Below are 52,702 nucleotides of genomic sequence, written 5' to 3'. Positions count from 1 at the left end.
CTAAGCAATAAGTAAGAAAATGTAAGAAAGGCTAATAACAAACCATATAAGGATACCTATTTAACTGGAAAATAATGTTTTATATGATAATCTTGACTTTCAATGTTTGCTTAACTTGACGGCTATGGGGCACGGCTTCAGCTAACATAGTAAAGAAATTCACTTTACCAAGTGGATCTTCAGCTCGCGCTATTCTCGCAGGACAAAGAACGCTTCAGCAGCGATACATCACACGATGAAAATGGCTCTTTATTTTCGAGGAGTCTCGCCTTTTTTCTCCGCTCTGCGCCTCTCAACCCTAGATGTTTGCTAGGAGAATGCCGTTATCGCATAAACGTCTTTTAAAAATAGAAAAGAAGTAAGTTTCCCTGTAGAATAAAAGTCGACGAAAACCAATCCTAGGAGGGAACTCACTTGTCTATTACAAACTTTACATGTTCAAGATAAAAATATTTACACTGATGGAGAAGTCATCACGATTGAAGAATATAAAGGGCGTACATATAAGTTCATCCATTCTACATTAACGTATGAAGCGACACATTGTCCGTACTTTCATATAAAAAAAGAATGGTCTTCTATCTATAAAAACGGGCGTATCGAAGTGATGATCAATAAAGTAAAAGCGTTAAATCGAGTCGCATATGGCTATCGTAATTTCACAAATTACAAAGCCGAATACTGTTACACTTTAAATTTAAACCAATAGAACAAAACAACAAGTAAACGAATTAAAGAAAAAACATGTCGTAAAGCAGCTTAACTGCTTCAGGACATGAACAATAAATAATTCAGTTGACTATTTTGACTTACCAACGTTATTTGACGTAGAACCAACAATAAAAGGTTTGCCCTTCTGCAATTAGTAGGAGAGCAAACCTTTTTTTATTTTATATTAATGAAAAGACATTCGTTTTTGATCAATCCATGGCTTTAACTTCACAAATAGCGGAACAAATAGAGCGGTCAAAATAACACCTTTAATAAAATTGAATGGTAATACTCCACCCACAACAGTTGCTAATTTTACACCACTACTCATGGTTTCCCAGCCCATAAACCAACTATACGCAGGTAAAATAATAAGATAGTTTAACACACTCATTCCAATCGCCATTACAACGGTACCAGTAACAAGGCCAGTAACAATGGTTTTCTTCCCTTTAAATTTATGATATAGAAGGGCTACCGGGTAAACAAACAAGGTTCCAGCAACGAAATTGGCTACAATACCGATTGGATCTCCTGCTCCTGTATAGAGCAAATAAAGTAAGTTTTTAATAGCCTCCACTAAAATTCCAGCCACAGGTGTAAATATTAAACCTGCAATTAATGCCGGCACCTCACTAAAATCAATCTTTAAATAAGGTGGCAAAAACGGAATTGGGAAATTGACAAACAGTAAAACCATAGAAATTGTACCTAGTAAAGCAATAATAATTAACTTTAACAAACGTGATGATTGCATCACAATCTTCCTCCTTCATCTATATCGATTCCATTCTTACTATTGATGAAGGGAGAGCAATAGTCTTCCTAACAAAATAAAACTCTAAAACCACTCGTGGGGGCTTTAGAGTTCACATGTATTAGGAAATAAAGGCATAAAAAATATACCTTATTGCTCCGTATCTTCTCCCATCCAGACTTTAACTGTCGGCTCTGGAATCTCACCAGATCCACCGCAAAAAGCGGGTCACGGACTTCAAGCGAATTGCTTGTCACCGTCGGTCGGGAATTACACCCTGCCCCGAAGATAGAATCGATATTTAATTACTAATAGTATACAACGAACTGCAATTTTTGTGAAGTATTTTAAACGTGAATTTTTTCACAATTTTGTGACATAACCTTTTTTACTAATCTTCCAACGGATTTAAGCTTTCTTCACCGGTCATCGAAGCAATCATTTCGACTAATAAATCTATCTCCTCGTCTATATCCTTTATACTCGCCGTTTCCACCGGAGAATGCATGTAGCGTAACGGGAGAGAAACTAGACTGACAGGAACACCTTTTCCTGTTAAACGCATTTTATCTGCGTCTGTCCCAGTCATTCTTGGTGTCAACTCATATTGCACCTTCATATTTAACCGTTTTGCTGTATCTTCTAATAGTTTATTTATTTTTCGGTTAATTGGTGCACCTTTTGCTAAAACAGGTCCACCATCTAATTTCACATCACCATGCTTATTTTTATTCACACTTGGATAGTCGGTTGCAAAAGTAACATCACACGCTATTGCCATCGTTGGTTCAATACCGGCAGCAGCAAAATATGCTCCCCCCATATTCGTCTCTTCGTTAACAGTACTAGCAGCATAAACTCCTACATTTATTTCTTTATCAGACAGTCTTCTTAGCACTTCAGCAACAATAAATGCACCTGTTCGATTATCCAACCCCCGCCCAGATACATAACGATCCATTAATATTTCTGGCTCTCGTTTGTACACTGCTAAGTCTCCAATTTGCACAAATTCCTCTATTTCTTCTTTTGATTTTGCCCCGCAATCAATAAATAAATCTTCTAGCTCGAAGTCACCTTTTATTCCACCATGATGCTGCGCGTTTACTCCGATAACTCCTGTAATTGTTTTCGCATAACCAAGAATGGTCACCTTCATACCAATCGCCGCTTTTGGATTTATGCCACCCATTTTTTCTACGTAAAGATAACCTTGCTCGTCTATACGATTAACGATAAGTGCAATTTCATCACAATGCCCCGCTAATAAAATTTTAAATGGCGCATTTTTATTTAAAACACCTATCGCGTTCCCTGCATGATCAGTAATAATCTCGTCAGCATATGGTTTCACTTCTTCTATCCACTTTTTCTGAATTTCCATCTCCAAGCTCGATGGAGAAGGCGTTTGTAATAATTGCATTAAAAATGCTTGTCGTTCTTTTTCCATTATGTAAAACCTCCTAAATAATCTATTAACATCATATCAAATTTTCTGGTAATACTACACATAAGCTATTAAGATGAATTTTTTCTAGAAACGAGTCAGAACAGATACCGATTTTAACTTTATACATTTTGATGAAGGATTTTCAAAAGAAAGGTTGATGGGATGTACTTATATAGATTTATGACTTATTACTTTCGTTTACCTGTTATTATTCGCTTATTTTTGACTGTCATTCTTCTTATGTGTTTATTTGGGTTCACTATCCATTTAATAGAGCCTGTACATTTCCCCACAATCTTTGAAGGAATTTGGTGGGCATTTGTTACTGGATCGACCGTCGGTTATGGAGATTTTGTTCCTTTAAGTACGCTAGGAAAGGTAATCGGTATTACATTAATTTTAGCTGGTGGAGGTCTTGTTACTTTTTATATGGCAACTATTTCAGCCGCTACAATAAAAAAGGAACAGGATATAATTAAAGGTGATATTGCATTTAAGGGAAGAGATCATATCGTTTTTATAGGTTGGAATGAACGAACACGACAATTACTAGAAATGATGAAAACCTATCAAAAGAAAGACACGTTCGTGCTAATTGATCACACACTGAAAAAATTCCCTCATAAAGAACACGCCTGTCATTTTGTTCGGGGTGATTCGACTTCTGATGAAACATTAAAAAAAGCGAATATTCAACAGGCTGCATACGCAATTATTACTGCTGATCCTGCAAAAAAAGAACACGAGGCAGATCAAGCAAGTATTTTAACAACGGTTGCTATAAAAGGGAACAGTCCGGATATTCATATTGTGACAGAGATTTTAACGAAAGAACAAGTGTCAAATGCAAAAAGAGCTGGAGCTACAACAGTTATTCGTTCAAATGATTTTATGGGAACATTATTCTACCAAGAAATTTTCCGCGTATCCACTGTGCAACCATTTGACCTATTAATCAAAATTCTTGCAACACAACAGTTCTCTTCTGTTGGTATGCCGGAAACGTTATTTGATCAAACCTTTTTAGACGCTACCACTGCTTTCGTTTCAGAAGAGCGACTGTTGATCGGCTTAATCAGAAACAATGAAATATGGATGAACCCCCCCTTTCAAACACCATTAAAAAAAGAAGATAAATTACTCTTACTAACACCACTAAATTGAATAAAGACATTGAAGTTTTTGGGACATTGGGGTCTGACCCGAATGTCCTAAAAAACACATAAAAATGGGGCAGAGGGGTCTGACCCCTCTGTCCCATTTTATAAGCGTTTTTCTAGTTCTTCTTTTTCTTTTTCGAAGCCTGGTTTGCCTAGTAGTGCAAACATATTTTTCTTATATGCTTCTACTCCTGGCTGGTCGAATGGATTTACTCCTAGTAAATATCCACTTATTGCACAAGCTTTTTCAAAGAAATACGAAACATATCCAAATGTATATGCATCTAGTTTCGGTAAGTGCACAATCAAGTTAGGTACTTGACCGTCTGTATGAGCAAGCATTGTTCCTTGATATGCTTTTTCATTAACGAAATCGACTGTTTCACCAGCAAGATAGTTTAATCCATCAAGATCTTGTGCATCTTCTTCAATGGTCATATCAAACTTTGGTGCTTCTACATGAAGAACTGTTTCAAAGATATCTCTACGTCCTTCCTGTACATATTGACCTAGTGAATGCAAATCAGTAGAGAAGTTTGCTGAAGAAGGGTAAATTCCTTTAAAATCTTTCCCTTCACTTTCTCCAAATAACTGCTTCCACCATTCAGAAAAATATTGCAACGCTGGTTCATAATTGATTAGCATCTCAATTGTCTTACCTTTGTTATATAAAACATTACGAACAGCAGCATACTGATATGCAGGGTTTTTTGTAAGATCTGATTCACTTAATTCTATTTGTGCTTTCTGTGCGCCTTCCATCATTGCATCAATATCAATACCACTGGCAGCAATCGGAAGCAAGCCAACAGCCGTTAACACAGAGTAACGTCCACCAACATCATCAGGAATCACAAATGACTCATATCCTTCTTCTGTTGCTAAAGTTTTTAATGCACCTTTCGCTTTATCTGTCGTTGCATAAATACGGCCTTTTGCTTCTTCTACCCCATATTTGTCTTCTAAGAATTTACGATAAATACGGAAAGCTAATGCAGGCTCTGTTGTTGTACCACTTTTAGAAATAACATTAATAGACACATCTTTATCCTTCAATACGTCAAATAACTCTTTCATATAAGTAGAACTAATACTATTCCCTACAAAAATAATTTGCGGAGTATCTCGTTGGTCTTTAGGTAAAATATTATAAAAAGAATGATTCAACATTTCTAACGCAGCTTTTGCTCCTAAATAGGAGCCTCCAATACCAATGACTAATAAAACATCAGAATCAGATTTAATTTTTTCTGCGGCTTTTTTAATTCGAGCAAATTCTTTCTTATCGTAGTTAGTAGGTAAATCAACCCAACCTAAGAAATCATTCCCTGCTCCTGTCTTGTTATGTACCATATCGTGTGCTAATTTAACAGGTTCCTTTAGATAATCTAATTCATGCTCTCCAAAGAATGTTAAAGCTTTATCATACTCAAAACGTACATGTGTCATTTTTTACCCTCCATTTTTAGTTAAGCGAGTGTTATTAATAATGTACCTAAACATGTGAGGTAAATCAAGTAAAGAACAACAAAAATCCGGAACTCCACTGAAAAGATTTTAATAATCATACATATTTTTTCTAACAATAGTTAAGCTATAACTAAAGAAAAAAGGAGGTTAAGCAATTGAACGCTATCCAAAGAATTACTTTACTATTAGTCATTGTTGGCGCTGTGAACTGGGGGCTTATCGGGTTATTTCAATTTGATTTAGTTGCAGCAATATTCGGTGGCGGAGAACAAAGCGGTGCATTCGCTCGAATCATCTATACTTTAGTAGGTATTAGCGGATTAGTTTGTATCTCTTTATTATTCAAGCCATCAGAAGAAATGGCTTCGTCTAGAGCGCCACAACCTGAAAAATAACGGTAAGCTTCATACATTATTTGAATCATTATCTAAATCAATCATTTATGCAAAAAAGCCTTCTAGCTGACAAAACAGCTAAAAGGCTTTTAATTATTATTTGTGAAAAGTTTTAGTACGCTCTTCAGATTGCTCAATCCACTCATTTAACTTATCTTTTAATGTGTTAAAGCCAGCTTCTTCTTTTTGTGTGTTGACTTGTTGCTTTGGCTTTGATTGAGGTTTTGCTTGTTGTTGTTTCGGTGCTTCTTCTGTAGCACGAATAGATAAAGCGTATTTGTTATTCTCTTCATCTACTGATAAAACTTTAACTTTTACTTCATCACCAACAGATAAAAATTCATTAATGTCTTTTACAAAACCATGTGTAACCTCAGAAATGTGCACTAAACCTTGCACCTCATTATCTAACGCTACAAACGCTCCATATGATTGAACACCAGTTACTTTTCCTTCTACTACTTGTCCTTCGGTAAACTTCTCTGACATACTAACATCTCCTACTATTTTATTCATGATCGAATGAGATATACTTCATTTTGATATCTACTTAATACACAATTATTTATTCTAACATATTTTTTAAAAGTAGCATAATTTTTTTAAAAAGAGGTTTAGAAAACAAATAAAAAGTTAATACTATAAATGTAATAAGTAAGACTTTCTCGTATTCCCCCTGTATAAGCAAAGCTTTTATCGCTTTGCTTATTTTTTTGTCTATTTTTATATCGATAAACGGGTTTACCCTTGTTTTCATCGAAGTTTCCATTAAAACATGTTATAATGCAGAAATATTAGAAAAAAAGGCAAAGACTGAGTAGGAGGAAACAAATCGATGGTATCACTTTTTGAAAATTTTCCTAACAGAAAAAATACACGTTCTGCAAAATGGGATATGGTAGAAAAATTGTACGGAGCGAATAACGTTCAACCGATGTGGGTTGCCGATATGGATTTAACCATTGCAGAAGCGATGAAACAGGCATTAAAGAACCGAGTAGATCATGGCATTTTCGGTTATACCGTAACAGATGATGAAATAAACAAACATGTCCAACAGTGGATACTCACGCAGCATCAATGGGAAATTGAGAAGGATTGGATTGTCTACAGTCCTGGTGTTATCCCAACCTTACATATGGCTGTTTTAACACAGACAAACCCTGGGGATAAAATTGCAATCCAAACACCCGTCTACCCTCCGTTCTTTGAATTAATCAAAACTCATGATCGGGAATTGGTACAGAATCCATTAATTTATCAAGATAACTACTACACCATTGATTTCGACGATTTGGAAAATTCCTTCAAACAGGGAGTAAGTGCATTCATTCTTTGTAATCCGCATAATCCAGTTGGAAGAGTTTGGACGAAGGAAGAACTAGAACAGCTTGCAAAATTGTGCTTACAATATGATGTAACCATTTTATCTGATGAAATACACGCTGACTTGATTTACCCTGGTCACAAGCATATTCCAATTAGCTCGTTATCAGAAGAGGTCAATCAACAAACAATTACTTGTCTATCACCAACAAAAACATTTAATATCGCCGGTTTACAAGTGTCATACGCTATTATTCCAAATGAAAAGCGACGCAAGGCTATGAACAAGGCATTTAGAAAATATGGAATGAACCATATAAACACATTAGGAATTACTGCAATAGAAGCTGCTTATACAGAAGGAAAAGATTGGTTAGACCAACTCATGCAGCTGTTAGAGCGAAATAGAGATCTTGTAGTCGATGCATTTGCAGCTCGTGATGAGATTACTGCTGTTCAACCTGAAGGGACGTATCTAATCTGGTTAGATTGCACCAATATGAAGCTCGAACAAGCAGAATTGAAAAAGTTCATGCAGGAGAAGGCGAAGGTAGGTCTTAATGATGGTGTCTCGTTTGGTGAAAAAGGCCAAGGATTTATGCGTATAAACATTGCAAGTCCAACTAATTATGTGCAAGAAGGCATTAACAAAATTATTGCTGCATTAGATGAACTAAAATAAATAATTTATCCCCATTTGAAAATCATCTCAAATTCAAATGGGGATTTTTCTTATTTTCGCGAATGGGTTACTCTTCTTCTTTTTTCTTATCTGTTTCGGTTGGATCTGTAGGTGGCATATCTTCCTTTGCTTCATCCAGTGTGATTTTGCCACAAACTACACGCTCGCCAGCATCACCGGAAGGTTGGCTAACTCCATCATCTTGTTTTTCATGAATAATAATAGAAGTTCCATCATCTTGAAGTAAGGAATATTGTCCCTCAGATAACGTTGCCTCAGGGAGCTCAAATTCAGCCTCCGCAGTACCATCTGAACCAGCTTCTATGTTTGGCATGTCGCCAAGATGCGCGCCATCCGGATACATTAAGCCATGCTCGTTTCCCGCTGGATTATAGTGACTTCCAGCAGACTTAAAATCTGGAGCCTCACATTTTGAATATTCATGAATGTGTATACCATGTAAACCTGGTGCTAATCCCTCTACGGAAACTTTTACGGCTACACCATTCGCTTCCTCTGTAAATGTAGCAGTTCCCACTGGATCATTTGCTTGATTATATAACGATACTTTTAATGGCGAATAGTCATTTGGTTGACAAGCAGCTAACAACAAGGTACTAATTAATACTATGATAACCTTCATGCGTCTACCCCTTTATTTGTTTATGTTCTATCTTCAAGGATATCCAAAAAGATTTAGTGCTAATCATAGTTAGTCAAAAAATAACTTTAATGAAATGTAAAATTCAAGTGTTATATTTTCCAATATTTATGTATAATTAGAGATATGTAAAGTAAAAGCATCTTACTAATTGGAGGGGAATAATGAAAAAGTTACTGTTGATACTTATAGCGTTGATCTCAGTTATCATTTTCACAGGTTGCCAAAGTGATATTACAAAGTTAGTATATGAACCACTTTCGGATGAAGAGCAACATTTATTTCTTCTTACAGAAAACAACATCAACATGTATGAAATAAAAAACCTGCCAAGTGATAAAAAATATGAGATATTACTCACTTATGAACAATATGAAGGAAAAGAAAAAGTAGAGGAAGAAATATTTTATGGTGTAAGGGATGATAAGACAGGAAAAAAAGACGAGGATCTTGTGCTTAGTTTAAATTATCAAGACAATAAGATACGCCTTCTTTCTAACGCAACGTCTTCTGGTTATGATCTAGAGGAAGATTTAAAACGATATTCACGAGCAGCGCTTTCAAAAGAAATCAATCTTGAACTTGGAAAGTCATATTACATGTATTATGCCTCTACATATAATAAATATAATGGATCTGACTACGTACTAGGTACTCCCGTCACAAAAGAACTGACAAACAAATTATTAGAAGATAACGCTTCTACTATTTTTGTAAAGATTTCCTTCAATGAACTATAATTAACACCTTTCACACAAAAAAGGAAACAGGATGTCCGATGGATGGGTATCCTGAATTTTTTATTGTGAAAGACATTAATTATTATTTGTCTCATTTGGAGATGTAGGTACACGAAGATTTGTTTTTTTAGCCGGTGGTTTTCCATATACTTTATTTGTAATTTTCGGAGCATATTCAAACAACACCATGCCTAGAAAAGCAGCAGCTACAATGTAAATCCCACTTAGAATTTGCGTCACACCTGTTGCTACATTGGCTATAACGACAGAGAATTCTCCTCTAGCACATAGAGATAGTCCTGCACGGAGAGATACTCTTTTGGACAAACCGTACCATCTTCCACCAATAACTCCTACAAGTATTTTGGCAATCATCGACCACACGAGTAAGGCTAGTAAGAGTAGTGGCATCGGAAAGCCTTCTCCTAATTCAATTGATGTTCCAAACGATAAGAAAAAGGTTGGTAGTAATAGATTACGAACAGGTACAACCGCATGCTCTACACGCTCGATTTTCCCCATCTCTGCAAGCATCATACCAGCTAAAAATGCACCCAACACTTCTGATAAACCTAATAGAAGAGCTAAACCACCAAAAGTAATCGCAATCCCTACTAATAATGTAATTTTAAAATCTTCATCTTCAATTTTTGCTAATAATTTTTCAAACTTCTTAAATACAGTTTTTCCAAGTAATATCGCTAATCCAATTAGTCCAACTACCTTCAATAAAATCCACATTAAATCAGTAGCTGCAAATGAACCACCACCCGCTTGCAAGCCAATTAGTACCGCAATAATTATCGGTGCAACTAAATCTTCGAAAATAAGAATTGCCAGCATAAACTCGGTTTCCGCGTTGGCCATTCTATTTTTATCATCTAATAATTTAGCTGTAATCGATGAACTTGTTGCATAGGCAACGCCACCAACAAGAAAAGATTCAAAGAACCCCATACCAAAGCCGAGCGCAATGAACGTTGCAACTCCCATTGATAACCCAACATCTAATAAACCTGTCGGCCAAATTTTTTTCGCAATATTTCCTAAACGTTTTAAACTAAACTCCAGTCCTAAAAGAAAGAACAACAGAACAATTCCAATTTCACTTGCGAAGTGTAGTAATTCATTGTGTGTTAAGAAATCTGCTAATAAAACACCAAATACAATGTAGAGAATAACACTTGGGAAATTTATTTTTATACTAAGAAAACCTAAATAAAATATTCCAAGTAAAATGATTCCCGCTACTAACAAAGAAGGTAAATCATGCAGCAATGTTTACACATCCTCTCCTTTACATACCGCTTCTAGAGTAGCAATCTGATCTTTCTTTCCAATTGCCATTAACACATCCCCGGGTTCTAATACTCGATCCGCATCCGGAATTGCTACCATTTCATCCCCTTGAACAATCCCGATAATTGTTGTACCTGTTTTATTTCTAACTTCTGAATCTTCAATGGTTTGATAAGCGATAGAGGATTTGCTTGTTAGTGTAATGTAATCAATCACAATTTGCTTTTTAAACATTTTCAACTGGTTCGCATTTACCGGCTGATATGTTGCGCCTAAGAGTTGTGCTCCTAGCTCCCTTGTTTCATCAGCAGTTAGATCCATTGCAAAATCCGCTTCATCACTATCCGCATCATCAAAAAAATACAACTCACGCTTTCCAGTGTGATGAACAATAAGGACTAACATACTATCTTCGGCAGTTTGCAGCATAATCTTTTGACCAATTCCTGGTAATTGAGAAACAGACACGTTCATTTTAGTCACCCTACTTTCTTATTGAATTTAAGTAATTTCACTCACATTATGTATATCATTTCTAGTATATGTATGAACCGATTTTTAGTAAAATAAAAAAGCTAGATAAATCTAGCTCTTCTATTTATTCGCCTAAATGTTCTCTAATTGTAGCCGCAACACCTTCAAGAGCTTGTTCTTCATCAGAACCATCAACTGTGATTGTGATTTCAGCACCTTTAGGTACGCCTAATGACATAACACCCATGATAGATTTAAGGTTTACTGCTTTGCCATTATAGTGTAGCTCTACATGTGATTCAAATTGTCCAGCTTTGTTTACTAACAATGTAGCTGGTCTTGCATGAATACCTGTATCATCTGTAATAGTGAATTTTTGTTCTTTCATCGTTCACCCTCCATTCCTCGTCATATGTATGATTACTCACACTAATGTATCATACTTTCGTTATCATTAGTTGTGAATTGACTAACTAAACACATTATATACGAAAACACAAGAAGAATAAAGAAAAAAGACTAAACTTTTGAAACGATTTCATTTTATGTTTCTATAAATAAAATAATAACATTTGTATTCAAAAAATGATTGTGATACGTTATTATTAAGTTGTCCAACCTCATCAAGTTTTTGCCTATATATTTAGGTTATAAACTTATTATTCATGGTAAAGGACTACAATCTAAATTCATAGGAGGATACAAAATGAGTGTACATATTGGAGCGAAACAAGGAGAAATTGCTGACAAAATTTTATTACCAGGTGACCCACTACGTGCAAAGTACATTGCTGAAACATTTTTAGAGGATGTAACTTGTTACAACGAAGTGAGAGGAATGTATGGCTACACTGGGACTTACAAAGGCGAAAGAGTTTCTGTACAAGGTACTGGAATGGGTGTTCCTTCTATTTCTATTTATGTAAACGAATTAATCCAAAGCTACGATGTAAAAAAATTGATTCGTGTGGGTACTTGTGGCGCCATTCAAAAAGATGTAAAAGTGCGTGATGTTATTTTAGCTTCTACTTCTACTACTGATTCTCAAATGAATCGTGTAACTTTTGGTAACATTGATTACGCACCAACAGCAAACTTTGAACTACTTAAAAACGCTTATGATGTTGGAACAGAAAAAGGATTAAACCTTCGTGTAGGTAATGTCTTTACTAGTGACTCATTCTATCGTGATAATGCTTCAGAACTACATGAATTATTAGCAAAATATAACGTATTAGCAATTGAAATGGAAACAAGCGCTTTATATACGTTAGCAGCTAAATACGATCGTCAAGCTTTATCTGTACTAACTGTATCTGACCATATTCTAACTGGTGAGGAAACAACTTCAGAAGAGAGACAAACAACATTCAATGATATGATGGTTGTTGCACTTGACGCAGCAATTAAATAAATTTATTAAAGTAAGCCCTATATATCTTGGGCTTATTTTTTTCGCCCTAATGTTAACCTAATTCATTAACTAGTTGACACTAAGGAGAGTTTCTTTTATCATTCCTTTCAGGAGGGATAATTATGAAAAAAATATCCACAATAGAATTAACTTATGGTGCAATTTTTATCTGTTTAATGACGATTGGAGCTAATATAGCTGTTTGGTTTCCATTTTTAGCAATACCAATCGGTGGCGTCTCTGTACCCTTGTCATTACAAACATTCTTTGCCATTTGCGCTGGACTTTTTCTAGGTAAAAAACTAGCCTTACTTTCTTTATCCGCATATACGTTAATTGGGATTGCAGGTGTACCTGTTTTTGCTAATATGCGTGCTGGACTTTTTACTTTATTTGATTATACTGGTGGATTTCTTTTAAGCTTTATTTTTGTTGCATTTGTTACTGGATGGTTAGCTGAAAAGCAAGCAGCATTTAAAATAACAAACAGTTTTTTTATAGCTGTTATAGGTGTTGCAATAAATTATCTGATCGGCGTTAATTATATGTACATTGCAATGAACACTTGGTTGGGTCTAACTATCTCCTACCCCACTGCTTGGTTAAGCATGACTCCTTTCTTAATCAAAGATGGAATCATGGCAGTCTTTGCAGCAATCCTACTTGTTCATATGATGCGTCGACTACCTAATACTATGTTTCTGAATAATAGCCAAAAAATATAGACCTGTTCTCTATAGTGTAGACAGGCTATTTCATGCGAAGCTTTTTCTTTCTCTTATTCACTGTGTTATAATAAAAAAAAATATTTTTTAGGAAATCATATCTTTAAACAGAAAGAGAAAGGATGAACGTCGTTTGAGTTTGTTTGAAAACTTCCCGCTTTGGGCAGGACTTATTTCTATTGTATTTGCTCAATTAGTAAAAATACCAATTCACCTCATTGCAATGAGAGAGTTTAAACCAGGGTTAGCATTTAGTACAGGTGGAATGCCTAGTAGTCACTCTGCCGCTGTAGCTGCCGTTACAACTGGTATTGCAATAGAGCACGGCGTTGACTCCGGACTGTTTGCTGTTTCGTTTATCTTCAGTCTTATTATTATGTTTGATGCTACTGGTATTAGACGACAAGCAGGAGAACAGGCGATTATCTTAAATATGCTCGTAAAAGATTTTAATTACTTTATTGAAGAAGCAAAAGTCTGGTCTAAAAAAGAAGAATACCAAAAGAAAGAAGAGCTAAAGGAATTACTGGGACATCAGCCGATAGAAGTGTTCTTTGGTGGATTAACAGGGATTATTCTTGCCTTAACCATATTTCCTTACTTTTAATTTTCAGATAGTAAAGAAAGCTAACAACCTATATAGGATGTTAGCTTTCTTTTATTTGATCTCTAAATACTTGCAATGCTTCTGTCTCATTTAATTGCGATAGAACTTCTTCTGTTAATGTCCCATCACCTTTTTTAATGACGTAAACGGTCGTTTCTTTTTTACCCCAATTTTTGTACACATCAGGAACAGTGGGATAATACAAATCAATTTTATCCCCTTTAATTGCGCCACCTTTATCTGCAACAACACCATATCCATAATCAGGAATAAACAAAATCGTTCCAATAGGAAAAATAGATAAGTCTGCTGCAATTGTTGAATACAGATCTCTAGTCACTTGCACACCAGAGTAAGTGATCCCATATGCAGGGTGATCTGGCGTTTTCCCTGTTGACTCTACTCCTGCTGTATAACCAGTTGCCATGACTGTATGTGTTGGATAGGAAGTTAAGTTAATTACATCCTCCAAACGAGCAGGGGATTCTGGTTGTGCAATTGATGGAGCACTTTGCTTTTTTGTTTTCGTCTTCACTTGATTATCGACTAATTGTAATGTTTTACTAGGTTGTATATCTACTTTATGTTCGTTAACAACTTCTGTATGATCAAATCCAGTTATCATCTCTTCTAGTGACATGTTTGTCGCAACAACAAACGTAGAGTAACAAGCGGCTAGAAAAAGAATACTCATACAAAATCGCTTTAACCATAACATATATACTTACACCTCTTTCTGGGTGTAAGCATGTCCTATCTGATAGAAAAATATACATTCTATTGCTTTATTGCTATTTTTTCCGCTTCCACAACATAGGGAAACCACCAATTTGATGTAGTACTCGGTTTTCATTAATCCGCTTTAATAAAACAGCTTCTTTTCCAAAAACCTTTCTATTATTGTACAAGACACCGATTGCATCGCTTTTTCCTAGCGAAGCAATTAAACCGTGCTCTTTATAGTGAAAGGAAAGTAATTCATTCGACTTTCCTTTGATTAATCTTTCTAAATTTTTGGCACACACTTTTCCTTGCTGAATAGCTATTTGTGCAGTAGACGAGGTAATTTGATTATGATCTGTGGAGCTAATTGTTGTACAATCGCCTAAAACAAAAACATTATCTCTATTAGGCGCACGCAACTCATCTGACACTTCAACACTGCCATCCACATGTTCCAAATCAGATTGTTCAATTAAATGATTCGATCTAACACCTGCTGTCCAAATAAAAATGGATGTTGGAATCTCTTCTGTTAGTCCATTCTTCTCCACAACAACATAATCGGTGTGAACACTCTTTACTGCCATCCCCAAATAAAATGTTACACCTTTATTTTCTAATACTTGCATCGCATATTCGCCCAATTCCAAATCAAATCCTGGCATAACGGACTGTTCTTTTTCGATAGAAAGTATCTCTATATTCTGTTCATCCAATTGAAATTTTTCCAACAAAGACGGTAATTGATCAGTCAATTCACCTAAATATTCCACTCCAGTAAATCCACCACCACCAACTACAATAGAAAAAGGGGTCTGTTTGTCTGCCCTCCTATAAGTAGTGAGCTTCTTTTCCAATTCTTTTCTTAAAAAACCTGCCTGATATACACTGTTAATCGTATACGCATGTGTTTTTATACCGGGAATATTAAATGTTTCTGTTTCAAATCCTAAAGCAACAACAAGATAATCATATGTTAAATCGCCATGTTTTTTTAATGACACGCGCTGCTCTTCTGATTTTATATGAGTTACGGTATCCACAATAAAATCAATTCGATCTGTATCAATGACAGATTCAATCGGAATTTTCACTTGATGATCTGGCAATGTTCCAACTGCATTTTCATGTAGCCAAGTCGTCTGATAATGATAAGCATGTTTATTAATTAACTTTATTGTTGCATCCGTTTTATCTAACTTCTTCTGCAACATTATCGCTGTCGTAATACCAGCGTATCCTGCGCCTAATATTAATATTGTCGGTTTCCCCATACGCTCACTTCCATCCTTTGATTTGTGAAGTTCATACATTCACAAAAATGGTCACAAAATTGTACTATTTATCTCTAAATCAATCTTAGGTGCTTTTTTATTATTTTTCAAGCAATCTTTTATATACTAACTACAACAGTACTACTTTTAGTTAAAAATATGTTAAAATGTTGGTTATCTACTTATTCAAGCGTTAATATAGGAGGAAATTCAAATGAGCGAAAACAATGTTTATGATATAACCATCATTGGCGCTGGACCAACCGGATTATTTACAGCTTTTTACGGCGGTCTAAGACAAGCCAGTGTTAAAATAATTGAAAGCCTACCACATATTGGAGGGCAGTTAAGTGCCTTGTATCCTGAAAAATACATTTATGATGTCGCAGGATTCCCAAAAGTTAGAGCACAGGATCTTGTAAATAATTTAAAAGAACAATTAGATATGTTTGATCCTACGATTGCATTGAACCAAGAAATACAAGAAGTCGAGCGCCTAGAAGACGGTACATTTCAATTAACAACAGATTCAGATGTACACTATACAAAAACGGTCATTATTACAGCTGGGAACGGTGCATTTCAACCACGTAAGTTAGCTTTAAAGGAAGCGGAAGCATATGAAAGTCGCAACTTACATTATTTTGTTGATAATATGATGCAATTCAAAGATAAGCGTGTTGTATTATTTGGTGGTGGTGACTCTGCAGTTGATTGGGCATTAATGCTAGAGCCAATCGCAAAAGAAGTAACGCTTGTACACCGTCGCGACAAATTCCGGGCGCATGAGCATAGTGTAGAACAATTAATGAATTCAAACGTCCGAGTATTAACGCCTTATGTACCTGAAGCATTTGTTGGTGCAGATCATATTGAACAAGTAAAAGTGAGTGAAGTAAAAGGAGAGAATGTGGTTACGATTGATGTTGATGACGTTATTGTAAATTATGGATTTATCTCCTCTTTAGGTCCGATTAAAGGTTGGGGCATGGAGATTGAGAAAAATAGTATCGTGGTCAATACAAAAATGGAAACATCTGTTGAAGGTATATATGCAGCTGGAGATATAACTACCTATCCTGGAAAAGTCAACTTAATTGCCACTGGATTTGGTGAAGGGCCTACCGCAATTAATAATGCGAAGGCATATATCGAACCAGATGCGCGTGTCCAACCGAAGCACTCAACCAGTATGTTTGAGTAAATTTATTTGGGTTATACGAATGTATAGAAAAAGAGAAGTCGCTAATTATTTGGCAACTTCTCTTTTTGCTTTCAATGATGAGGAGCAAGCACAGAATACATGTTAATTTAGGTAATTCCAATTATATTTTTATCTTGTATTTCATTTTTAATGATGTCAGTAATCGTATCATTGTATCCTAAACAGTTTATATAATTTATGAATTGCATATTTGACTCAGATACAGAAATTTTAAATACTTGAGAAAAACACTTATTGAAGTCTTCATTTACAGAACAATAAAATGCTTTGAATTTTTCCATACCATATTTCAATATGAGATATTCTACAAATGCACCAGCAATAGGATAAGTCACTAAATCACTGTATTTATAAAAATTTTTATTTATAACTAAGTCTTCTACTTTTACATATAAACCATGATCAATAAAATACTTTATCCACATATACTGAGGTATTCCTAAAGAAACTTTGTCAAAAAACATTGCCAGCCCTTCCCTTAAAAAGGTTTGAGGTGGCACTGATAGTTTATATGAAATCAAATGAGCATCTTCATGAAATCCTATACATTTTACTTCCGAATTGTAGACGGCAAATACTTCATTTGGTTCTTTCGCACAACCATTGCAAGGTTCGTTGTCACCAAATAATTCACCCACTTCTGTAGGTGTCTCACACAAGAAGTAATGTATTTTTTGTTTCATTTCAACATTTAAACAATTAGAAATAACATCATAGCAGTTTTCTTGTATGTTTATTATCTCCTCTATATCCTTTTCTGCAAGTGACCCAATGTGATAATGAAATATATAATGATTACTTTCCTTTTTTGTCCACGCCATCATATATCCCTTCATTCCTTTTAAATTTGTATTCTCTGCTCGTTAATACAAGAGCATATTTTTTAAATTAATAAGTAGTTGTTATTTAAAATGCTCTAAAATTGACAGAAGACAGAGAAGTTAAAGATGTTAATGAAAGATCTAATCCAAATTTAATAATTCCGAAATAATGTCTGCACTTCCTGGGGAAAACATAAATATTGAGAACCCAATACATAGAAGTCCCACAATTATTAAGCTGATTCTTTTATCCCCACTTAGCCCTTTAACAACTAAAAATACCCCTGCAAATAATATTAAAAAATACCAAAACCCCATAACATCACCCTTTTCTGTCAGATTGTCTTAACGCATTGTTACCACCATTAGTTTATGTGATAGCACCCACCACTGGTTAAATTTATTCATTCTTGTCAATTAATTTGTTTCTTAGTTCATCTCTAATTTCTTTTAGATATTGATTTCTTTGTTTCATTAATTTAATGACATAAATAACAACACCGATGATTAATATCGGGACTATAAAAGTCGCTAATGTAATTAATAATTGAAATAATACAATAATCTCAACCTACACAACAGCTCCCTTATGAAATTAGTCTAAAAAACACTGTTACCATAATATCTAGAAATTTTAAATTAGTACTTTTTAAAATAGACCGTTAACGCGAATAAAACTCCATAAAACAATGAGATCCACAATGAGTAAAACCCGTAACTTAGGTCAAATAACATATTTATGCCAAATAGAGGTGTTATAAAGGTTAGGTAGAAAGGAAAATGTATTGAGGCGATTGCATCTAATATTCCATTTCCAATCATAGCGTGTTCAAATGTTGTGATGCCAAATACAATGACTCCTGATATAATCCCGAATATTGAAAAAACTCTTAATATCTTACCTTCTTTTTTCGAGTACACGAGTAACAAGACTATAAAGAGTATCGTTACTAGTAAGTTGAATATGCTAATAGTCGAATCAGGATGTTTGATTGATGGGATCAAGTTTATTATAAAAGCCAACAAGTACGAACCAATTAGCAATAGATTTTTCACAATAATCCTCCACGTATCAAATTTTTTTATTTCGGATTGCCACTTTAATTTACATTCAACTTCTACCATTAGAAAAGTTTGTTGAAGTAAAGTAGTTTACTTATTTTCAATAGCCCAGTAAATTTCATTGTCTTTTATGTCAGTCTGTTTTAATCCTGCTTTTTCTAATACACGTATAGAAGCTTGATTTTCATTTGAACAGCTTGCTGTTATTTTTTTAACTTTTGGGTGTTTCAACCCCCACCGAACCATCGCAACAGCCATCTCAGTAGCAAATCTATTACCTTGATACTTTGGTAGAATGCTGTATCCTAAATCCATTTCTCCATTTTCGTCTGGGCCACCTTTAAAACCTAAATCACCAATAATCACATTATCTCCGGTATGAACAATAATACCCTCCCACTCATTCTCTTCTGGATATTGACTGAATCTTTCTATTTTATATGGAAGTAATTCTTTATAAACTTCCATAGGGTACTCTGGAGGAACATTAAAAGTTGTTATTTTTTCTAATTCTTTATTGCTGAGTAACGCTGCTCGCATCATCTCAATCGTGAAAGTAACTAGCGTTAATCTATCTGTTTTGACATAGGGCATATTCCCACACCTCTTCTATACTAAATTTATTGCCAACTTTGCAAGATTAACTTTTCTAATTTTTGTTATCATCATGCTCAACTTGTTCTATCTTCTGCTTACTGCCATCTTCTCTAATATAGAAAACTTCATTATCTTGTTTTGGACTAATTGCATACCAAAACCTTTTATCATTTTCAAATTCCATAATTATCCCTTGCTCTTCGCCTACAAATACTTCAGTTATTGCATTATTATAAATAAGCCCAGAATAAATATAGGGCGGCTGATTCATAGCAGTCCATTTAACAGGAGAATCCCATTTGTTTCCGGTTGTTTGTTTCCATTCCCATTTTTTATCTTGTTTTTTGAAATAGGCTATGAATATTTGTTCTCCCCGCTCATTTTGTTCATTAAATATAGCAATTGCATCATCTTCATTAACGACATTTAACTTGGTATAAACAAGAGAATACGAATAATTCTCTTCTCCCTCATGCATTTCTTCCATCTCTTCATGAAAAAACTCTTCAAAAGTTTGCTCTTTTACACATCCAGTTAGAAAAACGATTAAAAACAAAAATCCAATGGTCAATTTTCTTTTCATTTTACTTCCCCTATTCTGTAATGTATTTTCTCTAACTTGTGATAATAAATCTAAAGAATAGTCAAGTATGATGGATCCTAATTACATCTCTTGCTTTATCCACTAATTTCAATGCAATTGGCAACTTAGGTATTCAGTTCTTCTTAAATCACTTTTTTCAAAAGAAATAGTTTGATGCACAAATTCAATCTAGCGCAATATGTGATAAAAGAGCACCGATAGAGTTAGAACTATCATTTAGAGGAAATTCGTTACTTGAATTAGATTTTTAATTGCCTTTAAATTCATTAGCAAGAATTGAATAGAATTGAGTAGAATTGAGTATCTCGAAACTCTCCTTTAATAAATTCATTTTGGCGTAATGTACCTTCATATCTCATACCTAATTTCTTCATCACTTTTTGAGAACCTATATTATCAATATCACATCTGCCTTCTATCCGATTAGCAGATAGCTCCGTAAAACCATATTCAATGATTTTATCTAATGCTTCTGTTACAATCCCTTTCTCCCAATATTGTTCTGATAAAAAATATCCAACTTCAATACTTTGATGTTTATTACTCCACTCAATTATTGCAGCAACTCCAATTACTTTTTTAGATTCTTTCCAAACAATTCCCCATTCACCTGTTTCACCGTGAGCATATCCATTGATAACAGCTTCCAAAAATTGAAGTGTTGTTTCTTTCGTCTTATTGGTTTCCCAAGTCATAGGACCTGCAACATTTGGATTAGAACAAAATTCATAAACATCATCTAAGTCATCAAAAGATAACTTTCTTAAAATTAAACGTTCAGTTTCAAATTCAGGCATATTCTTTAAAAAATTTTCAAAGCTCATACTTTAGCCCCCATAGAAATGTATCTTTGTTCAACTCTTCTGTCCCGTTAGTTCACCAACAATCATTTACAATCCTTAAATCTATCCTAACATAAATATCCAATTTTTTGTTAGAAATAGTTAAATTTCACAACGTATTCAAAACAACCATAAAAAAATAAGCACCTACAAGAGTAAGTGCTTATTATCTATCGTATTTTGATTACCTTCTGTTGTACTTCCGGCAGAAGATTTTGCAGTTACAACTGAACTTTAAATGCTCCGCTCCTCATTGACTTAGCACTCCCCTGGTGTACCTTCACGTTCTTTTGCTTTAAACGATGAGCCACAACCACATGATACAATGGCATTTGGATTATCAATCGTAAACCCGCCACCCATCATGTTTTGTTTGAAATCAATGGTTGTGCCTTCGATAATTGGAATGTCCTGTTTAAAGATCGTAACGGGGATTCCGTTAATTTCTTCTTTTGCATCTAGTTCTTCATTCACATCGTAATCAAAACCTAACGAATAGGACAAACCACTGCATCCGCCGCCTTTTACACCAAAGCGTAAACGAACCGTTTCTTGATCTTCTTCTTTCATCATTTCTTCTATTTGAGCGCGAGCATTATCAGTAATTATTAAAGCCATTAAAATTCCTCCTTCACATACCATTTCCAATTTTCAGTATACAAGGATTTGTTTTACGCTTCAACTTTACGGATTATAATGTGTTTTAAGTTTCCTTCGATAATGTAAAACCCTTAATAGATCATGTGTTTATTTTTCGCATATTAGAAACGGGAATGTACTGTCGCTTATTTTTAGGATTAGATTTATTCGCCAGCAATAGCTACCATTAAATTACTCAAAATACTTTGTATAAGATGATTTTTATGCACATTAACATGTAAACTTTGATATTAAGGAAATTTGTTATTAAACAAAAGATAAGAAAGAGGTAATATATGGTACAATAGAACGTAGGTACTCATTCGACAACTACATCAATAGGATAGGGTGGTTGGTGTTATCCCTAAAGGGGGTGATGCCATGACGACTTTCCAAGCTTTGACGCTTATGATCTCATTTGCTACGATGATCATCGCGCTTATCGCTGTCGTTGTTGCTGTTTTTAACGCAAAAAAATAGCCCCCTATTCTGCACAAATGGGTAAGGGCTATTTTCTGGTAAAGCACTAGATAACGCCAATCCCCTATTCAAAGAATGGGTATCTAGGGACCGTAGTTAGCGCTACGGTCTTTTTTACTATACTTTTCTTATTACTTATTATACCACATTTTCACGAAAAATTAACCAGTTATTTTACACATGCGATTCGCTAGCATACATGATTAAAAGCAATTAGAGTAAAATGTACCTTCAATCGTCTTTTCTGCAGGCCCTCTCATCCAAACACGATTATCTTCTGACCAACAGATGAATAAATCACCACCGCTTAAATGAACAGTAACTTCTTGTCCTTTTGGTGCGTAGTTATTTTTAATTGCTGCAACTGTCGCAGCACAAGCACCTGTCCCACATGCCTGCGTCACACCAGATCCTCTTTCCCACACTCGGAAATGCATTTCAGTTGGACTTATCATTTCAACAAATTCAACATTCACACCCTCTGGAAAACGATGGTCAACGGTAATTACTGGTCCTAGATCATACAATGGTGCTTTTTCAATATCATCAACAAAAAACACTGCATGCGGATTTCCCATTGATACAGCAGTTAATTGCATCGGATGATGACTTACATCAAATGCCTCCGCAACCACTTCATTATCGCCCTCACCATCCATTGGTATTGCTTGACGATTAAATCGTGGCGCACCCATATCAACAGTTACCCCATTAACACATTCTTTCGTGCCATGGACTTCAGCTGTCACATTCCCTGCTTTTGTTTCGATTGTAAACATTTTTTCTTGTACTAGCTCATTTTCATAAGCATATTTTGCAACACACCGAATCCCATTCCCACAGGTTTTTCCTTCTGATCCGTCCTTATTAAAAATCCGCATGCCTACAGATGCAACCTCACTTGGTTGAATTAAAATTAATCCATCCGAACCAATTCCTGTATTAGGATTTGCTACTTCTATTGCTAACGAAGATAACTTGTCTTCTTCGATCGTTAATTCAAACAAATTAAGATAAATATAACTATTACCTAAACCATGCATTTTTGTAAAAGGTATGTTCATATTAGCCTCCGAATTAGTAATTTCTTTTTAAATTTAGTATTAAAAACTTACAGAATTCCCGTCTAAAACCACCCAATAGTCGCAGGTATTCATTTTTATAAAAATGATAGTGTGGGCTTGCAATAATTCTGAAACCCACACTATTACGTTTTACTCCACTATATTTCGAACAAACAAATGTTTATTTCTATATACAATCACGGAAACGATAGCAAGCATCACTCCTGAAACCAGAAAAACACTTCTAACTCCAACCAAGTCAGCCAATATTCCCATAATAAGAGATGCAACTCCGAATATGCCTGTTGATATAGCTCCTAAGGATGTATAAACTGTTGTTAATTTTTTCTTTGGAACACTGGTCTGGATTATTGCTTGCAAAGGAATTGCCCTTATTTGTTCAGAAATGCCAATTCCAAGAGAAAGTACTAAAGCTATAATTGGAACGCTAGTAACGCCGAACAGAATTGTCACCACAAAACTAAATAAGGTACTAATTAAAATTAGTTTACTTAGATTTTTCTCTACCACAGTAGAATATTTTATACAATATATACTTCCAACTATTAACCCTAAAAAGAACGAGCCGTTAATAAAACCCCACCACTCTTCGCCAACTTGTAGTGCATCATTGACAAACACATATAAAATAGCAGCAATCCAAACGGTTCCAGCTACGGTTTCTAACACCTCCATTACCGCTATTTTTCGTAATACAGGAGTAGATAATAAGTCGTTCCAACCCTTTTTAATCTGAATCAATTTGCCTTTTTGTGATTCTTTCTGTTGGTCAACACTTTCAAGGAAACACAACAAAACACTTGATACTACAAACAGAATGCTCACGATCCAAACAATTTGTTGTGGACTCGTCAGTACCAAAAATAAACTCCCTACAAACCACATAACTGTCTGAATAAGCTGTAATACTGTTTCGGATAGTCCGTTTGCTTGTACTAGCTTATCAGGATTAACATATTGCGGTATCATTGAATGCATTATTGGCTTAGCACATCCGTCAAGCAATGCAACACCAGATATTATTAAGAATATCAAATGATAGTTTGTTCCCGACAATCCAGTTAAAAATAATCCTAATACAACCATCAGGATTGTTTTTCCTAATTGTGAACCTGCCAATAACCATTTCAAGTTCACTCTTTCAATCAATAAAGGCGTTAATAAATTGGACACAAACATTGATGTTGTTATAGTAAATGGTACAAAAGACGATGCTGTGGCAGATCCTGTTAAACCAAAAATCGCACTAATAATACCTACCATATAGAGGACGTCACCAATATTTGCAAGTGACTGTCCCGTTAGTAATAGTGAAAAGCTTCTATTCATTTTTATATCCCCCAAATTAAAATTTTTCGCGTATAAAAATGAGGGTTTTTTAAATTGGACTAATCATCTTATATGGCTCCTTAACTCAAACAGATAAACCCTGGGGGATATAGGTTTATCAATATTTTTTAATTAGTTGCAAAGACATTATTGTTTTTTTATAAATGAGGTTGTTACATTATTTAATTAAGTTGTTCTTGAATCGCTTGGTAGACTTTTTGAATTCGAATAACTCCTTCATCTACTAATGTATCGTTTACTACAACTGCGGGATAAAATAATTCATCACGTTTGATTTGTTCAATCCAATGCTGATGCTCTTCTGCATTTTCTTCATTAAAAATATCAATATACGTATAAACAATTTGATTCGCATCAATAAACTTTCTATCTACAGCGGCTTGTAACCAATCGAACGTTTCCTTTGAGCTAGGCGCATTCACACAACTTGCACATAACTGCTCTGCACCATAAACGATTAGCTGAATCAATTGTATCCCTCCACTTCAATCAATAATCTAATCCCTTTATTAATTCTATTTTACAAAACTTTTCGAGAAAGTTAAAATAATTCTTGAAAATGACGTGATCTTACGCATAGATTTTTTTCAAAAAAATGATATACTAATAAAAGATGATAGAAAGGGGAAGATGGATGATGCAAGAGCAAGTGCAAGAAGTATTAAATAAATTACGTCCATTCTTACTGCGTGATGGCGGCGATGTTGAGCTAGTAGATGTTGATGAAGGCATTGTACGTCTTCGTTTAATGGGAGCATGCGGAAACTGCCCAAGTTCAACGATTACACTTAAAGCAGGGATCGAACGCGCACTTATGGCTGAAGTTCCAGGCGTTACTGAAATTGAACAAGTATTTTAAATGATATAAATGCATATGTAAAAGCGACACGTTTACTAATCGTGTCGTTTTTTTAATTTTTAACGAAATGTTGTCAGAGTGTTAATAAAATTGTGTTTTTTCGATCATTTGCAGTAGACAATAGGGCATTGGTGATCGAATAATATCGTGTTTCGATCATTAGCAATGGAAAAATTGAGGCTTTTGTTCGAATCACATCTTATTTCGGTCATTAGCAGCAAAAGAATAGACGCTTTTGTTCGAATTACACCTTATTTCAGTCATTAACAACAAAAAAATAGACGCTTTTGTTCGAATAACACCTTATTTCAGTCATTAGCAACAAAAAAACAGACGCTTTTGTTCGAATAACTCTACATTTCATTCACTCACATCGAAAAACATCTCTCGATTGTACGATAAAACTAATTTTCCCATCATTCGAGAACAAAACACTAGCAAATACGTCTGTTAAACATTATTCACTAGATATATCCCAATAAAAAAAGATGATGACGTGAAAATCACGCCACCACCTCTAATAGTAAACCTATTATTATATTTCTTTTACAGTTACACCGTTATTTTCCACTTGCAACGGTAGCCAGTGAAAAGTGGGATAGGCATTTTTCCATTGTTCTAGCTTCTGATTAATGACCGCTTCATTTGCCAATGCAATCATGGTTGGACCGGCTCCACTTAAAAATGCGCCATAAACATCTTCTTTTACAAGCTCCATTAATGCATCATAATGAGGAATTAACGCTTTTCTGTATGGCTGATGGAAACGATCCTTCTCCATCATTTCACCGAGCAACGACCAATTTCCTTGACAGATTGCAGCCACACTAACATTTGCCACACTACTAGCTTGTACACTTTCCTTATAAGAAAATGTTGCTGGTAGGACAGACCTTGCTTCCGATGTTTTTAATTCAAAAGAAGGAATCATCGCTAAAAAAGTCAGATCATGTATCGGAACATGAATCCAATTTAATTGATTATCATAATGTCCAATGACACATCCACCTAGTATAGAAGGAGCAACATTATCAGGGTGTCCTTCAACCACTGTAGCAATCTCTAATTTCTGTTCTGTAGTTAAAGATAGGTTCAACAACACATTTGCTAGTTCAATTCCAGCAACAATAGCGGTAGCGCTACTTCCTAATCCTCTAGCTAAAGGTATATCACTTGTCATTTTCACCCTACATGCTGGTACTTCATCATATCCAAATTGGTTAGCTACTTGATAAGCAATTTCGTATATTAAATTCGACTTACCTGACGGAAGATCATCCATCCCATCAGAAAGAGGAATGAACTCCCATTCCTCAGATAATTCGGCTTCTAAGGTTAAATATAAATTTAACGCTACACCAATTGAATCAAAGCCAGCACCCAAATTCGCAGTGGTTGCTGGCACATGGATCACCCAACTCATACAGATACACTACCTAAAATTTCTTTCATTACTGTCTCTTCTTCATTTGGAAGAACAATTGGTTTTATTTCGCTATAATCAATCGCAGTATTCGGATCTTTTAACCCATTACCTGTCAGCACACAAACTACTTTTGAACCTTTTTTCACTTTACCTTGTTCTAGTGCTTTGAATAAACCTGCTACTGATGCATTAGATGCTGGTTCAGCAAATATTCCTTCATTTGATGCCATCCATTGATAAGCTTCAATCATCTGTTCATCCGTTATTTCATCAATGGTTCCTCCAGATTCATCACGTGCTGCCACCGCTTGTTTCCAGCTAGCCGGATTACCAATTCGAATCGCTGTACCGACTGTTTCAGGATTTTCAAAAACGCGGTCATGTACAATTGCGGCTGCACCACTTGCTTCATACCCCATCATTTTCGGTAAGCCCGTATGTTTATGTTCATTGTATTCTTTAAAACCTTTCCAATAAGCTGTAATATTTCCTGCATTACCTACTGGAATAAATAAATATTCGGGCGCACTACCTAATACGTCACATATTTCAAATGCTGCTGTTTTCTGTCCATCAATTCGGTGTGGATTTACAGAATTAACTAATGTAATACCATCTTGTTCGCCTAATTTGCGAACAATGCGTAATGCATCGTCAAAGTTCCCTTTAATGGAGTAAATTTCTGCCCCATACATCACTGCTTGCGCTAGTTTCCCTTGTGCGATTTTACCTTCAGGAATAACAATGATACAACGTAAGCCTGCACGTGCAGCAAAAGCAGCTGCTGATGCAGATGTATTTCCAGTTGATGCACAAATAACAGCTTCTGTGCCAGCTTCAATTGCTTTTGCCATCGCCATTACCATACCACGGTCTTTAAATGAGCCAGTGGGATTAATACCTTCTACCTTGGCGTATGCTTCTACATCATATTTTTTTGATAAGTTATCCAACTTGATTAAGGGTGTATTCCCTTCGTGTAGTGTAAGTAATGGTGTATTTTCTCCTACAGGTAAATAGGATTGATAATGTTTTAGTAATCCTTCCCAAGCCATTTCTTATTCCTCCCCGTCTACTCGATAATGGCTAATTAAACGTTTAACGACACCTAAGCCTTCTAATTTTGCCATACTCATTAATAATTGCTCTCTACTAATCTTGTGCGTAACCATTACTATTTCAGCAGTTTTCTCTTGATCCCCTGGTAATTGAAGTATTTTAGCGAAACTAACTTCATGCTCAGAGAAAATATTCGTGATTTCTTGGAATGCACCAGCCTGATCATCTACATCTAAGCGAATAAAATGTCGCGAATATTTTTCTTTATCTTCTTTTAATTGACGATCAAATTGCGGATCTATATGGGCACTCCCACTAATACCTAAGCGGATGTTTTTCACTACTTCCATTAAATCTGATACTACTGCTGTTGCTGTAGGTAAGCTTCCTGCTCCTGGTCCATAAAACATTGTTTCGCCAACTGCTTCACCATACACATATACTGCATTAAATTCATTTTTCACAAGTGCTAGTGGGTGATCTTTAGGTAATAAAGTTGGTTCTACTGTCACCTCTGCCTTTCCATGATTCATTGAAGCAATTCCGATTAATTTAATCGTATAACCAAGGCTATCCGCGAAACTAATGTCTTCTTGTGTAATGTTTCGTATACCCGAAACATCGACATCTTCTAAATGAAGCTCCATTTTAAAAGCTAAATTAGCAAGCAATGTCATTTTTCTTGCAGCATCTAACCCATCTACATCAGCGGTTGGATCGGCTTCTGCAAAACCTAAATCTTGCGCTTCCTTTAATACTTCCTCATACGCGAGTCCTTCATCAGCCATTTTTGTCATCATATAGTTTGTTGTTCCATTGACAATACCCATTATTTTTTGAATATGGTCAGATGCCAAACCATCTGATAAGGAGCGAAGAATAGGAATCCCACCAGCTACACTTGCATCATAAAGGATATCGCAGTTATTCTTCTTTGCTAAGCGTAACAACTTTTGTCCGTGTACAGCCATCAAATCTTTATTTGCTGTGACAATATGCTTTTTATTCTCTAATGCTCGCTCTAATAATTTATTGGTATCTTCAATTCCACCCATGACTTCAATAATGACATCAATCGCTTCGTCATCAACAAGTTCGGCTGGATCACTAGTTAGCCAATCTCGTTTAATCACAACATCTCGTTTCTTCTCCATATTGTTCACAAGTACTTTAGTAATCTCTATTTCACAACCAAGCTTATGTTTAATATGTTCTTTATGGTCTTGTAGGATTTTAACTACACCCGTTCCAACTGTTCCTAGACCACATAAACCGACATGAATTTTTTCCACAAAGAACGCCTCCCCCTGTTCACTTTAAAAACACATTTGTTTATCTATAGTGGACATTATACCTTCCTTGATCCATTTATTCAAGAACCAATTACCTAAAATTTCTGAAAAAATAAGATTACCAATCTAACTCATAGATTTGATTCTTAAACGGGTCGATTCGATTATCTTGAAAAAATGATTTAAGGTGTGCTTCATAGTTATGTTGATCGTCTAATAATTTTCGGTATTCTTCAAATATTCCCTCGTTATTTGGTTCGCCTACTGCTCTGTCAATAAAGTCCAACAGATGAATAGGTAGGATCAGACGAGCATATAACAAGCGCCAGCTAAAAATAGATAAAGGAGCTATCTGCTCATACTTTTCAAGAAAAAGCGCTACTTGTTTATGGCCATCTTCTTTCAAAAAATATGGTCGTATATGTTCTGCTATATCTCTCACTGGATGATCATATATAAATTGATTAGAAAATATAAATGGCTGATCCAATTGATCTGTGTAACGTTTAAATGTAATACACCCTTGATCGAATAAAGTAAACCTTGTTTCTTGATTCGATTCATTTAAATACTGAATCGCATTTTCTGTTAATCCTATCATATATGGAAATGTATCAATAAGTAATCGCTGATATCGCGTGACAGGTCGAGCTTGTAATTGTGATTGATAATACGCTTCATATAACATCATTTTTTTCTCCCATAAGTTCTGCCACTCTCCATAAGCAGTTGCATAGCTTGGTGAATATGAATAACTCTTACCTATAGAATGAAATGTAGCCAATCTAATCGGTGTGTCTAGTAATTCATAAGGATACTTCATTGCTTGTAATGCAATATAATGTTGACCATTTTCTTCTGTAATATATGTTCCATGTATATTCTTTATTGTTTTGGCGACTCGTAAATAATCCTGATCGATCAAATGATTAGCAAGCCATTCCTGCTCCATATGGACATGCTCCGTTTCAGCTGTTGGAACAATGAAATAATAATTTCCTTCAACATAATAAGCCTCACGATTTCCAATATTCACTAGCTTTCCATTAAAATATGGCACGTATTGATGTATAATATCCATTACATACGCTCCTTTCTGATGGTATACTTTACGTATCTACTCTTTAGAAAAGAACCGTTTCTATTCGTTTGAATGAGCTGTATAAGGGTATAGTAATAATAAAATGTTTGTAAATGAATGGTGGGATAAGTAGATGGCAAAAGAGAGAACAAGAACGGAACTAGAACAAAAGGCTAGAGATTGGCTGATTGAACGCGGTGTAACAATTAAGGATATTGGTGAGCTCGTATATTATCTACAAAGTAAATACCATGACCATTTAACAATGGAAAGCTGTATGTATAATGTAGAAAAAGTGTTAGGTAAGCGAGAAGTACAAAATGCGATTTTGACTGGAATACAATTAGATGTACTCGCTGAAAAGAAACAACTTGCTTCCCCATTACAAGAAACGATCGAGGTAGATGAAAGCTTATATGGAGTAGATGAGATCATTGCTTTTTCTATTGTTAATGTATATGGTTCAATTGGATTTACTAATTATGGTTATATTGATAAGCAAAAACCAGGTATTTTAGAAAAATTAAACGATAAATCAACTGGACAGTGTCATACTTTCTTAGATGATATCGTAGGAGCTATCGCTGCTGCAGCATCAAGCCGTCTGGCACATAGCGTTGCAGAAGATGAAGATTTAGACGAGGAATAGAAGAAGAAAGAAACAGGTTATGTTTTTAATCAACCTGTTTCTTTCTATTTGGTACTATTTTCAATAAATGCTTGTGCAAACGTTTCACACGTTTTTATATCTTCTATTTCTGGATAGAGTTCAATTTTTAATGTAGGAACTACGACATTAGCGCCACGCTCTTTCACTAATGTTTCAAATGAATCTATCGCACCTCCATAGAATGTGTACATGGAGTCACAAGAACCAAACAGCCCAAATGGAATCCCCTTTAAATCTACTTGTTCTATGGCATCATATATATCTTCCGCCTCGAATGGAAGATCTCCATCCCCATCTGTATACGTACCAATTAACACACCATCTGTATCAAATAACTGATCTATTTCAAATCCATCAAAGCCAATTTGATATCGCTTTACCTCTATTCCTTGTTTCTCGATATATGACTCAATGATTTCAGCTATTTCTTCTGTATTCCCTGTCATGCTTGCATATAAAATGGTTATGCTTTTCATATTGAGTCACTCCTTCTATCTTGTAAACATTCTCCTCACAAAATAATTTATTGTGAATTTAAAACACACCGACTATTTATCGATGCGTTTTACAATAAAGTATGCACAGCCAAAATTACAGTATTCATACAAATAGTCATCTGCTGTACTAAATTTTGTATCAAAAGTGGCTTTCGGATTTTGATCATCATAAAAGCCTTTTAATCGAAGCTGTTCATAGCCCCAATCTCCAACAATAAAGTCATACTTTGTTAAGATATCACTATATCTTTCTTCAAACGCCTTTTCATCAAAACCTGATTTACTCTCTTCAATTATTTCGTATGTTCTTCCTTGCACTTCAATCATATACTACTCTTCTCCTTTAAAACATCAAATGAGCAAATGATAAATACATGTGTTCATTTAGTTTATCATAATTTATATCGTCAAGACTATATAAATACCTAAAGTTATTATAATCATTTCAATTGCCTTTCTGGTTTTTTTTAACATTTGTTGTTTTCCTATTCTTGTACATACTAACTAATATGATATTGGAGAAAGGGGGCCAATAATATGTCCAAAAAAATCATACTTATATTTTGCATCATCTTTCCTTATTTTATTTCCCAGGCAATAGCTAATGAAAAAGAACCGGAAGAGAATACTGATAGATTAGCTATATTTAAAAAGATGGAAGCATTAACACATGTCCCGTGGTATTACTTAGCAGCAATTGATCAATACGAATCAAATATCAAAAAAGAGAAGGATGAAAGTAGATTAATCTCGATTGATATTTCTGAACCACTTTGGTTTGGTGTTACTAATCCTGATCACCTAACACAAACTGAAATCATACAAATTAGTGATGGGATTGGCCTAGATGGTAACGGTGATGGACTTGCAGAAATTACAAATGATGAAGATGTCCTTTATAGCATGGCTCACTGGATAACAAATTACGGAATAGCTGAACAAGATATTAAAATTGCATTATGGAATTATTATAACCGGGCACTTTCTGTCAAATCTATAGAACAGATTGCTACTGTGTATAAAACATTTGATACAATCAATCTGGAAGAAAGCGATTTTCCAATTCCTTTTCAATATAACTATACTTATCGAAGCACCTGGGGAGATGCAAGAGGTTTTGGTGGTAGAAGAATTCATGAAGGAACAGATATTTTCGCTAGTTACGGTACACCAGTTAAAGCCAGTCGATATGGTGTAGTTGAAATTGTCGGTTGGAATCGATTTGGTGGTTGGCGAATTGGAATTCGAGATATCTATAACACCTATCACTATTATGCACACTTGAATGGTTTTACAGAAGGATTATCTGTAGGTGATGTAATCAAGCCAGGAGATGTAATAGGTTCGGTAGGTTCATCAGGCTATGGACCACCTGGTACTTCAGGAAAATTCCCTCCACATCTACATTACGGAATGTATAAAGATAACGGGTATAGCGAGTGGTCTTTTGATCCATATCCTTACTTAAAAAGATGGGAAAGACAAGCTAAAAGTAAATAAGAAAGGGTGGGACAAAGTATTTTCTTAACATTGTTTCCACCCCTTTATTTATTTTGATTTAATAAATGCATAGGTAATACTAGCAGCTAATCCTCCCCAAATGATAACCGCACCTATGACAAACATCGCAATTGCTGAACTTGACATATAACTTTCACACCTTTCATTTACTTATTGTCTTGTTTGTTTGGCCATTTTTTAGTTGTCAATAGTGGGCCTAAGAATATTGCGCCTAAAGCGACTAGCCAACCATAGCTAAATATAAAATCATACGGGTAACCTCCGTAATTGACTTCTAAATCTGTACTTAAGTTTTGTAACATCATAAAACCTAAGACAACCGGTGTAATGACGCCAAGACAAAATCTCCACCAAGCTCCCAACTTTATATCTGAAACACCATTTGCATAGCTTTGTAAATCTTTTAGAGAGCGAGCAAACCACGCAATAGCTACAACTTCAAACAAACCAGCTAAAGCAACCCCATAGTTATTGATGAAGTAGTCTACTGTATCTAATAAATTCAAACCACCTTGATTTGCATAAAACAAGGATATAACAGCAGCCAGTCCTCCACCGACTGTAACAGCCACACCACGAGATACATTAAATTTCTCTTGAATACCTGCAATATATGTTTCTGAAATAGAAATTAATGAGGATAATCCTGCTAATAGTAAAGAAGCAAAGAACAGTACACCAAACAGTTCAGAAGCAGGCATTTGACTTATGATTTCAGGAAAGACCATAAATGCAAGACCTACACCCGATGTAGCAACATCAGCAATCGCCTGATCTGTTTGTGAAGCCATGAATCCTAAGGCTGCGAATACACCAATACCAGCAAGTAACTCAAAAGATGAATTCGCCAAACCAGTTATAAAAGCATTATTTGTAACATCTGATTTTTTAGGTAAATAAGATGAGTAAGTAATCATAATAGCAAATGCAATCGACAAACTGTAAAAAATTTGCCCATAAGCCGCTACCCAAACGGAGCCATCCATAATAGAAGACCAATCCGGTGCAAAGAATGCATCTAAACCTTCTAATGCTCCTGGAAGTGTAACTGCTCGTATAACAATAATAATAAATATAATTGCTAATAATGGGATAAAAATTTTATTTGCTGCTTCAATTCCTTTTTTCACTCCAAGTCCAAGGATGACAAAAACAACCACCCAAATTGCTAGTAGTGGAAATAAGACTGACGGAACCATAGACCCAAATGTTCCAGCTTCAGAAACTTGTAAAAAATCACCAACAAAAAATGCTGTAGGATCATCTCCCCAGCTTTGGCTGAAAGAAAAATAAGCGTACATCGCTGCCCAAGCAACAATAATTGGATAATAGGTTGAAATGACAAAAGAAATTGCAACTTGCCACCATCCAATCCATTCCATCCCTTTACTTATTCGGCTAAATGCGCGTGGTGCTGAACTTCGATATTTATGTCCTATTGTGTACTCCATAATTAGAAGTGGAATTCCAGCTGTTAATAAAGCGAATAGATATGGTAAGAAAAATGCACCTCCACCATTTTCATAAGCAGTAGCTGGAAATCGCCAAATATTCCCTAGTCCAATTGCCGATCCCATCGCTGCAAGTAAGAAACCTAAGCGCGTTCCCCATTGTGAACGATTTTCCATGTATAACTCCCCTTTTCTACTACAACATTCCAAATTAATAAAATTTTCAGATAATAAATAAAGTCATAAAAAAATGTGGAATGTTTTCAATTTTTATTTTTTTCTGATATTTATTGATTATAACTAGACTACCTACACATGTCAAAGAGATAATTATGACTATTTTGTGGATATGAATTTAATAAAATTAAAAAAAGTTGCCCTAATGATACATTCGGACAACCCTTTTATTATGTTCGTTTCTTATTAACTATTGATCCCAGTATAAACAAAAGAAGGACAATAACAACTATAGTGGCTAGCAGCGCAATAAACGTTTGTTGTGTTAATCCATATACAAGATACCCTACTCCAGCAGCTATAGCGCTAAGAAAAGCATACGGTATTTGTGTTAATACGTGATCAATGTGGTTAGAGCCTGCTCCTGTTGATGAAAGAATTGACGTATCAGAAATGGGTGAGCAATGATCACCAAACACGGAACCTGCTAATACAGCAGCCATGGACGGTAAAACTAAATTCACATCATACGTGATCGCAATTTGAGCCGCTATTGGTAACATGATACCAAATGTTCCCCAGGATGTTCCTGTAGATAAAGCCATAAAACCAGCAACAAGAAATAATAATATGGTTAAATAATCCGTATTGAAAGATAACTGCTCGACTACTTCAGCTAGATAAGCACCAGTACCAATTAAGTCAATAATTGAACCAATCATCCATGCAAGAATGAGAATATAAATAGCTGGTAACATCGATTTAATACCTTCTATAAAAATTAAAGTAGTTTTAGATTTAGAATTACCTTGGATTAAGCTTTGTATTAACGATGTAAATACAGCGGCTAATCCTCCTGCAAATAAGGACAAGTTTACATCAGTATTTGCAAATAAAGTGAAAATAGTTGCTTCACCTTCAGTAGCCATATACCCGGTTATCAACATAAAAACAACTGTAATGGTTACTAAAATACCAATAGGAAGTAATAGATGACGCATCTTCCCGTTCATATGTGGTGTTAATTTAGTCTTTAAGTCACCACTAATATTTCCTTTTGTCTTATCAAATAGTTCTCCAGTTTCCATAGCTCTTCTCTCGTGTTTGCGCATTAAACCAAAGTTTAAGTTAAACAGTGCTACAATAAAAACAGATATGATTGCAGCGAAAGCATAGAAGTTTAGCGGAATCATTCGAATAAATGCTTCAAGTGGTTGATATGCAGTTATCCCAGCCGCCGCGAAAATAGAGCCCAATGTACCAATAATATATGCTCCCCAGCTCGATATTGGTGTAATAACCGTAATAGGAGCAGAGGTTGAATCAATGATGTATGCCAGTTTTGCTCGAGATACTTTAAATCGATCGGTTACTGGACGTGCTACCTGACCTACAGCTAAACTATTAAAATAGTCGTCAATAAAGATTAAAATTCCTAATACAGATGGAATTAATTGCGCACCTCTTCTAGTTTTCACACGACGGATTGCCCATTCTCCAAATGCCTTACTACCACCTGATGCCGTCATAAATGCAGTGGTAATACCTAACAACAATAAAAAGATAAGTAAATATAAATTACCTAGATTCCATCCTTCATCAACAACATAAAAGATATCACGAAAAACTAGCCAAATTTGTTCTAAGCTAGCTATTATATCGAATTGATGCAATAAAAGGGCCCCTACAATAATACCAGTACCTAATGATAACAAAATTTTTCTCGTTAAAAGTACAAGCACAAGCATTAAAACAGCAGGGATTAGTGAATAGATTGTTCCCTCCACACCATTACCTCCTAAAAATTAATTAAAGAATCTACCCTTTTACTGTTTTTGGACATAAAAAAAAACAGTATTAGAAATAAACCTATTACTGTTTTTTGCATAATTTATAACATACTAAAGCTAAATAAATTATCCTTGATTCGATCAACAGCTCATCACGTGAAAGACATGACAGTATATTCCTTATTCAAAAATATACCAGTAAGGTAGCATTGACAACTGCTTTAACCCACTTCGGCAACATACCCCTTTCAACTATCTTCTTCGTTGTCAACTCCAATAGTTTACTCATTTTACATTGCGCCTCTATCTCATCGATCCGATAAGGTTCTTAATTCTTTTTTCCCTCAATAGTTTACCAATATAGCATGATTATTGCAAGGGTTGTATTGGGATAGATAAATTTGGATCTTCAAGGTTTCCATTATTATTGTAAAATTGAGGTACCTCGCCATTATATCCCCCACTCCCAATTGGTATTTCTTGTTTTATATGCGCTGTTTTTGTACCAAACGGAATGATGGTTCGTATTTCTACTTCAATATGTACGGTAGGTTCTATATGAATACTATTTATCTTCACTCCAGTTACCTTTGTCTCTACTTCTGTACTAACATAACCAACTAATTCAAGATTAACAGGTATTTTAGGCCCTAAATTTGCTAACAAAGGAAGATTCAATATTTGACCGAGGGGAATTTCTATCAAATTTGATTTTTGTTGGATTGTTTCTGAATTTGGTCGTTCTTGTTGTTCAATATCCACATCTAATGGTGCACTTGTATCAGGTACGACACCTTGCTCTAGCTGATGAATAAAGTTCTCTACACGATATTGAATATTACGTTGTACACGATTTTCCATAGCTGCGTTTATTCTGTAACTAACTACCTGCCCATCATTCCCATATTGGAATTCAATTAAATCTTCTACTTGTAAATCTTCATTTAATTTTTTATTCACTGCAATCCCCATTGCCATATTCGCATATTGTTTATTTTTTGTTTCAGCAATATCTAATAAAACTGGTTTAATCCCTTTATTTACAATAACTAAGCTAATTAATGTCATAATCACGAATAGAATTGCGGTTAAAAAAAATAAATGACGAATAGCAGGTGGCTTTCGATGACGTTTTATTCGAGTTTTTTTCCACACAAAAATCCCCCCTATCAGAGCATATGCACTGTATTAGAGAGGTAGACATGTATCTGTTATATTTAGATAGCGTAATCGATAACTGTTAGATTAAGTTCCTTTGATAAATCTATATCATAAGGCGGAATATTCCTATCTTGCTCTTTAATTACACGAACGATTGGTCTTTCGTACATAAGATGATTTTGTTTCACAACAATTGCGACACGATTATCATTTAAACGAATCGTTGAACCATTAGGAAAAACAGCAATTGCGTTTTTAAACGTACGAACAATTTTCTGATCATATAAGGAACCGCTTCCTGCATACAATATCTCTAGCCCTTCATGTGGAAGCATTGCATCACGATAAACGCGATTACTAGTTACAGCATCAAATACATCAGCCACCGCTAATATCTTACCGAATGGATGAATGTCTTTTTCTTTGATTCCTCTTGGATAGCCTGAACCGTCTAAACGTTCATGATGCTGATAAGCACAATGGGCAATTAATAATGGCAAAGCCGTTGATTGTCTTAAATAATTAAACCCCTTTTCCGTATGTGATTTAATTATCTCAAATTCTTCATTATTTAATTTACCCGTTTTATTTAATATCTCTTCAGAAATAAACATCTTTCCAACATCATGGAGCATTGCACCTAACCCCAGTTGGTGAATCTGTTTAGGAGGTAGCTTTAATTCTGTTGCAAGCGCTAGAGCATACATTGTCACGTTAACAGAATGGGTAAATACGTAATCATCACTAATTAAAATATCGGACATTACTGTTAAAACTTCTTGATCGTCTCTTAATTGATGAATCATAGAATCGACCACTTTTGACATGTTCTCATTCGTTTTGTCGATTAAGTGCAACTTATTTCCTGTTTTGCTATTTTGATAAGTTGCAAACGATTGTTTCACTGATTGGACAGCCTCAATGCGTAATTCTTCTGAAATAGGTGAGGGGACTAAAATATCTTCTGTCATCTCATCTTTTATATATACATAGGTAACCCCTAGTTCTCGCAAACGATAAATCATGCCCCGTGTTAATTGGACATTCTTTTGGATCAACACTTTGCCTTTATCATTAAATATTGGTTTAGCTAATTCTGAACCTTCTTTAATGGACCTCGTAGCAACTAATCTCATAACGTTCTCCTAACTAAAAGCAATAATCTAACTTAACTACCACAAATAGTATCAAATTTTTACACAATTATCTACATTTTTTTAGATAATCTGTGACTTTTTAATCATTTTTGTCACATTTTTTTAAAGTGTGTGCAAGTAAATCCCGAATAAACTCAGGTACAAAAAATGTTTTTGAAGATGAGCGAGCGACTTCTGGTAACAATTGACCAAATGTAAACATATCTGCTAATGCTAAGTTATAAGTCTTATTCATATCTAATGGATTTTGATTACAGGTTACTTTTTTTAACACTTCATTTCCTTGTTTATCTATCTGGGTATCGATGTTTAACCCTGCAAAAGCCATCTTCCCAATCACTTCACCCCGAAAGCCGTATCCTTCAACTTTCAATTCCATGAATCTTTTCGTTAAAACACCGCGAATGACTTCCGTTAATTCTCTACCAGTCAATTGAACAACACAAGGATTAATCGGGTGTGGGCAAATCCTATGAACATCAGCATAGTTTACGTCACCAATTGGTAATGTTTCTAGCAATAATCCTGCATTTAACATAGCGAAATCAGCATTTGTCCATGCTAATAAGGTATCTGTTAAACGCTGTAAAATTGGAGTAACTTGAAACCAATCGACTTTGAGCGATTGATGTAGCTTGGTTATCGGATCGTCCAACAACTGATTGGATTTATATATTTGATCGTGGATTAATTGCGCTGATTCCTTATTATCTGACAAATGGTCAATTTGTGTTGCATACGCTTGTTTTTTAATTAATTTTTTATTATCATGATCCCATGTTAGAATTACTTCTCCAACAAAGTAACCAAACTTTCCCGCCGCAGTTAAGATAGATTGATTGATTTCATGCCCATTTCGAAATAAATGATGGGTATGTCCACCTACAATCACATCGATCATTGGATATTTCTTTGCAATTTGTTCATCATCATTTATCCCAAGATGAGATAATAAAACGATGATATCTGCATGTTGCTGTAATTGTTCTATTTCTCGATCTAAGGCCTCATAAGGGTCTTCTATTGTCCATTGAAGTGGTTCATAGAAAGCATAAAAAGGTGCTGTAAGACCGATGATGCCTATCGTTAAACCTGAATCTGTTCTTTTGTAAGTAGTTTCCTGAAGCCAACTCGGATTATTTCCATCACTACTATGTAAATTTGCACAAACAACTGAAAAATCAGCATCATCATATAATTGATGCAAGCTATCATGGTTTAATGTAATTCCCTCATTGTTTCCTAATGTAGCAACATCATAATTTGCTTGATTTAATAAAGAGACATTCCCTTTCCCTAATAATGCCTCAGACATCGGATGCACGCGATCCATATGATCTCCATTATCTAATAAGAGCATCTGCTGTTTGTCTTTTAAGTGTTGTTCCCGCTTTTCCTTTATGAAAGAAACAATTTTGGGCCAATTTTTAAAATGACTATGTAAATCACTTGTATAATACAAAAATAACTTTTCTTCCATTTATTTATACCCCTTTAACCGGTTCCATTGTTTCTTAATTACTGATATGCGCTACTTCTCAGTATATTTTAATAGACATACTTTTAAAAGTATTATAGCCTGTTGGCCACTTTAAAGAAAAGAGCCCGATAGTTATCGGACTCCATTTCAGATTGTATTATATTAACCAATAGAACCTTCCATCTCGAATGAAATGAGACGGTTCATTTCTACTGCGTATTCCATTGGAAGCTCTTTTGTAAATGGTTCAATAAAGCCCATTACAATCATTTCAGTTGCTTCTTCTTCAGAAATTCCGCGACTCATTAAATAGAACAATTGCTCTTCTGATACTTTGGATACCTTAGCTTCGTGCTCTAATGAAATATTTTCGTTATAAATTTCATTGTAAGGTATCGTATCTGAAGTAGACTTATTATCCATGATTAATGTGTCACATTCTATATTGGAACGTGCTCCATCCGCTTTACGACCAAAGTGAACAATACCACGATAAGTTACTTTACCACCATGTTTAGAGATGGATTTAGAAACAATCGTTGAAGAAGTATTCGGTGCTAAGTGATACATTTTAGCGCCTGCATCTTGGTGTTGACCTTTCCCTGCTAATGCAATCGATAAAGTCATTCCTCTTGCGCCTTCCCCTTTTAGAATAACGGAAGGGTACTTCATTGTTAGCTTAGAACCGATGTTACCATCAATCCATTCCATTGTTGCATTGGCATCACAAGTTGCACGTTTTGTTACCAGGTTATACACATTGTTCGCCCAGTTTTGAATTGTAGTATAACGACAATATGCATCCTTCTTAACAAAAATCTCTACAACCGCACTGTGCAGTGAATTTGTTGTATAAGTTGGAGCAGTACAACCCTCAACATAGTGGACAGACGCGCCTTCATCAACAATAATCAATGTACGCTCAAACTGACCCATATTCTCTGAGTTAATTCGGAAATATGCTTGTAACGGTGTATCTGTTTTTACACCCTTTGGAACATAGATGAATGATCCGCCAGACCAAACGGCAGAATTTAATGCTGAAAATTTATTATCTGATGATGGAATAACTTTCCCAAAATATTGTTTAAATAAATCTTCATTTTCTTTAAGTGCAGTATCTGTATCTTTAAAGACAATGCCTAGCTCTTCTAAATCTTCTTTTAGGTTATGATAAACTACTTCTGATTCATATTGCGCAGAAACACCAGCTAGATATTTTTGTTCTGCTTCTGGTATTCCTAATTTATCAAATGTTTGTTTAATTTCATCTGGCACTTCATCCCATGAACGCTCAGAACGTTCTGATGGCTTCACGTAATAAGTGATTTCATCAAAATCTAATTCGGAAAGATCGCCACCCCACTGTGGCATTGGTTGTTTATAAAACTGTTCCAATGCTTTCAAGCGATAATCAAGCATCCACTGTGGCTCTTCTTTCATTCGTGAAATTTCTTCTACCACTTTTTTTGTTAGGCCTTTTTCTGTACGAAAAACAGAAACGTCACGATCATGGAAGCCATATTTATATTCTCCAACCTCAGGTGCCTTTTTAGCCATATCCTATCCCTCCTATTGTTTTAATTATTTATCTATCCCTTTTTCCATTGCTTTCCAAGATAAAGTCGCACATTTAATTCTTGCAGGAAATTTCGCTACACCTTGTAACGCCTCTATATCTCCTAAATCCATATCTTCTGTGTCCACATCATTTCCTAACATCATTTCAGAGAAAGCTTTAGACATATTTAACGCTTCTTGGGTTGTTTTACCCTTTATTGCTTGTGTCATCATAGATGCGGATGACAAGCTAATGGAACAACCTTCTCCTTCAAACTTAGCGTCTTTTACAATGTCATCTTCCACTAATAGATGTATCTGAATGCGATCCCCACAAGTTGGATTATTCATATCAATTGTTAGAGATTCTTGATCAAAAGAGCCGCGGTTGCGTGGATTTTTGTAGTGATCCATAATTACCTGTCTATATAACGTATCTAAATTATCAAAAGACATCACCAAAAAACTCCTTTGCTCTTTGTAAAGATGATATAAATCGATCGAGATCATCTTTTGTATTATACAAATAGAAACTAGCTCTCGCTGTTGCAGTAACGTCTAACCATTTCATTAGTGGTTGTGCACAATGATGGCCGGCTCGAACTGCCACACCCTCAGCATCTAGAACCGTTGCAGTATCATGAGGATGTACATCCACTAAATTAAAAGTGATTAACCCTGCACGATTTTCAGGACCGTATATTTCTATACCATTTATTGTTTTTAATTGCTGCATTGCATACGTAACTAGTTCTGTTTCATGTTTTGTTATGTTATCCATACCAATTGTATTAAGAAAATCTATGGCAGCTCCTAAGCCAATAGCACCAGCTATAATTGGTGTACCACCTTCGAATTTCCATGGTAGCTCTTTCCAAGTTGAATCGTATAAATCAACGAAGTCAATCATTTCACCACCGAATTCAACTGGTTCCATCTCTTCCAATAGTGCTTTTTTTCCATAAAGGACACCTATTCCAGTAGGTCCACACATTTTATGTCCAGAAAAAGCATAAAAATCACAATTTAATGCTTGCACATCTACTGCCATATGAGGAATAGCTTGCGCACCATCAACAACAATAATTGCTCCATTCTCGTGGGCAATGTCTGCGACTTCTTTGATTGGATTAATTGTACCTAACACATTCGAAACATGAGTCATTGCAACAATTTTTGTATTCGTTGTAATTGTTTCCTTAACATCTTCTAATGTTACTGTTCCATCGGATTGTAAAGGAATGTACTTTAATGTTGCACCAGTTACTTTGGCAACTTGCTGCCACGGTATGATATTGCTATGATGCTCCATTGGTGTTAAAACAATTTCATCACCAGGAGAAAGGTTCCTATTACCAAAACTATAAGCTACCGTATTAATAGCAGTAGTCGTACCTCGAGTGAAGATAACTTCTTCTGTAGAACGGGCATGAATGAATGCTCGAACTTTCTCTCTTGCCCCTTCATACTGATCCGTTGCACGTGATCCTAAAGTATGAACACCACGATGTACATTCGAATTATTTAATTGATAATAAGAGTTTATCGCTTCAATCACTGAACTAGGCTTTTGTGACGTAGCTGCAGAATCTAAATAAACTAAAGATCTCCCATTTATCTCTTGATTTAAGATAGGGAATTGAGAACGGATTGCTTTTACATCCATTAGTAAACTTTCCCCTCGATCACTTCTGTAAGCTGTTCACGTACAGATTTAATTGGAATTGCATTAACAACAGGTGCTAAGAAACCATGTATAATTAAACGCTCTGCTTCTTGTTGAGAGATTCCTCTACTCATTAAGTAATACAACTGAAGTGGATCAACTCTGCCTACAGAAGCAGCGTGTCCGGCAGTTACATCATCCTCATCAATAAGTAAGATAGGGTTTGCATCTCCACGCGCATTTTTACTTAACATTAGTACACGAGATTCTTGTTCAGCATTTGCTTTTGTACCACCATGTTCAATTTTACCAATACCATTGAAAATAGCAGAAGCGCTATCCTTCATTACACCATGCTGTAGAATAAGTCCATTAGATTGTTTTCCATAGTTTACAATTTTAGCAGTAAAGTTTTGTGTCTGATCACCACGTCCAACTGACACTGCTTTGGCATAGGAAGAAGAATGATCTCCAATTAAGTGTGTAATATTTTCAGAAACAGTATTACCGTCATTCATTTGACCTAATGCCCACTCAATATTCGCATCTCGATAAGCCACACCACGACGATTCATGTAAACCGTCGTTCCTTGCGCGAAGTTATCTACTGAACCGAAAGAAATAGAAGCATTATCGTGCGCAATAACTTCCGCTACAATATTAGCAACAGTTCGTTCGTCTTTATTGCGTGAAATATAGTTCTCCACATATGTTAAAGAGCTATTTTCTTCCGCAACAACGATCACATGATTAAATAACCCTAATTTATCGTCTTCTTGCCAAAAGATTGCTTGAAGTGGTTCTTCAATCACTACATTCTTAGGGACATATACAAACACACCGCCATTCATTAATGCAGCGTGTAGTGCAGTTAAACGGTGCTCATCAAATGATACAGCATCTTTCATATAATATCGTTGAACAAGATCAGGATACTTTTCTGTCGCAGAAAAAATATCAGTAAGAATAACACCTTTATCTACTAAATCTTGTGAAAGGCGTTGATAAGCTGTTGTTTGATTTCGCAAAATTACAATATTATTGTCTTTTTCTGTATCGACAAACACTTTAATATCATTTGGCAAATCTTGCAGAGAATCAATCACTTCTCCATCTGCATCATGTTCAAATGTAGAGAAATTCCATTTTGTAATATTTGTTTTATCCGGTTTCGGCATCTCTAATACATCCGCTTGCTCTAAAGCTTGTTGACGTAATGAATGCATCCATTCCGGTTCATTATGTTTTGCTGAGAAACCTTTAATATAATCTTTATCATAAGGTAATTTTGTTTGCACAGCCATCTAATCCCTCCTTACTGTACTATTATGCGTTATTTCCTACAGTTTCTTCTTCAATACCAAGTTCTTGCTTAATCCAGTCATACCCTTCAGCCTCTAGGCGCTCAGCTAATTCTGGACCACCAGATTTCACAACACGTCCTTGCATCATGACATGTACATAGTCAGGTGTAATGTAATCTAATAAACGCTGATAGTGCGTGATAATTAAGCAACCGAATGACTCATCACGTAGTTTATTGATTCCTTTAGATACAACTTTCAATGCGTCAATATCTAATCCAGAGTCAATTTCATCTAGAATTCCAATGGCAGGCTTAAGTAGCATTAATTGAAGAATTTCATTACGTTTTTTCTCACCGCCAGAGAATCCTTCATTTAAATAACGTTGTGCCATATTTTTATCAATTTCTAAATAATCCATTGCTTGGTCCATTTCTTTAATGAATTTCATCAATGGGATTTCATCGCCTTCTTCACGACGTGCATTAATGGAAGAACGTAAGAAATCAGAAGTTGTTACTCCACTAATTTCACTTGGGTATTGCATTGCTAAAAACAATCCAGCTTTAGCACGTTCATCTACTTCCATTTCTAAAACGTCTTCTCCATCTAGCAAAATACTTCCGCTTGTCACTTCGTATTTCGGATGGCCCATAATTGCAGAAGCCAACGTTGATTTACCTGTTCCGTTTGGTCCCATGACAGCGTGGAATTCTCCACCTGTAATTGTTAGGTTTACACCTTTTAATATTTCCTGACCTTCAATTTCAACATGAAGATCCTTAATTTCTAAAGTTGATCCAGACATATCGATACCTCCAACATTTAATTTATAGGAACTGAATAAATATCCTAGTCATTATCAGTTTATTCTCATTACAATCTTATACTATTTCGAATCTATAATCAACAATTTCAGCCATTCTTCAAGCTGGTTTACAAACTTATTAGTTTATAAAATAATTATTATTGCTAACATAGCATACTTAGCCACTTTCATACCTTGATAGATCAATGAAGTTTATTCCATTTACTAAAATTCTTGTGAAAAATCCCTCGTAACGTTATTGTTACGAGGGAAATGTTATTGATAGATATATTTATTAACGATGTGTTTGTTGCTCCATTTCTGCAACTATTTTCAAGCCTTTTCTATGGCTTTTTTCTCTTTTACGTTCGATCTCTAATCTTTTTTCTAAATTACGCCCATATTCAGCATATCCAACTCCGTGATTTTGTTGCATTGCTTTTTCCATTTCAAGTGTGTAATTTAAAGCTAAATTGTCCATGGTTTAAAATGAACCCTTCCTTTCTTGATTTGACAATATAATTTTAACACTTATAAAAAAATGGAACAAAGGAGCTGAGTAAACATTCAAAAGCATTTAAACTGACATAGACGCATTAAGATAATATAACTGGAACAGAGCTATCATACATCAATATCTCTATCATTTTATAGCAATTGCTTTACTTCTGTTTATTTAGCATCAACTGGAACAACTTCTCCACTATATGTTTCATTAATAAAATTCTTAATTTCTTCTGTTTGTAATACTTCTACTAAAGCGAGTAATGCTTCATTGTTTTCATCTTCGGCGCGTACTGCAATAATATTTACGTATGGTGATTCAGATCCTTCTACAAATAAAGAATCATCAACAGGAGAAAGTCCAGCTTCGATCGCATAGTTTGTATTAATTGCTACTAGCGCATCTTCTTCTCTTTCATACATTTCTGGTAAAACAGCAGCATCCACATCAGGTGAGAATGTTAAATCTAATGGGTTTTCCACAATATCTTCTACTGTTGCACTTGCTTTATTTACACTTTCATCTAATTTAATTAATCCTTCTGCTTCAAATAATGCTAAAATACGTCCGTGATCAGGAACAGAACGGCTAATAATAACTTCTGTACCTTCTGGAATATCATCTACTGAATTAATGCTCTTAGAATAAACAGCCATCGGTTCAATATGAATACCACCAAGGTTAACAAAATCATAATCAAAATCAGCAACTTGTGATTCAAAATAAGGAATATGTTGAAAATAATTGGCATCTAATTCACCATTTGATAGATCTTCATTTGGCAAAATATAATCTTGGTATTCTGCTATTTCTAATTCAATGCCTTTTTCTTTTAAAAGCGGCTTTGCTTGTTCCAACACTTCAGCATGAGGAATACTTGTTGCACCGACTTTAATTGCCGTCGTTTCATCGCCACCCTCAGCACTTTGTTTTTCGTCTTCTGAACTACATGCAGCTAAAACTAATGCGAACAAACCAACAAACAATAATAGTAATACCTTTCTCATTTCAATTCTCCCCTTTAGCTTCTTATTTTTTATTTTTTTCTTGTATAAAACAAGATTAAAATCATCTTTTGTCTAGCTTATTTGTTAAAGCATCCCCAATGAATTGGAAAATAAACACGATAATAACGATTAATATCGTACACATAAATACAACATCATATGACCGACGTTGGAAACCATAGTAATAGGCGTAATCACCTAAACCACCTGCACCGATGATTCCAGCTACTGCTGTATAGCCGATCAATGCAATTGCTGTTACAGTTAATCCAGAAACCAGCGCTGGTGTAGATTCTTTTAATAATACTTTAAAAATGATCGTGGATGTTTTTGCCCCCATTGATTTAGCAGCTTCAATAACCCCTTTATCCACTTCACGCAATCCAATTTCTACTAATCTAGCATAGAAAGGTGCAGAACCGATAATAAGTGCAGGCAGAGCTGCATTTGGTCCCCGTAATGTTCCAATAAGAAAATCTGTGAATGGGAACAATAACAAAATTAAGATTACAAAAGGAATGGCGCGAAACACGTTAACAATTGTAGCTACAATCAGGTTAATTATTTTATTTTGCCAAACCCCACCTGGTGAAGTTAAATAAAGTAGCAACCCTAACATAATCCCAAAAATAAATGTGCCGAGTAACGCTAGTAAGGTCATATAAAATGTCTCAATCATTGCTACAACCATATCTGACCATATAACATTAGGAAAAAGTTGACTCATCATGTTACTTCACCTCCACTTGTACAGATGTGGAAGTAATAAAGCTAATCGCTTCTCCTATTTCCTTATCATCACCTGTTATTTGAACAAACAATGTGCCATATGCACCGGACTGTGTTTGCTTCACATTTCCATGTAAAATATTTAAATCAACATCGAATTTTTTTGCAACTTGACTAATCGTTGTTTGACTTGCTGTTTCGCCAACGAAATGCAAACGCAAGAGCTTGCCTTGATCGATTTGATTTAAAATGGATTCATCGGCTAACTCATCATCTGGTTTACCCATTACTTGCTCAACAAATTTTTTGGTAACAGGTTGTTGTGGATGAGAAAATACATCCATGACATTTCCTTTTTCCACAACAGAACCATCTTCCATCACTGCAACACGATGACAAATTTTCTGAATGACGTGCATTTCGTGTGTGATTAAAATAATTGTCAAACCTAACTTTTCGTTAATATCAACAAGTAGTGACAAAATGGAATCAGTTGTTTCAGGATCAAGGGCGGATGTTGCTTCATCACATAACAGCACCTTCGGGTTATTAGCTAGTGCTCTAGCAATCCCGACACGTTGCTTTTGTCCACCACTTAATTGAGAAGGGTAAGCATCCTCGCGACCAGCTAAACCAACTAACCCAATTAATTCATCTGCTCGTTTTAATCGTTCCTGTTTTGATAAACCTGCAATTTCTAATGGGAACATAATATTTTCTCTTACTGTTCGTGACCACAATAAATTAAAATGCTGAAAAATCATTCCAATCTCTTGTCTTGATAGTCGTAAATCTTTCTTTGACAAACTTGTAATCTCTTGATTATCAATTGTGACCTGTCCGGACGTTGGCTCCTCCAGTCGGTTGATCAAACGGACGAAAGTACTTTTCCCTGCTCCGCTATAACCAATAACACCAAATATTTCACCCTTATCAATTGATAAATCAAGTGCATTAACAGCCTGAATCTCTGTGCTATTTGTTTGGAACACTTTTGAAAGCTGTTTAATTGTAATCATTTTACTCCTACTTTCTTTTTTATCATCCAAATTTTGTTTTATAACGAAAAAAGTGTCTTTCTGTTGTTGAGAACAGAAAAGACACTTAGTCTATTATTTATCTGTTCTCTCATCCGTCAAAGCATTCATCACTTTGCAGGAATTGGCACCATTTTAAACAAATAATTGTTTAACGGTTGCCGGGCTTCATCGGGCCAGTCCCTCCACCTCTCTCGATAAGAGATTCAATATTTATTATTTTTTAATTAATAGCCATGTTAGCATGATACGAATAGTCTGTCAATTGTTTTTTTAGTTGAGCATCTATATAGGAATGCTTTACAATAGTTGAATAAAATAAAAGACTGTTATGATATGCATAGACAGAATTACAATCCATTCGAAAGGGGTACAACATTGCAATCCGTTAATTTCACATTACCATATATGAATCAATCAGGTGATTTTCAACTAGCAGACTATAAAGGAAAAATTGTTGTTTTAACTTTCTGGGTATCTTGGTGTCCAGATTGTAGTGCTGACCTTCCCAAAAAAGAGCAATTATATCGTTCAATGGATGTAGAAAAGGTCAAGATGGTTACAATAAATGTGACAGGGAGAGAACGAAATGAAATCGATGGAATGAATTATTGCAATAAGTTTCTAACCCAACCAACTTTAAAAGATAGGGGTAGAGAGGTATATGATCTGTTTGGATGTGAGGGTGTGCCAGCTACTATCATTATCAATCAACAAGGTGAAATTTTCAGCTCATTTGGTGAGCAAAGTACAATGATGGAAGTCGTTACTGCTATAGGAGAACTTTTATAAATTGGCATGTTGATATTTCGACCACATGACAGCCATTTTCTCAATATCTTTAATCGAATAAAATACATGGTGATTACCATCTTCCAATTGAATAATGAGGCTTGGAACACTTTCAATTTTCTTTGCTTGCATAAATGTAGGAAATAAGACCGCGTTCATTTCATAAAAAAGAGATGTACCTGCTTGCTCTTCCATCTTTAACAGAATATCTTTAGCCAATTGGCATGTGCGACAAAAGGGACTATGGATAAAGATCAAGTTTTGTGATTGTTTTAAAATACTACTATTTTCTTGCGTTATTTGTTTCATCTACTACTCCTTTAAAGAAGATAAATGGGATTCACGTTAATATGCTTTTTCACTAATGCAGTTGCTAGCTCTACTTCTGGTGTCGCAGCAACTTCACGATATGCTTTATCAATATAAATTTGTTCGGCATGTGGAAGTTCTGCTGTTAATTGTTTGCGTAGCTTATGTCCTGATTCATCCTCGTCTACTAAAATGAATACATCACAATCATCTAATTGATAATCGTAAATGAGCTGCTCCATTTTTTCCACACCTAAAGTTCCGTTGGTGCATATGATCGTAATCGTGTCATTCACGATTTTCTCAATCTGACGTTTATCTGTTAGTCCTTCAACAATTAAAACGCGCTCGAAATCAGATGTGTAATCGTTCATTTCGACTCACCTTTTTCACAATAGTTTTTTTAATAAACAAGACATCCCTTGCTACACTGATATTGTAACAAGGGATGATTTTATTTATTCGTCTTCTTCAATCATTGCTTGATATTGATCTGCAGTCATAAGTTTTTCAATATCACTTGCATCATTAGGCTTAACGACAATCATCCAAGCTTTTTCGTAAGGTGATTCATTAACAAATTCAGGGCTGTCATCTAACTCTTCATTAACCTCAATCACTTCTCCGCTTAGTGGTGCATACAACTCAGATACTGTCTTTACTGACTCTACACTACCAAAAGGTTCGTTTTCTTGGATTGTATCTCCTGCTTCTGGTAATTCAACAAAAACAATGTCACCCAATTCATCTTGTGCGTGCGCTGTAATGCCAATTCGAAATGTTTCTCCCTCTACCTTAACCCATTCGTGTTCTTTTGAATAATGTAACTCTTTTGGAATACTCATTTGTAGGCCTCCTCGAATAGTATAATCATTTTTTATATGATAAAATTCACTGCCATGTTTGCTTATAAACGTCTTCTTTAAAACCTACCGTTACTTGCTTTCCATCTGTAGCGATTGGACGTTTTATTAACATGCCATCAGATGCTAACCATGTTAACTTTTCGTCATCTGTTGCTTGAGGCAGTTTATCTTTTAAACCTAGTTCACGATATTTTTGTCCACTTGTATTAAAAAACTTCTTTATTGGTAATCCGCTTAACTGAATCAAGTGTTTTAATTCTTCTTTTGTTGGTGGATTTTCAACGATATGTATTTGTTCATAGGCTATATTGTTTTCATCTAACCACTTTTTAGCCTTTTGACATGCACCACATTTAGGGTAAGCATAATACGTTAAACTCATAAACATCCCTCCTCTTTTCATTTTACAACAATGTAACTTGCAATCCAAATATTATATTTAAGTATATAGAAACCAGCAGGAGTTTGACCAGCATTTTGCTTGCTCGTTTTTTATGCATAGTATTGTGAAAAAAGCGCAAATTACTCATATAGCTATTTAAAAGGAGGATACATGATGCAACAACAAATGAATAATAGTCAAATGAATCAATCAAATCACATATTGCAACAACCGCCAACAATGGTGAGTTCAAAAGATCTCTTATATTTAACGGACATGATGTCATGGAATTTAAATGCAACGAAAAAGGCACACTTTTTTGCAAACCAATGTAACATACCTGAAATTAAAACTGTATTAGAGCAAGTGTGTCAAATGCACCAAAAGCATTATCAAAAAATATTACAGCATACAACCGGCCAACAAAATGGCATGTTGCAATAGATAGGAGGAATTTTTCTATGAATCAACAAAAAGTACAGAATCCAGAAACTCAAGTACAAAAAACGCCTGAAATGAACGATCGTGACTTTCTTAATGATATGCTGTCAACTGAAAAATATATGACACAATCCTATAGTACGGCATTAAACGAAGCGAGTAATCAAGCACTTTATCAAGATCTCTTAGCAATTTTCAATGAAACGCAAGACATGCAACGTACTTTGTATAATTTAATGTTCAAAAATGGTTGGTATAGTCTAGATAAAGCCGATCAAAACAGTGTACAACAAGCGAATCAACAATTTACAGGTTATACGAATCAATTTCCAGTTCATTAAAACAAAAGATTCACTTATTCATTTTCAAAAGGAGTTTATTGGAGATGCCATTTACAACGTTTCATGCGAAAGCAGAACTACAAAAAGGTGTTCAAGTCAAAGCAACATCTCGGAATTTTGAAATTACCGTTGATGAACCAAAAGAATTAGGCGGAACAAACACAGGTATGAACCCTGTCGAACTGACCTTATCTGCACTTGGGGCTTGTCAAGCAATAGTAGCTCGAGTATACGCTAAGAAATTTGATATTGATTTTGATGATCTTTGGATTGATGTGGAAGGTGATTTAGACACAGATGGTTTTTTAGGGAAATCAGATGTTCGACCTGGATATTCTGATATACGCTTTACCTTTCATATCGTTACAGATGCACCAAAAGAAAAAGTTGAGGGATTCGTTGCATTCATTGAACAGACATGTCCAGTCGCGGATACAATCATGCATCCAGTCAATGTGTCATTACATGATATTGTGATTGAAACGGATAAGGAATAAGCTTTTTAAAAAAGAGGCTGGGACAAAATAACATTTTGATGTGACCCCAAAAAGTTAGAGTATTATATTAAGCAGCTAATTGGCTGGTGTGAATTCGGTATTGAACTGGACTCATGCCTGCCAATTTTTGCTTTATGCGCTTATTATTATAATAATTGATATGTTCCTTAATTTTATTTTTTAATTCTTCAAACGAGCACAGTGCCTCTCCGTAATACATCTCTTGTTTTAGTAAACCAAAAAAGTTCTCCATGGGCGAATTAT

At 35.1% G+C, this 52,702-nt stretch carries 61 protein-coding genes and 3 riboswitches; of the genes, 17 read left to right on the top strand and 44 right to left on the bottom strand.

Features of this window, described 5'->3' with window-relative positions:
* Nucleotides 1-607: 607 nt before the first annotated feature.
* Entirely contained in the window at nt 608-709 is a 102-nt protein-coding gene (locus tag HP569_RS14575) for a transposase (RefSeq protein WP_182201593.1), read from the top strand.
* Nucleotides 710-895: 186 nt separating this feature from the next.
* Here HP569_RS14575 and HP569_RS12945 read toward each other — a convergent pair whose 3' ends face one another.
* Nucleotides 896-1,468: an ECF transporter S component gene (locus tag HP569_RS12945; protein ID WP_182201598.1), complete on the bottom strand. Its 573-nt coding sequence runs from the start codon at nt 1,466-1,468 to the stop codon at nt 896-898.
* 158 nt (nt 1,469-1,626) lie between these two features.
* Nucleotides 1,627-1,762: riboswitch (FMN riboswitch) on the bottom strand.
* Nucleotides 1,763-1,859: 97 nt separating this feature from the next.
* Nucleotides 1,860-2,918, bottom strand: a complete 1,059-nt coding sequence (locus tag HP569_RS12940) for a M20/M25/M40 family metallo-hydrolase (protein ID WP_182201592.1) — start codon at nt 2,916-2,918, stop codon at nt 1,860-1,862.
* A 180-nt stretch (nt 2,919-3,098) separates the two neighbouring features.
* On the opposite strand from HP569_RS12940, the gene HP569_RS12935 reads away from it, so the two are divergent.
* Nucleotides 3,099-4,082, top strand: coding sequence for a potassium channel family protein (locus HP569_RS12935; RefSeq protein WP_246367233.1), 984 nt, complete (start codon nt 3,099-3,101; stop codon nt 4,080-4,082).
* 98 nt (nt 4,083-4,180) lie between these two features.
* Here HP569_RS12935 and HP569_RS12930 read toward each other — a convergent pair whose 3' ends face one another.
* Nucleotides 4,181-5,527 carry a glucose-6-phosphate isomerase gene (locus tag HP569_RS12930; RefSeq protein WP_182201590.1) on the bottom strand — a complete coding sequence of 449 codons (1,347 nt, stop codon included), beginning with the start codon at nt 5,525-5,527 and terminating at the stop codon, nt 4,181-4,183.
* Between the two features lie 176 nt (nt 5,528-5,703).
* Between HP569_RS12930 and HP569_RS12925 the strand changes: the two genes are divergently transcribed.
* On the top strand, nt 5,704-5,943 hold the full coding sequence (locus HP569_RS12925; RefSeq protein ID WP_182201589.1) for a DUF378 domain-containing protein: 240 nt from the start codon (nt 5,704-5,706) through the stop codon (nt 5,941-5,943).
* Between the two features lie 96 nt (nt 5,944-6,039).
* Here HP569_RS12925 and yugI read toward each other — a convergent pair whose 3' ends face one another.
* Entirely contained in the window at nt 6,040-6,432 is a 393-nt protein-coding gene (gene yugI, locus HP569_RS12920; RefSeq protein WP_182201588.1) for a S1 domain-containing post-transcriptional regulator GSP13, read from the bottom strand.
* 346 nt (nt 6,433-6,778) lie between these two features.
* Between yugI and HP569_RS12915 the strand changes: the two genes are divergently transcribed.
* Nucleotides 6,779-7,951, top strand: a complete 1,173-nt coding sequence (locus tag HP569_RS12915) for a MalY/PatB family protein (RefSeq protein WP_182201587.1) — start codon at nt 6,779-6,781, stop codon at nt 7,949-7,951.
* Between the two features lie 67 nt (nt 7,952-8,018).
* On the opposite strand, the gene HP569_RS12910 is transcribed toward HP569_RS12915, so the two are convergent.
* A complete protein-coding gene (locus HP569_RS12910; RefSeq protein ID WP_182201586.1) occupies nt 8,019-8,594 on the bottom strand; it encodes a superoxide dismutase family protein in 576 nt (191 codons plus the stop codon).
* Between the two features lie 182 nt (nt 8,595-8,776).
* Between HP569_RS12910 and HP569_RS12905 the strand changes: the two genes are divergently transcribed.
* On the top strand, nt 8,777-9,352 hold the full coding sequence (locus HP569_RS12905; protein WP_182201585.1) for a hypothetical protein: 576 nt from the start codon (nt 8,777-8,779) through the stop codon (nt 9,350-9,352).
* Between the two features lie 75 nt (nt 9,353-9,427).
* Here the strand turns inward: HP569_RS12905 and HP569_RS12900 are convergent, their stop codons facing one another.
* The 3 genes from HP569_RS12900 to HP569_RS12890 all read right to left on the bottom strand — a co-directional run bounded on the left by HP569_RS12900 (nt 9,428) and on the right by HP569_RS12890 (nt 11,513).
* The gene (locus HP569_RS12900; RefSeq protein WP_182201584.1) at nt 9,428-10,630 is read right to left on the bottom strand and encodes a cation:proton antiporter; all 1,203 of its coding nucleotides are present in this window, start codon (nt 10,628-10,630) and stop codon (nt 9,428-9,430) included.
* 3 nt (nt 10,631-10,633) lie between these two features.
* Entirely contained in the window at nt 10,634-11,125 is a 492-nt protein-coding gene (locus HP569_RS12895; protein WP_182201583.1) for a cation:proton antiporter regulatory subunit, read from the bottom strand.
* A gap of 124 nt (nt 11,126-11,249) precedes the next feature.
* A complete protein-coding gene (locus HP569_RS12890) occupies nt 11,250-11,513 on the bottom strand; it encodes a phosphocarrier protein HPr (protein ID WP_182201582.1) in 264 nt (87 codons plus the stop codon).
* 318 nt (nt 11,514-11,831) lie between these two features.
* Between HP569_RS12890 and deoD the strand changes: the two genes are divergently transcribed.
* From deoD to HP569_RS12875, 3 genes are all read left to right on the top strand, one after another.
* Nucleotides 11,832-12,539 (top strand): purine-nucleoside phosphorylase, encoded by a 708-nt coding sequence (gene deoD, locus HP569_RS12885; RefSeq protein ID WP_182201581.1) that lies wholly within the window; start codon nt 11,832-11,834, stop codon nt 12,537-12,539.
* 122 nt (nt 12,540-12,661) lie between these two features.
* On the top strand, nt 12,662-13,264 hold the full coding sequence (locus tag HP569_RS12880) for a biotin transporter BioY (RefSeq protein WP_182201580.1): 603 nt from the start codon (nt 12,662-12,664) through the stop codon (nt 13,262-13,264).
* A gap of 133 nt (nt 13,265-13,397) precedes the next feature.
* Nucleotides 13,398-13,871 carry a divergent PAP2 family protein gene (locus HP569_RS12875; protein ID WP_182201579.1) on the top strand — a complete coding sequence of 158 codons (474 nt, stop codon included), beginning with the start codon at nt 13,398-13,400 and terminating at the stop codon, nt 13,869-13,871.
* Between the two features lie 40 nt (nt 13,872-13,911).
* Here HP569_RS12875 and HP569_RS12870 read toward each other — a convergent pair whose 3' ends face one another.
* Both HP569_RS12870 and HP569_RS12865 read right to left on the bottom strand, forming a co-directional pair.
* Entirely contained in the window at nt 13,912-14,589 is a 678-nt protein-coding gene (locus tag HP569_RS12870; protein WP_182201578.1) for a 3D domain-containing protein, read from the bottom strand.
* A 73-nt stretch (nt 14,590-14,662) separates the two neighbouring features.
* The gene (locus HP569_RS12865; RefSeq protein WP_182201577.1) at nt 14,663-15,868 is read right to left on the bottom strand and encodes an NAD(P)/FAD-dependent oxidoreductase; all 1,206 of its coding nucleotides are present in this window, start codon (nt 15,866-15,868) and stop codon (nt 14,663-14,665) included.
* 214 nt (nt 15,869-16,082) lie between these two features.
* Between HP569_RS12865 and HP569_RS12860 the strand changes: the two genes are divergently transcribed.
* The gene (locus tag HP569_RS12860; protein WP_182201576.1) at nt 16,083-17,072 is read left to right on the top strand and encodes an NAD(P)/FAD-dependent oxidoreductase; all 990 of its coding nucleotides are present in this window, start codon (nt 16,083-16,085) and stop codon (nt 17,070-17,072) included.
* 107 nt (nt 17,073-17,179) lie between these two features.
* Here HP569_RS12860 and HP569_RS12855 read toward each other — a convergent pair whose 3' ends face one another.
* From HP569_RS12855 to HP569_RS12835, 5 genes are all read right to left on the bottom strand, one after another.
* The gene (locus tag HP569_RS12855; RefSeq protein WP_182201575.1) at nt 17,180-17,914 is read right to left on the bottom strand and encodes a hypothetical protein; all 735 of its coding nucleotides are present in this window, start codon (nt 17,912-17,914) and stop codon (nt 17,180-17,182) included.
* 1,152 nt (nt 17,915-19,066) lie between these two features.
* A complete protein-coding gene (locus HP569_RS12850; RefSeq protein WP_182201574.1) occupies nt 19,067-19,570 on the bottom strand; it encodes a GNAT family N-acetyltransferase in 504 nt (167 codons plus the stop codon).
* Nucleotides 19,571-19,625: 55 nt separating this feature from the next.
* Nucleotides 19,626-20,156: a hypothetical protein gene (locus HP569_RS12845; protein ID WP_182201573.1), complete on the bottom strand. Its 531-nt coding sequence runs from the start codon at nt 20,154-20,156 to the stop codon at nt 19,626-19,628.
* Nucleotides 20,157-20,443: 287 nt separating this feature from the next.
* Nucleotides 20,444-21,001: a GNAT family N-acetyltransferase gene (locus HP569_RS12840; protein WP_182201572.1), complete on the bottom strand. Its 558-nt coding sequence runs from the start codon at nt 20,999-21,001 to the stop codon at nt 20,444-20,446.
* 276 nt (nt 21,002-21,277) lie between these two features.
* Nucleotides 21,278-21,637, bottom strand: a complete 360-nt coding sequence (locus HP569_RS12835; protein WP_182201571.1) for a HesB/IscA family protein — start codon at nt 21,635-21,637, stop codon at nt 21,278-21,280.
* Nucleotides 21,638-22,039: 402 nt separating this feature from the next.
* On the opposite strand from HP569_RS12835, the gene HP569_RS14375 reads away from it, so the two are divergent.
* Nucleotides 22,040-22,138 carry a putative holin-like toxin gene (locus HP569_RS14375; protein WP_220464471.1) on the top strand — a complete coding sequence of 33 codons (99 nt, stop codon included), beginning with the start codon at nt 22,040-22,042 and terminating at the stop codon, nt 22,136-22,138.
* Between the two features lie 203 nt (nt 22,139-22,341).
* On the opposite strand, the gene dapF is transcribed toward HP569_RS14375, so the two are convergent.
* The 3 genes from dapF to HP569_RS12820 all read right to left on the bottom strand — a co-directional run bounded on the left by dapF (nt 22,342) and on the right by HP569_RS12820 (nt 25,043).
* A complete protein-coding gene (dapF, locus tag HP569_RS12830; RefSeq protein WP_182201570.1) occupies nt 22,342-23,202 on the bottom strand; it encodes a diaminopimelate epimerase in 861 nt (286 codons plus the stop codon).
* Between the two features lie 150 nt (nt 23,203-23,352).
* Nucleotides 23,353-24,552, bottom strand: a complete 1,200-nt coding sequence (locus HP569_RS12825; protein ID WP_343051129.1) for an MFS transporter — start codon at nt 24,550-24,552, stop codon at nt 23,353-23,355.
* 182 nt (nt 24,553-24,734) lie between these two features.
* Nucleotides 24,735-25,043 carry a DUF1462 family protein gene (locus HP569_RS12820; RefSeq protein WP_246367231.1) on the bottom strand — a complete coding sequence of 103 codons (309 nt, stop codon included), beginning with the start codon at nt 25,041-25,043 and terminating at the stop codon, nt 24,735-24,737.
* 143 nt (nt 25,044-25,186) lie between these two features.
* Between HP569_RS12820 and HP569_RS12815 the strand changes: the two genes are divergently transcribed.
* The gene (locus HP569_RS12815) at nt 25,187-25,432 is read left to right on the top strand and encodes a NifU family protein (RefSeq protein WP_246367228.1); all 246 of its coding nucleotides are present in this window, start codon (nt 25,187-25,189) and stop codon (nt 25,430-25,432) included.
* 535 nt (nt 25,433-25,967) lie between these two features.
* On the opposite strand, the gene thrB is transcribed toward HP569_RS12815, so the two are convergent.
* The 4 genes from thrB to HP569_RS12795 form a co-directional block, all read right to left on the bottom strand.
* Nucleotides 25,968-26,855 carry a homoserine kinase gene (gene thrB / locus HP569_RS12810; RefSeq protein ID WP_182201569.1) on the bottom strand — a complete coding sequence of 296 codons (888 nt, stop codon included), beginning with the start codon at nt 26,853-26,855 and terminating at the stop codon, nt 25,968-25,970.
* Nucleotides 26,852-27,913 carry a threonine synthase gene (gene thrC, locus HP569_RS12805; RefSeq protein WP_182201568.1) on the bottom strand — a complete coding sequence of 354 codons (1,062 nt, stop codon included), beginning with the start codon at nt 27,911-27,913 and terminating at the stop codon, nt 26,852-26,854. Before thrC ends, thrB begins: the two co-directional genes overlap by 4 nt.
* Before the next feature lie 3 nt (nt 27,914-27,916).
* Nucleotides 27,917-29,209, bottom strand: coding sequence for a homoserine dehydrogenase (locus HP569_RS12800; protein ID WP_182201567.1), 1,293 nt, complete (start codon nt 29,207-29,209; stop codon nt 27,917-27,919).
* A 118-nt stretch (nt 29,210-29,327) separates the two neighbouring features.
* Nucleotides 29,328-30,290, bottom strand: a complete 963-nt coding sequence (locus HP569_RS12795; RefSeq protein WP_182201566.1) for a protein kinase family protein — start codon at nt 30,288-30,290, stop codon at nt 29,328-29,330.
* 133 nt (nt 30,291-30,423) lie between these two features.
* Between HP569_RS12795 and HP569_RS12790 the strand changes: the two genes are divergently transcribed.
* Complete coding sequence (locus tag HP569_RS12790; RefSeq protein WP_182201565.1) at nt 30,424-30,939, top strand: phosphatidylglycerophosphatase A family protein; 516 nt, start codon at nt 30,424-30,426, stop codon at nt 30,937-30,939.
* A gap of 44 nt (nt 30,940-30,983) precedes the next feature.
* Here the strand turns inward: HP569_RS12790 and HP569_RS12785 are convergent, their stop codons facing one another.
* Both HP569_RS12785 and HP569_RS12780 read right to left on the bottom strand, forming a co-directional pair.
* Nucleotides 30,984-31,436: a flavodoxin domain-containing protein gene (locus HP569_RS12785; protein WP_182201564.1), complete on the bottom strand. Its 453-nt coding sequence runs from the start codon at nt 31,434-31,436 to the stop codon at nt 30,984-30,986.
* A 72-nt stretch (nt 31,437-31,508) separates the two neighbouring features.
* Complete coding sequence (locus HP569_RS12780) at nt 31,509-31,784, bottom strand: YutD family protein (protein WP_182201563.1); 276 nt, start codon at nt 31,782-31,784, stop codon at nt 31,509-31,511.
* A 210-nt stretch (nt 31,785-31,994) separates the two neighbouring features.
* On the opposite strand from HP569_RS12780, the gene HP569_RS12775 reads away from it, so the two are divergent.
* The gene (locus HP569_RS12775) at nt 31,995-32,957 is read left to right on the top strand and encodes a M23 family metallopeptidase (protein WP_182201562.1); all 963 of its coding nucleotides are present in this window, start codon (nt 31,995-31,997) and stop codon (nt 32,955-32,957) included.
* 48 nt (nt 32,958-33,005) lie between these two features.
* Here HP569_RS12775 and HP569_RS12770 read toward each other — a convergent pair whose 3' ends face one another.
* The 15 genes from HP569_RS12770 to HP569_RS12700 all read right to left on the bottom strand — a co-directional run bounded on the left by HP569_RS12770 (nt 33,006) and on the right by HP569_RS12700 (nt 48,792).
* A complete protein-coding gene (locus HP569_RS12770) occupies nt 33,006-33,104 on the bottom strand; it encodes a MetS family NSS transporter small subunit (protein ID WP_182201561.1) in 99 nt (32 codons plus the stop codon).
* 20 nt (nt 33,105-33,124) lie between these two features.
* Nucleotides 33,125-34,606 carry a sodium-dependent transporter gene (locus tag HP569_RS12765; RefSeq protein ID WP_182201560.1) on the bottom strand — a complete coding sequence of 494 codons (1,482 nt, stop codon included), beginning with the start codon at nt 34,604-34,606 and terminating at the stop codon, nt 33,125-33,127.
* A gap of 230 nt (nt 34,607-34,836) precedes the next feature.
* Nucleotides 34,837-36,393, bottom strand: a complete 1,557-nt coding sequence (locus HP569_RS12760; protein WP_182201559.1) for a Na+/H+ antiporter NhaC family protein — start codon at nt 36,391-36,393, stop codon at nt 34,837-34,839.
* Between the two features lie 140 nt (nt 36,394-36,533).
* Nucleotides 36,534-36,710, bottom strand: a riboswitch (Lysine riboswitch).
* 55 nt (nt 36,711-36,765) lie between these two features.
* On the bottom strand, nt 36,766-37,551 hold the full coding sequence (yunB, locus tag HP569_RS12755; protein ID WP_246367224.1) for a sporulation protein YunB: 786 nt from the start codon (nt 37,549-37,551) through the stop codon (nt 36,766-36,768).
* Between the two features lie 62 nt (nt 37,552-37,613).
* Complete coding sequence (locus tag HP569_RS12750; protein ID WP_182201558.1) at nt 37,614-38,693, bottom strand: HD-GYP domain-containing protein; 1,080 nt, start codon at nt 38,691-38,693, stop codon at nt 37,614-37,616.
* Between the two features lie 100 nt (nt 38,694-38,793).
* Nucleotides 38,794-40,194, bottom strand: coding sequence for a bifunctional metallophosphatase/5'-nucleotidase (locus tag HP569_RS12745; RefSeq protein ID WP_182201557.1), 1,401 nt, complete (start codon nt 40,192-40,194; stop codon nt 38,794-38,796).
* A gap of 162 nt (nt 40,195-40,356) precedes the next feature.
* Nucleotides 40,357-41,754, bottom strand: coding sequence for a Fe-S cluster assembly protein SufB (gene sufB / locus HP569_RS12740; RefSeq protein ID WP_182201556.1), 1,398 nt, complete (start codon nt 41,752-41,754; stop codon nt 40,357-40,359).
* A gap of 24 nt (nt 41,755-41,778) precedes the next feature.
* On the bottom strand, nt 41,779-42,210 hold the full coding sequence (gene sufU / locus HP569_RS12735) for a Fe-S cluster assembly sulfur transfer protein SufU (RefSeq protein WP_182201555.1): 432 nt from the start codon (nt 42,208-42,210) through the stop codon (nt 41,779-41,781).
* Nucleotides 42,200-43,420, bottom strand: a complete 1,221-nt coding sequence (locus tag HP569_RS12730) for a cysteine desulfurase (RefSeq protein ID WP_182201554.1) — start codon at nt 43,418-43,420, stop codon at nt 42,200-42,202. Before HP569_RS12730 ends, sufU begins: the two co-directional genes overlap by 11 nt.
* Complete coding sequence (sufD, locus tag HP569_RS12725) at nt 43,420-44,724, bottom strand: Fe-S cluster assembly protein SufD (RefSeq protein WP_182201553.1); 1,305 nt, start codon at nt 44,722-44,724, stop codon at nt 43,420-43,422. Before sufD ends, HP569_RS12730 begins: the two co-directional genes overlap by 1 nt.
* Nucleotides 44,725-44,746: 22 nt before the next feature.
* Nucleotides 44,747-45,532: a Fe-S cluster assembly ATPase SufC gene (gene sufC, locus HP569_RS12720; protein WP_182201552.1), complete on the bottom strand. Its 786-nt coding sequence runs from the start codon at nt 45,530-45,532 to the stop codon at nt 44,747-44,749.
* Between the two features lie 295 nt (nt 45,533-45,827).
* The gene (locus tag HP569_RS12715; protein ID WP_182201599.1) at nt 45,828-46,013 is read right to left on the bottom strand and encodes a YuzK family famiily protein; all 186 of its coding nucleotides are present in this window, start codon (nt 46,011-46,013) and stop codon (nt 45,828-45,830) included.
* Between the two features lie 191 nt (nt 46,014-46,204).
* On the bottom strand, nt 46,205-47,044 hold the full coding sequence (locus HP569_RS12710; RefSeq protein ID WP_182201551.1) for a MetQ/NlpA family ABC transporter substrate-binding protein: 840 nt from the start codon (nt 47,042-47,044) through the stop codon (nt 46,205-46,207).
* Nucleotides 47,045-47,105: 61 nt separating this feature from the next.
* Nucleotides 47,106-47,774 carry a methionine ABC transporter permease gene (locus HP569_RS12705; RefSeq protein ID WP_182201550.1) on the bottom strand — a complete coding sequence of 223 codons (669 nt, stop codon included), beginning with the start codon at nt 47,772-47,774 and terminating at the stop codon, nt 47,106-47,108.
* Between the two features lies 1 nt (nt 47,775).
* Complete coding sequence (locus HP569_RS12700) at nt 47,776-48,792, bottom strand: methionine ABC transporter ATP-binding protein (RefSeq protein WP_182201549.1); 1,017 nt, start codon at nt 48,790-48,792, stop codon at nt 47,776-47,778.
* 106 nt (nt 48,793-48,898) lie between these two features.
* A riboswitch (SAM riboswitch) is annotated at nt 48,899-49,014 on the bottom strand.
* Nucleotides 49,015-49,188: 174 nt separating this feature from the next.
* Between HP569_RS12700 and HP569_RS12695 the strand changes: the two genes are divergently transcribed.
* Nucleotides 49,189-49,602 (top strand): TlpA disulfide reductase family protein, encoded by a 414-nt coding sequence (locus HP569_RS12695; protein ID WP_246367214.1) that lies wholly within the window; start codon nt 49,189-49,191, stop codon nt 49,600-49,602.
* On the opposite strand, the gene HP569_RS12690 is transcribed toward HP569_RS12695, so the two are convergent.
* The 4 genes from HP569_RS12690 to HP569_RS12675 all read right to left on the bottom strand — a co-directional run bounded on the left by HP569_RS12690 (nt 49,597) and on the right by HP569_RS12675 (nt 51,159).
* Entirely contained in the window at nt 49,597-49,911 is a 315-nt protein-coding gene (locus HP569_RS12690) for a thioredoxin family protein (RefSeq protein ID WP_182201548.1), read from the bottom strand. The genes HP569_RS12695 and HP569_RS12690 overlap by 6 nt on opposite strands.
* An 11-nt stretch (nt 49,912-49,922) precedes the next feature.
* Nucleotides 49,923-50,285, bottom strand: a complete 363-nt coding sequence (locus HP569_RS12685) for a toprim domain-containing protein (RefSeq protein WP_182201547.1) — start codon at nt 50,283-50,285, stop codon at nt 49,923-49,925.
* Nucleotides 50,286-50,369: 84 nt separating this feature from the next.
* Nucleotides 50,370-50,756, bottom strand: coding sequence for a glycine cleavage system protein GcvH (gene gcvH, locus HP569_RS12680; RefSeq protein ID WP_182201546.1), 387 nt, complete (start codon nt 50,754-50,756; stop codon nt 50,370-50,372).
* A gap of 46 nt (nt 50,757-50,802) precedes the next feature.
* Nucleotides 50,803-51,159: an arsenate reductase family protein gene (locus HP569_RS12675; protein WP_182201545.1), complete on the bottom strand. Its 357-nt coding sequence runs from the start codon at nt 51,157-51,159 to the stop codon at nt 50,803-50,805.
* Between the two features lie 174 nt (nt 51,160-51,333).
* Between HP569_RS12675 and HP569_RS12670 the strand changes: the two genes are divergently transcribed.
* Genes HP569_RS12670 through HP569_RS12660 form a run of 3 tightly spaced genes read left to right on the top strand, consistent with a single transcriptional unit; the run spans nt 51,334 to nt 52,438 of the window.
* Nucleotides 51,334-51,603, top strand: a complete 270-nt coding sequence (locus HP569_RS12670) for a spore coat protein (RefSeq protein ID WP_182201544.1) — start codon at nt 51,334-51,336, stop codon at nt 51,601-51,603.
* Between the two features lie 17 nt (nt 51,604-51,620).
* Nucleotides 51,621-51,941, top strand: a complete 321-nt coding sequence (locus HP569_RS12665) for a spore coat protein (RefSeq protein ID WP_182201543.1) — start codon at nt 51,621-51,623, stop codon at nt 51,939-51,941.
* Nucleotides 51,942-51,985: 44 nt separating this feature from the next.
* Nucleotides 51,986-52,438, top strand: coding sequence for an OsmC family protein (locus HP569_RS12660; RefSeq protein WP_182201542.1), 453 nt, complete (start codon nt 51,986-51,988; stop codon nt 52,436-52,438).
* A 67-nt stretch (nt 52,439-52,505) separates the two neighbouring features.
* Here HP569_RS12660 and HP569_RS12655 read toward each other — a convergent pair.
* Nucleotides 52,506-52,702, bottom strand: a 197-nt coding sequence (locus tag HP569_RS12655) for an IS3 family transposase (protein WP_182199027.1), incomplete at its 5' end; no start/stop codon positions are given.

This window comes from Paraliobacillus salinarum (genome assembly GCF_014083865.1).
In the GTDB taxonomy this organism is placed as follows: Bacteria; Bacillota; Bacilli; order Bacillales; family Amphibacillaceae; genus Paraliobacillus; species Paraliobacillus salinarum.
The sequence above is the reverse complement of the archived record's forward strand: the minus strand, read 5'-3'. Positions and strand labels throughout refer to the sequence as shown.

What these genes read in the sequence shown, in the direction of transcription:
- HP569_RS14575 (WP_182201593.1), top strand. Translation starts at nt 608, where the DNA reads ATGATCAATAAAGTAAAAGCGTTAAATCGAGTCGCATATGGCTATCGT.
- HP569_RS12945 (WP_182201598.1), bottom strand. Translation starts at nt 1,468, where the DNA reads ATGCAATCATCACGTTTGTTAAAGTTAATTATTATTGCTTTACTAGGT.
- HP569_RS12940 (WP_182201592.1), bottom strand. Translation starts at nt 2,918, where the DNA reads ATGGAAAAAGAACGACAAGCATTTTTAATGCAATTATTACAAACGCCT.
- HP569_RS12935 (WP_246367233.1), top strand. Translation starts at nt 3,099, where the DNA reads ATGACTTATTACTTTCGTTTACCTGTTATTATTCGCTTATTTTTGACT.
- HP569_RS12930 (WP_182201590.1), bottom strand. Translation starts at nt 5,527, where the DNA reads ATGACACATGTACGTTTTGAGTATGATAAAGCTTTAACATTCTTTGGA.
- yugI (WP_182201588.1), bottom strand. Translation starts at nt 6,432, where the DNA reads ATGTCAGAGAAGTTTACCGAAGGACAAGTAGTAGAAGGAAAAGTAACT.
- HP569_RS12915 (WP_182201587.1), top strand. Translation starts at nt 6,779, where the DNA reads ATGGTATCACTTTTTGAAAATTTTCCTAACAGAAAAAATACACGTTCT.
- HP569_RS12910 (WP_182201586.1), bottom strand. Translation starts at nt 8,594, where the DNA reads ATGAAGGTTATCATAGTATTAATTAGTACCTTGTTGTTAGCTGCTTGT.
- HP569_RS12905 (WP_182201585.1), top strand. Translation starts at nt 8,777, where the DNA reads ATGAAAAAGTTACTGTTGATACTTATAGCGTTGATCTCAGTTATCATT.
- HP569_RS12895 (WP_182201583.1), bottom strand. Translation starts at nt 11,125, where the DNA reads ATGAACGTGTCTGTTTCTCAATTACCAGGAATTGGTCAAAAGATTATG.
- HP569_RS12890 (WP_182201582.1), bottom strand. Translation starts at nt 11,513, where the DNA reads ATGAAAGAACAAAAATTCACTATTACAGATGATACAGGTATTCATGCA.
- deoD (WP_182201581.1), top strand. Translation starts at nt 11,832, where the DNA reads ATGAGTGTACATATTGGAGCGAAACAAGGAGAAATTGCTGACAAAATT.
- HP569_RS12880 (WP_182201580.1), top strand. Translation starts at nt 12,662, where the DNA reads ATGAAAAAAATATCCACAATAGAATTAACTTATGGTGCAATTTTTATC.
- HP569_RS12870 (WP_182201578.1), bottom strand. Translation starts at nt 14,589, where the DNA reads ATGTTATGGTTAAAGCGATTTTGTATGAGTATTCTTTTTCTAGCCGCT.
- HP569_RS12865 (WP_182201577.1), bottom strand. Translation starts at nt 15,868, where the DNA reads ATGGGGAAACCGACAATATTAATATTAGGCGCAGGATACGCTGGTATT.
- HP569_RS12860 (WP_182201576.1), top strand. Translation starts at nt 16,083, where the DNA reads ATGAGCGAAAACAATGTTTATGATATAACCATCATTGGCGCTGGACCA.
- HP569_RS12855 (WP_182201575.1), bottom strand. Translation starts at nt 17,914, where the DNA reads ATGGCGTGGACAAAAAAGGAAAGTAATCATTATATATTTCATTATCAC.
- HP569_RS12850 (WP_182201574.1), bottom strand. Translation starts at nt 19,570, where the DNA reads ATGCCCTATGTCAAAACAGATAGATTAACGCTAGTTACTTTCACGATT.
- HP569_RS12845 (WP_182201573.1), bottom strand. Translation starts at nt 20,156, where the DNA reads ATGAAAAGAAAATTGACCATTGGATTTTTGTTTTTAATCGTTTTTCTA.
- HP569_RS12840 (WP_182201572.1), bottom strand. Translation starts at nt 21,001, where the DNA reads ATGAGCTTTGAAAATTTTTTAAAGAATATGCCTGAATTTGAAACTGAA.
- HP569_RS12835 (WP_182201571.1), bottom strand. Translation starts at nt 21,637, where the DNA reads ATGGCTTTAATAATTACTGATAATGCTCGCGCTCAAATAGAAGAAATG.
- HP569_RS14375 (WP_220464471.1), top strand. Translation starts at nt 22,040, where the DNA reads ATGACGACTTTCCAAGCTTTGACGCTTATGATCTCATTTGCTACGATG.
- dapF (WP_182201570.1), bottom strand. Translation starts at nt 23,202, where the DNA reads ATGAACATACCTTTTACAAAAATGCATGGTTTAGGTAATAGTTATATT.
- HP569_RS12825 (WP_343051129.1), bottom strand. Translation starts at nt 24,552, where the DNA reads ATGAATAGAAGCTTTTCACTATTACTAACGGGACAGTCACTTGCAAAT.
- HP569_RS12815 (WP_246367228.1), top strand. Translation starts at nt 25,187, where the DNA reads ATGATAGAAAGGGGAAGATGGATGATGCAAGAGCAAGTGCAAGAAGTA.
- thrB (WP_182201569.1), bottom strand. Translation starts at nt 26,855, where the DNA reads ATGAGTTGGGTGATCCATGTGCCAGCAACCACTGCGAATTTGGGTGCT.
- thrC (WP_182201568.1), bottom strand. Translation starts at nt 27,913, where the DNA reads ATGGCTTGGGAAGGATTACTAAAACATTATCAATCCTATTTACCTGTA.
- HP569_RS12795 (WP_182201566.1), bottom strand. Translation starts at nt 30,290, where the DNA reads ATGGATATTATACATCAATACGTGCCATATTTTAATGGAAAGCTAGTG.
- HP569_RS12790 (WP_182201565.1), top strand. Translation starts at nt 30,424, where the DNA reads ATGGCAAAAGAGAGAACAAGAACGGAACTAGAACAAAAGGCTAGAGAT.
- HP569_RS12785 (WP_182201564.1), bottom strand. Translation starts at nt 31,436, where the DNA reads ATGAAAAGCATAACCATTTTATATGCAAGCATGACAGGGAATACAGAA.
- HP569_RS12780 (WP_182201563.1), bottom strand. Translation starts at nt 31,784, where the DNA reads ATGATTGAAGTGCAAGGAAGAACATACGAAATAATTGAAGAGAGTAAA.
- HP569_RS12775 (WP_182201562.1), top strand. Translation starts at nt 31,995, where the DNA reads ATGTCCAAAAAAATCATACTTATATTTTGCATCATCTTTCCTTATTTT.
- HP569_RS12770 (WP_182201561.1), bottom strand. Translation starts at nt 33,104, where the DNA reads ATGTCAAGTTCAGCAATTGCGATGTTTGTCATAGGTGCGGTTATCATT.
- HP569_RS12765 (WP_182201560.1), bottom strand. Translation starts at nt 34,606, where the DNA reads ATGGAAAATCGTTCACAATGGGGAACGCGCTTAGGTTTCTTACTTGCA.
- HP569_RS12750 (WP_182201558.1), bottom strand. Translation starts at nt 38,693, where the DNA reads ATGAGATTAGTTGCTACGAGGTCCATTAAAGAAGGTTCAGAATTAGCT.
- HP569_RS12745 (WP_182201557.1), bottom strand. Translation starts at nt 40,194, where the DNA reads ATGGAAGAAAAGTTATTTTTGTATTATACAAGTGATTTACATAGTCAT.
- sufB (WP_182201556.1), bottom strand. Translation starts at nt 41,754, where the DNA reads ATGGCTAAAAAGGCACCTGAGGTTGGAGAATATAAATATGGCTTCCAT.
- sufU (WP_182201555.1), bottom strand. Translation starts at nt 42,210, where the DNA reads ATGTCTTTTGATAATTTAGATACGTTATATAGACAGGTAATTATGGAT.
- HP569_RS12730 (WP_182201554.1), bottom strand. Translation starts at nt 43,420, where the DNA reads ATGGATGTAAAAGCAATCCGTTCTCAATTCCCTATCTTAAATCAAGAG.
- sufD (WP_182201553.1), bottom strand. Translation starts at nt 44,724, where the DNA reads ATGGCTGTGCAAACAAAATTACCTTATGATAAAGATTATATTAAAGGT.
- sufC (WP_182201552.1), bottom strand. Translation starts at nt 45,532, where the DNA reads ATGTCTGGATCAACTTTAGAAATTAAGGATCTTCATGTTGAAATTGAA.
- HP569_RS12715 (WP_182201599.1), bottom strand. Translation starts at nt 46,013, where the DNA reads ATGGACAATTTAGCTTTAAATTACACACTTGAAATGGAAAAAGCAATG.
- HP569_RS12710 (WP_182201551.1), bottom strand. Translation starts at nt 47,044, where the DNA reads ATGAGAAAGGTATTACTATTATTGTTTGTTGGTTTGTTCGCATTAGTT.
- HP569_RS12705 (WP_182201550.1), bottom strand. Translation starts at nt 47,774, where the DNA reads ATGATGAGTCAACTTTTTCCTAATGTTATATGGTCAGATATGGTTGTA.
- HP569_RS12700 (WP_182201549.1), bottom strand. Translation starts at nt 48,792, where the DNA reads ATGATTACAATTAAACAGCTTTCAAAAGTGTTCCAAACAAATAGCACA.
- HP569_RS12690 (WP_182201548.1), bottom strand. Translation starts at nt 49,911, where the DNA reads ATGAAACAAATAACGCAAGAAAATAGTAGTATTTTAAAACAATCACAA.
- HP569_RS12685 (WP_182201547.1), bottom strand. Translation starts at nt 50,285, where the DNA reads ATGAACGATTACACATCTGATTTCGAGCGCGTTTTAATTGTTGAAGGA.
- gcvH (WP_182201546.1), bottom strand. Translation starts at nt 50,756, where the DNA reads ATGAGTATTCCAAAAGAGTTACATTATTCAAAAGAACACGAATGGGTT.
- HP569_RS12675 (WP_182201545.1), bottom strand. Translation starts at nt 51,159, where the DNA reads ATGAGTTTAACGTATTATGCTTACCCTAAATGTGGTGCATGTCAAAAG.
- HP569_RS12670 (WP_182201544.1), top strand. Translation starts at nt 51,334, where the DNA reads ATGCAACAACAAATGAATAATAGTCAAATGAATCAATCAAATCACATA.
- HP569_RS12665 (WP_182201543.1), top strand. Translation starts at nt 51,621, where the DNA reads ATGAATCAACAAAAAGTACAGAATCCAGAAACTCAAGTACAAAAAACG.
- HP569_RS12660 (WP_182201542.1), top strand. Translation starts at nt 51,986, where the DNA reads ATGCCATTTACAACGTTTCATGCGAAAGCAGAACTACAAAAAGGTGTT.